The 56,176-nt window shown below is 73.4% G+C and carries 52 protein-coding genes (2 of these 52 running past the window's edge); 39 read left to right on the top strand and 13 right to left on the bottom strand.

All coding sequences use genetic code 11. The annotated features are described in order from the left end of the window. The 5 genes from ANAEK_RS19705 to ANAEK_RS19685 all read left to right on the top strand — a co-directional run. On the top strand, positions 1-199 hold the 3' end of the coding sequence (locus ANAEK_RS19705) for an RNA polymerase sigma factor (RefSeq protein ID WP_012527884.1). 473 nt of this gene lie to the left of the window's left edge; the window shows 199 of its 672 coding nt (coding positions 474-672); the start codon falls outside the window, past its left edge; it ends in the stop codon at positions 197-199. Further along, a complete protein-coding gene (locus tag ANAEK_RS19700; protein WP_012527883.1) occupies positions 196-708 on the top strand; it encodes a zf-HC2 domain-containing protein in 513 nt (170 codons plus the stop codon). The genes ANAEK_RS19705 and ANAEK_RS19700 overlap by 4 nt, the downstream gene beginning before the upstream one ends. A gap of 48 nt (positions 709-756) precedes the next feature. Next, positions 757-1,395, top strand: coding sequence for a hypothetical protein (locus ANAEK_RS19695; protein ID WP_012527882.1), 639 nt, complete (start codon positions 757-759; stop codon positions 1,393-1,395). An 84-nt stretch (positions 1,396-1,479) separates the two neighbouring features. Continuing rightward, positions 1,480-2,280, top strand: coding sequence for an SDR family oxidoreductase (locus tag ANAEK_RS19690; protein ID WP_012527881.1), 801 nt, complete (start codon positions 1,480-1,482; stop codon positions 2,278-2,280). After that, positions 2,277-3,068, top strand: coding sequence for a hypothetical protein (locus ANAEK_RS19685; protein WP_012527880.1), 792 nt, complete (start codon positions 2,277-2,279; stop codon positions 3,066-3,068). The genes ANAEK_RS19690 and ANAEK_RS19685 overlap by 4 nt, the downstream gene beginning before the upstream one ends. A gap of 166 nt (positions 3,069-3,234) precedes the next feature. Here the strand turns inward: ANAEK_RS19685 and ANAEK_RS19680 are convergent, their stop codons facing one another. Further along, the gene (locus ANAEK_RS19680) at positions 3,235-4,026 is read right to left on the bottom strand and encodes an alpha/beta fold hydrolase (RefSeq protein WP_012527879.1); all 792 of its coding nucleotides are present in this window, start codon (positions 4,024-4,026) and stop codon (positions 3,235-3,237) included. Between the two features lie 154 nt (positions 4,027-4,180). Between ANAEK_RS19680 and ANAEK_RS19675 the strand changes: the two genes are divergently transcribed. From ANAEK_RS19675 to ANAEK_RS19665, 3 genes are all read left to right on the top strand, one after another. Beyond that, positions 4,181-5,641, top strand: a complete 1,461-nt coding sequence (locus ANAEK_RS19675; protein WP_012527878.1) for a TldD/PmbA family protein — start codon at positions 4,181-4,183, stop codon at positions 5,639-5,641. After that, a complete protein-coding gene (locus ANAEK_RS19670) occupies positions 5,638-6,960 on the top strand; it encodes a TldD/PmbA family protein (RefSeq protein ID WP_012527877.1) in 1,323 nt (440 codons plus the stop codon). The genes ANAEK_RS19675 and ANAEK_RS19670 overlap by 4 nt, the downstream gene beginning before the upstream one ends. Before the next feature lie 111 nt (positions 6,961-7,071). Then, positions 7,072-7,449, top strand: a complete 378-nt coding sequence (locus ANAEK_RS19665) for a response regulator (protein ID WP_012527876.1) — start codon at positions 7,072-7,074, stop codon at positions 7,447-7,449. Here ANAEK_RS19665 and ANAEK_RS19660 read toward each other — a convergent pair. From ANAEK_RS19660 to purS, 4 genes are read right to left on the bottom strand one after another with little or no spacing between them, the layout of a single operon-like run. Further along, complete coding sequence (locus ANAEK_RS19660; RefSeq protein WP_012527875.1) at positions 7,446-7,886, bottom strand: hypothetical protein; 441 nt, start codon at positions 7,884-7,886, stop codon at positions 7,446-7,448. The genes ANAEK_RS19665 and ANAEK_RS19660 overlap by 4 nt on opposite strands. Beyond that, complete coding sequence (locus ANAEK_RS19655) at positions 7,883-8,536, bottom strand: alpha/beta hydrolase (RefSeq protein WP_012527874.1); 654 nt, start codon at positions 8,534-8,536, stop codon at positions 7,883-7,885. Before ANAEK_RS19655 ends, ANAEK_RS19660 begins: the two co-directional genes overlap by 4 nt. Before the next feature lie 41 nt (positions 8,537-8,577). Further along, positions 8,578-9,234 (bottom strand): phosphoribosylformylglycinamidine synthase subunit PurQ, encoded by a 657-nt coding sequence (gene purQ / locus ANAEK_RS19650; RefSeq protein WP_012527873.1) that lies wholly within the window; start codon positions 9,232-9,234, stop codon positions 8,578-8,580. Between the two features lie 18 nt (positions 9,235-9,252). Next, on the bottom strand, positions 9,253-9,498 hold the full coding sequence (purS, locus tag ANAEK_RS19645; RefSeq protein ID WP_012527872.1) for a phosphoribosylformylglycinamidine synthase subunit PurS: 246 nt from the start codon (positions 9,496-9,498) through the stop codon (positions 9,253-9,255). A gap of 64 nt (positions 9,499-9,562) precedes the next feature. Here purS and ANAEK_RS19640 point away from each other — a divergent pair, with 64 nt between their 5' ends. From ANAEK_RS19640 to ANAEK_RS19605, 8 genes are all read left to right on the top strand, one after another. Beyond that, entirely contained in the window at positions 9,563-10,840 is a 1,278-nt protein-coding gene (locus tag ANAEK_RS19640) for a hemolysin family protein (protein WP_012527871.1), read from the top strand. Between the two features lie 118 nt (positions 10,841-10,958). Further along, positions 10,959-11,414, top strand: a complete 456-nt coding sequence (locus ANAEK_RS19635; protein WP_012527870.1) for a hypothetical protein — start codon at positions 10,959-10,961, stop codon at positions 11,412-11,414. A 45-nt stretch (positions 11,415-11,459) separates the two neighbouring features. Further along, entirely contained in the window at positions 11,460-12,833 is a 1,374-nt protein-coding gene (locus ANAEK_RS19630) for an MFS transporter (protein ID WP_232288291.1), read from the top strand. 210 nt (positions 12,834-13,043) lie between these two features. Continuing rightward, entirely contained in the window at positions 13,044-14,696 is a 1,653-nt protein-coding gene (locus ANAEK_RS23660; RefSeq protein WP_304411948.1) for a HEAT repeat domain-containing protein, read from the top strand. Positions 14,697-14,704: 8 nt separating this feature from the next. Further along, on the top strand, positions 14,705-15,655 hold the full coding sequence (locus tag ANAEK_RS19620) for a ParA family protein (protein WP_012527867.1): 951 nt from the start codon (positions 14,705-14,707) through the stop codon (positions 15,653-15,655). 5 nt (positions 15,656-15,660) lie between these two features. Further along, positions 15,661-16,713, top strand: coding sequence for a hypothetical protein (locus tag ANAEK_RS19615; protein ID WP_012527866.1), 1,053 nt, complete (start codon positions 15,661-15,663; stop codon positions 16,711-16,713). A 137-nt stretch (positions 16,714-16,850) separates the two neighbouring features. Continuing rightward, the gene (locus tag ANAEK_RS19610) at positions 16,851-17,108 is read left to right on the top strand and encodes a hypothetical protein (RefSeq protein ID WP_232288290.1); all 258 of its coding nucleotides are present in this window, start codon (positions 16,851-16,853) and stop codon (positions 17,106-17,108) included. A 156-nt stretch (positions 17,109-17,264) separates the two neighbouring features. After that, positions 17,265-18,119: a glutathione S-transferase gene (locus tag ANAEK_RS19605; RefSeq protein ID WP_012527864.1), complete on the top strand. Its 855-nt coding sequence runs from the start codon at positions 17,265-17,267 to the stop codon at positions 18,117-18,119. On the opposite strand, the gene sthA is transcribed toward ANAEK_RS19605, so the two are convergent. After that, complete coding sequence (gene sthA / locus ANAEK_RS19600) at positions 18,088-19,518, bottom strand: Si-specific NAD(P)(+) transhydrogenase (RefSeq protein WP_012527863.1); 1,431 nt, start codon at positions 19,516-19,518, stop codon at positions 18,088-18,090. The genes ANAEK_RS19605 and sthA overlap by 32 nt on opposite strands. Here sthA and dapC point away from each other — a divergent pair. From dapC to ANAEK_RS19575, 5 genes are all read left to right on the top strand, one after another. Next, the gene (gene dapC / locus ANAEK_RS19595; protein ID WP_232288288.1) at positions 19,493-20,722 is read left to right on the top strand and encodes a succinyldiaminopimelate transaminase; all 1,230 of its coding nucleotides are present in this window, start codon (positions 19,493-19,495) and stop codon (positions 20,720-20,722) included. The genes sthA and dapC overlap by 26 nt on opposite strands. Beyond that, the gene (locus ANAEK_RS19590; protein WP_012527861.1) at positions 20,719-21,543 is read left to right on the top strand and encodes a 2,3,4,5-tetrahydropyridine-2,6-dicarboxylate N-succinyltransferase; all 825 of its coding nucleotides are present in this window, start codon (positions 20,719-20,721) and stop codon (positions 21,541-21,543) included. The genes dapC and ANAEK_RS19590 overlap by 4 nt, the downstream gene beginning before the upstream one ends. Before the next feature lie 6 nt (positions 21,544-21,549). Then, entirely contained in the window at positions 21,550-22,656 is a 1,107-nt protein-coding gene (gene dapE, locus ANAEK_RS19585; protein ID WP_012527860.1) for a succinyl-diaminopimelate desuccinylase, read from the top strand. 115 nt (positions 22,657-22,771) lie between these two features. Continuing rightward, positions 22,772-23,284: a hypothetical protein gene (locus ANAEK_RS19580; RefSeq protein ID WP_232288287.1), complete on the top strand. Its 513-nt coding sequence runs from the start codon at positions 22,772-22,774 to the stop codon at positions 23,282-23,284. Between the two features lie 106 nt (positions 23,285-23,390). Continuing rightward, a complete protein-coding gene (locus ANAEK_RS19575; protein WP_012527858.1) occupies positions 23,391-23,996 on the top strand; it encodes a YceI family protein in 606 nt (201 codons plus the stop codon). Positions 23,997-24,087: 91 nt separating this feature from the next. On the opposite strand, the gene ANAEK_RS19570 is transcribed toward ANAEK_RS19575, so the two are convergent. After that, positions 24,088-25,737 (bottom strand): dipeptidase, encoded by a 1,650-nt coding sequence (locus ANAEK_RS19570; RefSeq protein WP_012527857.1) that lies wholly within the window; start codon positions 25,735-25,737, stop codon positions 24,088-24,090. Between the two features lie 243 nt (positions 25,738-25,980). On the opposite strand from ANAEK_RS19570, the gene radC reads away from it, so the two are divergent. The 13 genes from radC (at position 25,981) to ANAEK_RS19510 (ending at position 42,928) form a co-directional block, all read left to right on the top strand. Further along, positions 25,981-26,688 (top strand): DNA repair protein RadC, encoded by a 708-nt coding sequence (gene radC, locus ANAEK_RS19565; protein ID WP_012527856.1) that lies wholly within the window; start codon positions 25,981-25,983, stop codon positions 26,686-26,688. A gap of 67 nt (positions 26,689-26,755) precedes the next feature. Next, positions 26,756-27,127 (top strand): hypothetical protein, encoded by a 372-nt coding sequence (locus ANAEK_RS19560; protein ID WP_012527855.1) that lies wholly within the window; start codon positions 26,756-26,758, stop codon positions 27,125-27,127. A 718-nt stretch (positions 27,128-27,845) separates the two neighbouring features. Then, entirely contained in the window at positions 27,846-32,018 is a 4,173-nt protein-coding gene (locus ANAEK_RS19555; protein WP_041454122.1) for a hypothetical protein, read from the top strand. Between the two features lie 92 nt (positions 32,019-32,110). Then, entirely contained in the window at positions 32,111-37,750 is a 5,640-nt protein-coding gene (locus ANAEK_RS19550) for an RHS repeat-associated core domain-containing protein (RefSeq protein WP_012527853.1), read from the top strand. 4 nt (positions 37,751-37,754) lie between these two features. Next, positions 37,755-38,294: a DUF2247 family protein gene (locus tag ANAEK_RS19545; protein WP_049778418.1), complete on the top strand. Its 540-nt coding sequence runs from the start codon at positions 37,755-37,757 to the stop codon at positions 38,292-38,294. 431 nt (positions 38,295-38,725) lie between these two features. After that, on the top strand, positions 38,726-39,331 hold the full coding sequence (locus ANAEK_RS19540; RefSeq protein WP_157376719.1) for a hypothetical protein: 606 nt from the start codon (positions 38,726-38,728) through the stop codon (positions 39,329-39,331). Then, positions 39,328-39,618, top strand: coding sequence for a hypothetical protein (locus ANAEK_RS19535; protein WP_012527851.1), 291 nt, complete (start codon positions 39,328-39,330; stop codon positions 39,616-39,618). Before ANAEK_RS19540 ends, ANAEK_RS19535 begins: the two co-directional genes overlap by 4 nt. After that, on the top strand, positions 39,615-40,154 hold the full coding sequence (locus ANAEK_RS23065) for a hypothetical protein (RefSeq protein WP_157376718.1): 540 nt from the start codon (positions 39,615-39,617) through the stop codon (positions 40,152-40,154). The genes ANAEK_RS19535 and ANAEK_RS23065 overlap by 4 nt, the downstream gene beginning before the upstream one ends. 126 nt (positions 40,155-40,280) lie before the next feature. Then, positions 40,281-40,724 carry a hypothetical protein gene (locus tag ANAEK_RS19530; protein WP_157376717.1) on the top strand — a complete coding sequence of 148 codons (444 nt, stop codon included), beginning with the start codon at positions 40,281-40,283 and terminating at the stop codon, positions 40,722-40,724. A gap of 221 nt (positions 40,725-40,945) precedes the next feature. Beyond that, positions 40,946-41,110, top strand: coding sequence for a hypothetical protein (locus ANAEK_RS22945; RefSeq protein ID WP_157376716.1), 165 nt, complete (start codon positions 40,946-40,948; stop codon positions 41,108-41,110). 116 nt (positions 41,111-41,226) lie between these two features. Next, positions 41,227-41,358: a hypothetical protein gene (locus ANAEK_RS23555; RefSeq protein WP_012527848.1), complete on the top strand. Its 132-nt coding sequence runs from the start codon at positions 41,227-41,229 to the stop codon at positions 41,356-41,358. A gap of 361 nt (positions 41,359-41,719) precedes the next feature. Beyond that, a complete protein-coding gene (locus tag ANAEK_RS19515) occupies positions 41,720-41,995 on the top strand; it encodes a hypothetical protein (RefSeq protein WP_157376715.1) in 276 nt (91 codons plus the stop codon). Positions 41,996-42,079: 84 nt separating this feature from the next. Further along, the gene (locus ANAEK_RS19510) at positions 42,080-42,928 is read left to right on the top strand and encodes an AraC family transcriptional regulator (RefSeq protein WP_012527847.1); all 849 of its coding nucleotides are present in this window, start codon (positions 42,080-42,082) and stop codon (positions 42,926-42,928) included. Here the strand turns inward: ANAEK_RS19510 and ANAEK_RS19505 are convergent. Further along, on the bottom strand, positions 42,862-43,233 hold the full coding sequence (locus tag ANAEK_RS19505; RefSeq protein WP_012527846.1) for an Mpo1-like protein: 372 nt from the start codon (positions 43,231-43,233) through the stop codon (positions 42,862-42,864). The two genes, ANAEK_RS19510 and ANAEK_RS19505, sit on opposite strands and share 67 nt — an antisense overlap. Positions 43,234-43,523: 290 nt before the next feature. Here ANAEK_RS19505 and ANAEK_RS19500 point away from each other — a divergent pair, with 290 nt between their 5' ends. The 5 genes from ANAEK_RS19500 to ANAEK_RS19480 all read left to right on the top strand — a co-directional run bounded on the left by ANAEK_RS19500 (position 43,524) and on the right by ANAEK_RS19480 (position 50,737). Next, complete coding sequence (locus tag ANAEK_RS19500; protein ID WP_232288286.1) at positions 43,524-43,838, top strand: hypothetical protein; 315 nt, start codon at positions 43,524-43,526, stop codon at positions 43,836-43,838. A 75-nt stretch (positions 43,839-43,913) separates the two neighbouring features. Next, positions 43,914-44,465 carry a pyridoxamine 5'-phosphate oxidase family protein gene (locus ANAEK_RS19495; protein WP_012527845.1) on the top strand — a complete coding sequence of 184 codons (552 nt, stop codon included), beginning with the start codon at positions 43,914-43,916 and terminating at the stop codon, positions 44,463-44,465. Then, on the top strand, positions 44,462-45,088 hold the full coding sequence (locus tag ANAEK_RS19490; RefSeq protein WP_012527844.1) for a TetR/AcrR family transcriptional regulator: 627 nt from the start codon (positions 44,462-44,464) through the stop codon (positions 45,086-45,088). Before ANAEK_RS19495 ends, ANAEK_RS19490 begins: the two co-directional genes overlap by 4 nt. 21 nt (positions 45,089-45,109) lie before the next feature. Continuing rightward, entirely contained in the window at positions 45,110-46,348 is a 1,239-nt protein-coding gene (locus tag ANAEK_RS19485; RefSeq protein ID WP_012527843.1) for a dipeptidase, read from the top strand. Positions 46,349-46,468: 120 nt separating this feature from the next. Then, complete coding sequence (locus ANAEK_RS19480) at positions 46,469-50,737, top strand: acyl-CoA dehydratase activase-related protein (protein ID WP_012527842.1); 4,269 nt, start codon at positions 46,469-46,471, stop codon at positions 50,735-50,737. 4 nt (positions 50,738-50,741) lie between these two features. Here ANAEK_RS19480 and ANAEK_RS19475 read toward each other — a convergent pair whose 3' ends face one another. From ANAEK_RS19475 to ANAEK_RS19455, 5 genes are all read right to left on the bottom strand, one after another. Then, positions 50,742-51,233 (bottom strand): SRPBCC family protein, encoded by a 492-nt coding sequence (locus ANAEK_RS19475; protein WP_012527841.1) that lies wholly within the window; start codon positions 51,231-51,233, stop codon positions 50,742-50,744. Further along, positions 51,230-51,568, bottom strand: coding sequence for a helix-turn-helix transcriptional regulator (locus ANAEK_RS19470; protein WP_012527840.1), 339 nt, complete (start codon positions 51,566-51,568; stop codon positions 51,230-51,232). The genes ANAEK_RS19475 and ANAEK_RS19470 overlap by 4 nt, the downstream gene beginning before the upstream one ends. 150 nt (positions 51,569-51,718) lie before the next feature. After that, on the bottom strand, positions 51,719-52,399 hold the full coding sequence (locus ANAEK_RS19465; RefSeq protein ID WP_012527839.1) for a haloacid dehalogenase type II: 681 nt from the start codon (positions 52,397-52,399) through the stop codon (positions 51,719-51,721). A gap of 25 nt (positions 52,400-52,424) precedes the next feature. Then, positions 52,425-55,328, bottom strand: coding sequence for a tetratricopeptide repeat protein (locus tag ANAEK_RS23655; protein WP_012527838.1), 2,904 nt, complete (start codon positions 55,326-55,328; stop codon positions 52,425-52,427). Between the two features lie 189 nt (positions 55,329-55,517). Continuing rightward, a protein-coding gene (locus ANAEK_RS19455) for a DUF4253 domain-containing protein (RefSeq protein ID WP_041454118.1) crosses the window boundary here: on the bottom strand, positions 55,518-56,176 show its 3' portion. Its footprint extends 121 nt past the window's final position; 659 of the gene's 780 nt are visible here — the last part of the coding sequence; the start codon falls outside the window, past its right edge — the gene reads right to left on this strand; the stop codon is at positions 55,518-55,520.

The raw sequence follows: 56,176 nt of genomic DNA, 5'->3' as shown, positions 1-56,176 counted from the left end.
GCGCGAGGCGCGGGTGCGCCGCGCGGTGCTGGACCTGCCGCGCCGCCAGCGCGAGGTGCTCACGCTGCGCATCGATGCCGACCTGCCGTTCGCGGAGATCGCCGCCGCGCTCGGCACCACCGAGAACTCCGCCAAGGTGAGCTTTCACCACGCGGTGCGCCGGCTCCAGGCGCTCGCCGGGGAGGAGGCGTCGCCGTGACCGCCTGCCGGGACCAGGCCCTCGCCGTCTCGCTGCACGCCGCCGGCGCGCTGGAGGGCGCCGAGGCGGCCGCGCTGGAGCGGCACCTCTCCGCCTGCGCCGCCTGCCGCGCCGAGGCCGCCCGCGCGGCGGCGCTCCTGTCCGCGGCGCGCCTGCCGCCGCCCGGCGAGGCGGAGCTCCGGGCGCTCGACGGCCTCGCCGAGTCCACCTCGGCGGCCCTCGCGGCGCGCCGCCCCGCCGCGCGGACGCTCCGCGCGCTCGGCACCGGCCGGCGCCTGGCGGTGGGGCTCCTCGCGATCGCCGCCGTGGCGGCGCTCGTGATCGTGCCGGTGGCCGTCCGGCAGCGGCTGCCCGGCCGCGCGGCCGCGCCGGCGGAGGTGGCCGAGGCGGAGCGCTGGCAGGAGCCCGACCTCGACACGCTGTGGCAGGACACCGAGGTGCTCTCGCTCGAGGAGACCGCCTCGAGCGACCAGGAGTCCGCGGCGCTCGCCGCGTATGACGGTGGGTGAAGGGCGTCTCCTTCACCGTGGGGAAACAACGGAGCAAGGAGGAAGGCGATGAGGAAGCTCCTCGCAGTGCTGGTGGTGTTGCCGCTCGCGGCCCTGGCCCAGGGTCGCGGGGCGGGCCCGGGTCCGGGCGGAGGCCAGGCGGGCGCGCAGGCCGGCGCGCAGGCGGCAGGGCCGCGCGGCGACCCGGAGCGGATGGAGCGGCGCATGCGGCTCACCCGCACGCTGGGCCTGGCCGAGGCGCTCGATCTCGAGCCGGAGCAGGCGCTGAAGCTGGGCCAGCAGGTGGCGAAGTTCGACGAGAAGCGGCTCGCGCTCCACAGGCAGATGCACGACGCGCATCAGGTGCTGCGGCGCGCCGCCCAGGGCGAGAAGGTGTCGGCCGGCGAGGTCGATCAGGCCATCAAGACGGCGCTCGACGCCCGCGCGCAGATGCAGGCGCTCGACCGGGACGTGGTCGCGACCGTCACGAAGGACCTCTCCCCCGAGAAGCGCGCCCGCGCGGTGCTGTTCCTGGAGCGCTTCCAGGGCCGGTTCGGGCCGGGGATGGGCCCCGGCATGATGAAGTTCCGCCGCGGCGGCCGCGGCCCGGGCATGGGCAACGGCCCGGGGATGGGGCCCGGCATGGGCATGATGCACGGCCCCGGCCCGGGCTGCCTCGGGATGGCGGACGACGACGACGAGGAGTGAAGCCCGGGGTGCGCGGGGGCGCCGCGCCGCCGCGTCGGGGTGACCCCGGGCCTTCCCGGCCCGGGGTTGTTACACTCGCCGGTCATGGCCCCGCCCGGCGCACCCGAGCCGCTCGCCGTCGTCACCGGCGCCTCCGCCGGCATCGGCCTGGCCCTGGCGCGCGAGCTCTCGCGCCGGGGCCGGCCGGTCCTGGCGGTGGCCCGCCGCGAGGACCGGCTCCGCTCGCTCGCGGCCGAGGCGCACGCGGCCGGCCGCGCCGAGATCCACCCGCTCGCGCTGGACGTCGCCGCGCCGGGCGCGCCGGAGCGGCTGGTCGAGGCGTCGCGCCGGCTGGGCGGCGCCGGGCTGCTCGTCAACAACGCCGGCCTCGGCCAGTACGGCCGCTTCGACCGCGCCAACCCGGCGCGGCTCGCGGCCATGCTGCGCGTCAACTGCGAGGCGCTGGTGCTCCTGTCGCACGCGTTCCTGCCCGAGCTGCGCGCGGCGGGCGGCGGGGCGATCCTGAACGTCGCCTCGGCCGCCGCGTTCCAGCCCACCCCGTACACGGCGGTGTACGGCGCCACCAAGGCGTTCGTGCTCTCGTTCACCGAGGGGCTCGCCGAGGAGCTGCGCGGCAGCAGCGTGTGGGCGGGCACGTTCTGCCCCGGGCCGGTGGACACCGAGTTCGGGGAGGTGGCCGGCACCGGCGGCCGGTTCGGAAAGCCGCCCGGCATGCTCACCGCGGAGGCGGCCGCGCTCGAGGCGATCGAGCAGCTCCGCGATCGCGAGGTGGTGTGGGTGCCGCACCCGATCTACAAGCTCACCGCGGCCGCGTCGCGCCTGGTCCCCCGGGCGGTGCTGCGCCGCGTCTCGGGCCGGATCCACCGGCCTACGGAGGATGCATGAGCCGCAGGCGAGGGAAGGGCGACGACGCCACGCCGGGGATCGCGCCGGTCTACGAGGGGCCGGAGGTGCTCTCGGCGCTGCTCGAGCGCGCCGGCTCGAAGAACCGCGCCGAGGACGTGGTGACGAAGTTCACCCAGGCGCAGGCGGCGGGCGAGCCGCGCTCGGCGGTCATCCCCGGCATCTTCCAGGACGAGCCGCGCTTCGAGTCGCCCGAGGCGGCGCGCCGGCTCTACTCGAACCTGTTCGGCCTGTGGGCCCGCCTCGCCGCGGGCCTCGGGGCGCTCGACGACGCGCCCGAGGTGGTGCCGGAGCCGGCCGCGCCGCCCGAGCTCCCGGAGCGCGGCGCCGCGGACGGCGAGGTGCTCGAGCCGGAGCTGGTGGAGGCGGTGTGGAAGAACCTGGCCGCCGCCGCGCCGCGCGAGCTGCAGCGCCGGCGCGACCGCTTCCAGAACGCGCAGCCGGACCTCGCCGCGTGGCTCGACGCCGCGCCGCTCCCCGACGCCGCCGCGGTGGCCGCGCAGGACCTCGCGTTCGAGGCGTGGGCCATGTTCGACCAGGCGTTCGGCGAGCGGCTGGGCGCGGTCGAGTACCACCAGCTCCGCGCGGTGGAGAAGGAGCCGCCGCCGCTCGAGAGCGTGCAGCCGGCGCTCGCGGCCTACGTGGCCGAGCAGCTCGACGTGCTCGCCGACGAGGACGCGGCCCTCACCGAGGAGGTTCGCGCCCAGATCGAGCGCGCGGTGGCCGCCGCCGTCGCCGGCCTCACCGAGTCGGTGCGGGAACCGTCATGATGACGGGGCTGCGCCCCGCCCCACGGAGCGGAGCTCCGCGGGGCCCCGCCTTGCTGCGCGGGGCCCGTGACCTCGTGCGCCCGCCTTCGCGGGCTCGCACGAGGTCCCCGCGGGCGCGGCGTTGCCGCGCATAGCGCCGCGTTGCCGCGCATGGCGCCGCCTCTCGCTACGCCGGCAGCCCGTCCACGAACGCGGTCAGCGCCGCGTTGAACGCCTCGGGGTTCTCGATGTTCGAGAGGTGCCCCGCGTCCGGGATGGTGACGAGCTTCGCGCCCTTCACGCCGGCGGCGATCTTCCTGGCCTCGACGGGCGGCGTCATGCCGTCCTCGGCGCCGACCACGACCAGCGCCGGGCAGCCGATGGTCGCGAGCGTGGGGACGGAGTCGGGCCGCCGCGCCATCCCGCGCTGCGCCGCGGCCACGCCGGCCGGCGTGCCGTCCAGGATGAGGTGCCGGGCCTCCTTCACGACGGCCGCGTCCGCGCCGGGCCGGAGCAGCTTCGGCACCATCTCGTCCGCCACCCAGCCCAGCCCCTTCTCCAGGGCGGTGCGCGCGAACTTCTCGCGGTTCGCCTTGCCGGGCTCGTCGTCCGCGCCGGCCTTGGTGTCGCAGAACGCCACCCCGCGGAACAGGCCCGGCGCCTGGCGGTACAGCTCGAACGCGAGGTAGCCGCCCATCGACAGGCCCGCCACCGCCGCGCGCCCGATCCGCAGGTGCGCGAGCAGCGCGCGGACGTCGCCGGCGAGCAGGTCGAGCGTGGACGCCTCGGGCGGCGTGCCGCTCTTGCCGAGGCCGCGGTAGTCGAGCGCGATGACCCGGTGCTTCCGCTCCAGCGCGGCGATCTGCCGCGTCCACATCCCGGAGTGGAGCGGGAACGCGTGGAGGAGGACGACGGCGCTCGAGCCGCTTCCGGCGTCGCGCCAGTGGATCTCGGTTCCGTTCAGGGTGGCGACGGGCATTCCCGAAGCATTAGCACTCCGGTGCGCGCCCGTCCGCTTCCCGCCCGCGTCGGGCCCCCGCGGGCGCGGCGGGCCACGGGGGCAGGGCGCCCCGGCCGGATCCGCGTTACACCTATCGGCTCGGACCCGCCGGAGCGGCGGAGCAAGGGATCGGATGAGCGAGTACGGACAGGGGGCCCCGACCGGCCCGCGAGAGGGCATCGGCTACTTCGCGCGCTTCGGCGTGACCGAGCGGATGATCGCCGAGACGCTCTCGGCGGCGCTCTCGCGCGGCGGCGACCACGCCGACGTCTTCTTCCAGCACCGGGTGTCCTCGGACCTCGGCCTCGAGGACGGGGCGGTGAACCGCGCCTACGCCAGCGTGGAGCTGGGGGTGGGCGTACGCGTGGTGAAGGGCGACCAGACCGGCTACGGCTACACCGAGGACCTCTCGCTGCCGGCGCTCGTCGAGTGCGCCCGCACCGCGGCCGCGATCGCGGACGGCCCCTCGCGCCCCGGCCCGCAGCGCCTGCACGTGCAGGGCGGCCTGCCCGACCGCTACCCGCTCGTCCGCCCGTGGAGCGAGGTGCGGCCCGAGGAGAAGCTGCCGCTCGTGGCCGGGCTGAACGAGCGCGCCTTCTCGGCCGACCCGCGCGTCAAGAAGGTGAACGTGTTCCTCCGCGACGAGGACGGCGCGGTGCTGCTCGCGGACTCGTCGGGCCGGGTGGTCGAGGACCGCCAGCCCATGACGCTGCTCTTCCTCTCGGTGCTGGCCGAGGAGAAGGGGCGGCGCGAGCAGAGCGGCTACAACGTGGCCGGCCGCGCCGGGTTCGAGTTCTACACGCCCGAGCGGCTCGATCGCGTGGTGCGCGAGGCGGTGGACCGCACCTCGGTGCTGTTCGAGGCGGTGGCCGCGCCGGCCGGCGAGATGCCGGTGGTGCTCGCGGCCGGGTCCTCCGGCATCCTGCTCCACGAGGCCATCGGCCACGGCATGGAGGCCGACTTCAACCGCAAGGGCGTGTCCATCTACGCCGACAAGATCGGCAAGCCCATCGCGAAGCCGTTCGTGAACATCGTGGACGACGCCGCCAACGCGGGCGCGCGCGGCTCCATCAACGTGGACGACGAGGGGAACGCCGCCGGCACCACGCAGCTCGTCGAGAACGGCGTGCTCGCGACCTACCTGCACGACTCGATCTCGGCGCGCCACTACGGCGTCGCCCCCACCGGCAACGGCCGCCGCGAGAGCTACCGCTACCCGCCGCTCCCGCGCATGCGGTCCACGTACATGCTCCCCGGCCCGCACCGGACCGAGGAGATCATCCAGTCGGTGAAGAAGGGCATCTACTGCGTGAACTTCTCGAACGGCCAGGTCAACATCGGCGCCGGCGACTTCACGTTCTACGTGAAGAACGGCTGGCTCATCGAGGACGGGAAGCTCACCCGCCCGGTGAAGGACGTGAACATCATCGGCAACGGCCCGAAGGCGCTCGAGCAGGTGGACATGGTGTCCGACGACCTCGCCATCGACGAGGGCGGCTGGACCTGCGGCAAGGACGGGCAGAGCGTGCCGGTGTCGCAGGGGCTGCCCACCGTGCGCGTCGCGTCGATGACGGTCGGCGGGAGGGGCTCGTGAAGGACCTGCTCGAGATCGCGCGCGACGCCGCCGCGCTGGCGCGGGGCCGGGGCGCGGACGAGGCCGCGGTGGGCGCCTACCGCGCGCGGCACGTCGAGGTGGCGTGGCGCGACGGGCGGCTCGAGAAGGTGAGCGAGGCCACCACCCGCGGGCTCGGCCTCGACCTGTACGTGGACGGCCGCTACGTCTCGGTGGGCACGAGCGACCTGCGCCCCGAGGCGCTGGAGCGCTTCGTGGACGACTCGGTGGCGCTCGCCCGCACGCTCGCGCCCGACCCGCACCGCCGGCTGCCGGATCCCGCGCTGTACCAGGGCCAGGCGGACCTCGACCTCGAGCTGGAGGACGCGCACCACGGCGCGCTCGACGCGGCCGAGCGGCGCCGGCAGGCCGAGGCCATCGAGACCGCCGCGCGCGCGGTCCCCGGCGCGCACGCGATCCTGTCGGTGTCCACCAGCGTCTCCGACTCGCTCAGCGAGAGCGCGCTCGTCCACACCAACGGCTTCGAGGGCTGCCGGCGCGGCACCGACTTCTGGATCGGCGCCGAGGTGACGGTGAAGGACCCGGACGGCCGGCGCCCGGAGGAGTACGCCTCGTCCGGCGCGCGCCACCGCTCCGACGTCGAGTCGCCCGAGGTGATCGGGCGGCGGGCGGGCGAGCGGGCGGTCGGCCGCATCGGGTCGCGCAAGGGCGAGTCCGCGGTGACCGCGCTCGCGGTGGACAACCGCGCCTCCGGGCGGCTGGTGGGCGCGCTGTTCGCCCCGCTCTCGGCGTCGGCGATCCAGCAGAAGCGCTCGTACCTCGAGGGCAAGGTCGGCGCCGAGGTGGGGAGCGCGCTGCTCGACGTGCGCGACGACCCGCACGTGCGTCGCGGCCTCGGCTCGCGGCTGTACGACGGCGAGGGGCTCGCGGCGCGGCCGTTCCCGGTGTTCGAGCGCGGCGTGCTGCGGAGCCTCTACGTGGACACCTACTACGGCCGGAAGCTCGGCGTGCCGCCCACCACCGGCCGCTCCTCGAACCTCGCCTGGAAGCTGGGCGAGCGCTCGCAGGCGGCGCTGCTGGCGGAGCTGGGCGACGGGGTGCTCGTCACCGGCTTCCTGGGTGGCAACTCGAACGGGACCACGGGCGACTTCTCGCTCGGGGTGCGTGGGTTCAGGGTGCGCGCCGGTGCGCTGGCGGAGCCGGTCGGCGAGATGAACGTCTCCGGCAACCACCTCGAGCTCTGGAAGCGGCTCGTGGCGGTGGGGAACGACCCCTACCGCTACTCCGCCATGCGCACCCCAACCCTGGTGTTCGAGGGTGTCCAGCTCGCCGGCACCTGAGCGCGCCGTGTGGGCCGACCCACCCCGCGGTCGGTCCCCGGCGCCTGGGACCCCCGCCATGCCACCGCCGCCAATTTGCAGGCCCGGCCGGGCGTAGATATTCCTGTATCCGTGGCCCGAGTGCTCATCGTCGACGACGAGTCGGACATCCGCCAGGCGGTCGCCGAGGTGCTGGCCGAGGAAGGCCACCAGGTGGTCGCCGCCGGCGACGGCGAGGAGGCGCTCGCGCAGATCCGCGCCTTCCACCCGGAGCTGGTCCTGCTCGACCTCATGATGCCGGTGATGAACGGCTGGGAGTTCCGGGCCGCGCAGAAGGGCGATCCGGACATCAGCGCCATCCCGGTGGTGATCCTCTCGGCCATGGGCCGCGACGGCGCCATCGACGCGGACGGCTTCATCCAGAAGCCGTTCGACCTCGAGATGCTGCTGTCGATGGTCCGCCGGCACGCCAGCCGCGATCCGTCGTCGCCGGCCGCGCAGAACGCCTAGCGGCGCACCCTCCCCACCCTCCACGCCACCGCCACGCCCGGCTTGCGCCGGCCGGCGCGCAGCGCCTCGATGCCGCGGCGCCCCGCGTCCACCGCCTGCGCCACGCGATCGGTCGCGTCCGCGTCCGCCTCCAGCGTCTCGCACGCGGACGAGAGCACCTCGCCGAGCAGGCGCCACTCCGCCTCGGCCGTGCCGCCGTCCGGCTCCGCCTCCAGCCGCACCAGGCCGGTGGTCCGCTCCCAGGCCTCCTCCGGCGGCGCGCCGCGCGCGAGCGCGTCGCCCACCGCGCCCACGAACGCCTCCACCACGCCGTCGAGCGCGGCGGCGGGCGCGCGCCGGCCGTCGGCCGCCGTGGCGCGGGCCGATCGCCAGATGCGCGCCAGCTCCCCGCGCGCGGCGGCGATGGCCTCGCCGGTCCGCCGGGCGTCCAGCCTCACGGGATCCGCGCCTCCTCGAGGAGCCAGCCGAGCGCCGCCTCCGCCTCGCGCTGGAGCGCGGGGAGGTCCTCGGTGAAGAGGTGTGTCGTCCCGGGCACGACGGCGAGCCGGCGCGGGCCGCGCGAGCCCGCGAGCACCGCGCGGACCTCCTCCGGCGGGCCGAACGCGTCGCGCTCCGCCTGGACCACCGCGGCCGGCCGCTCCACCGCGCGCGCGTCGGCGGCGTCGCGCACGAGGTCGAGGTCGGCCGAGCGGAGCGCGAGCCCCGCGAGCAGCAGCCCGCGCACGCGCGGGTCCGGACCGCCCGCCAGGATCGTCATCCACGAGCCGAAGGAGAAGCCGCAGCAGAGGAGCGGCAGGTCCGGGTGGCGCGCCGCGAGCCAGGCGAGCGCCGCGCGCGTGTCCTCGACCTCGCCCAGGCCGCGGTCGTAGGCGCCCGCGCTCCGCCCCACGCCGCGGTAGTTGAAGCGGAGCGTGTGGCCGCCGGTCGCCCGCACCGCGCGGGCCAGCCGGTAGGTGGCGTGGTTGTGGAGGGTGCCGCCGAAGCGCGGGTGCGGGTGGCACACCAGCGCGGCGAACCGCGCGCCGGGGACCTCCTCCAGCAGCGCTTCCAGCCGGCCCGCCGGCCCGGTGAGATCGACCTGTGGCAACGTCCGTCCTCGGCCCCCCGGGAGCGGGCGGCGCCGCCCGTTCAGCCGAGCAGCGCCGCGAACATGCGCTTGCCGTCCTCGAGGCCGAGGATCGACTCGCTGGCGCGGTCCGGGTGCGGCATGAGGCCGACCACGTTGCGCGCCGGGCCGCCGGAGATGCCGGCGATGTCGCGGGCGGAGCCGTTCGGCGCGCCGCCCACGTAGCGGAACACGACGCGCCCCTCGCCCTCGAGCCGGTCGAGCGTCTCCGGGTCGGCGAAGTAGTTCCCCTCCGCGTGCGCGATCGGCATGGTGAGCGACTGGCCGGCGAGCCCGCGGGTCACCGGCGTCTCCTGCCCCTCGACGCGGATGGTGACGTCCTGGCAGATGTACTTCAGCGACGCGTTCCGCATCAGGACGCCGGGCAGCAGCCCGGCCTCGCACAGGATCTGGAACCCGTTGCAGATGCCGAGCACCGGGCCGCCCTGCTGCGCGAACGTGACGAGGTCGGCGATGACCGGCGAGAAGCGAGCCAGCGCGCCGCAGCGGAGGTAGTCGCCGTAGCTGAAGCCGCCCGGCACCACCACCGCGTCGAGCTTCGCGGGCAGGCGGTCCTTGTGCCAGACGTACTGGGCCTCGGCGCCCATGACGTGCTTCACCACGTGGTAGCAGTCGTGGTCGCAGTTGGAGCCGGGGAAGGTGAGGATGCCGACGCGCATGGTCCGGTGCCGTCCGAGCTAGAGCTCGATGCGGAAGTCCTCGATGACGGTGTTGGCGAGCAGCTTGCGGCACATCTCCTCGAGCCGCTTCCGCGCCTCGGCCTCGGGGAGCTTCTCGTCGAGGGCGACCTCGATGAACTTGCCCAGCCGGACGTCCGAGACCTCGCCGTAGCCCATCGCGTGCAGGGCGCGGTTCACCGCCGACCCCTGCGGGTCCAGCACCCCGCGCTTCAGCGTGACGTACACGCGCGCCTTCTTCGCCATGCGCGGGTTTATAGCAGAATCCGCCCCGTGCGCCTCACCCGGGTTTTGCTAGGGTACGGGGTCCATGGAGGGAGCTTCGGCAGCGCAGATCCTGTGGCTCGTCGCCGGGATCGCGGCGCTCCTGGCGCTGCGGGCGGTGGCCGCCGCGCTGGAGGCGGCGCTGGTGGCCGTGGGCGTGCCCCGGGCGCAGGCGCTCGCCCAGCCGCCCGACGCCAGCGCGCGCGCCCGGGCGCTCGGCGCGCTGGCCGGCGACGCCGAGGCGACCGCGTTCACGCTCCGCGCCGCGGCGACCCTCGGCACGCTGCTCGCGGGCGTGCTGGCCGGCGCCGGCGGCCCCGCGCTCGTGCCCGGGCTGCCGCCGTGGCCGGCGCGCCTCGTCGCCGCGCTCGTCGCCGGGCTCCTCTCGCTGCCGATCTCCGCCGCCGCCCGGGGCCTCGGCGCCGCGCACGGCGAGGGCGTGGCGCTCGCGCTGGCGCTCCCGTTCCGCGGCCTGAGCGAGCTGCTCCGGCCGCTGGCGCGCGCGGTGGCCTGGGCCGCCGGCCGCCGCGCCCGCTTCTCGCTCCCGCCGCCGCCGCTCGACGAGATGGAGCGCGCGCTCGCCGAGTACGCCGGGCGCGGCGGCAGCGGCTCGGAGGGGACCCGCGAGCTCATCCACAACGTCTTCGAGTTCCGCGAGAAGGTCGCGCGCGACGTGATGGTTCCGCGCACCGACGTGGTGGCGGTCGAGCTCGGCACGCCGGTGCCGCAGATCATCCGCACGCTCTCGGAGGAGGGCCACTCGCGCATGCCGGTGTACCGCGAGAGCCTGGACCAGATCGCCGGCGTGCTCCACGCGCGCGACCTCGTCCCGCTGCTCGCGCACCCGGAGCTCATCGTGCTCGCGGACATCCTGCGCCCCGCGCACTTCGTCCCCTGGTCGAAGCCGGTGGAGCAGCTCCTGCGCGAGATGCAGCGCCGCCACCTGCACATGGCGTTCGTGGTGGACGAGTTCGGCGGCGTGATGGGCATCTGCACCATCGAGGACGTGCTCGAGCAGATCGTCGGCGACATCCAGGACGAGTTCGAGGAGGAGGACGAGGGGCGCGAGGTGGAGCAGCACGCCGACGGCTCCTTCACCGTGCAGGGCGCCGCGGCGGTGGCGGAGTTCAACCGGGCCGCGCAGGCCGGCGTCCCCGAGGACCAGGGCTTCGAGACCATGGCCGGGTTCGTCTCCTCGCTGGCGGGCGCGATCCCGGCGCGCGGCGACCGGTTCTTCTGGAAGGGCTGGGTGTTCACCGTGGCCGAGGCCGATCCGCGGCGCGTGGTGAAGGTGCGGGCGGCGCGGGTGAAGCGCGGCGCGTAGCCGTCGCGGCGCCGCGCCCGGCCGGCCGGTCGGCGGGCGCGGTGGCGGGCCCCCGGGCGAGTCCCGCCCCGCCGCGGCCGTGCCGGGCGGGGGTGCCAGGGGTTACCGTTCCGGCGCCATGACCGACGATCGCAACGGCGTGCGGATCGGCCAGGCGGTCCGCGATCTCGACGGCCGGCCGCTGGGCCGCGTGGACGCGCTCTACGAGTGGGGTTTCCGCGTGGTGAAGGGCTTCCCCATCCTGTTCCGGCAGGAGCAGGTGCTGCGCTACGACGAGGTGCGCGGCGAGCGCGACGGCGCGCTGGTGGTGGCCCGCAGCGAGGCGGCGCTCCTGCAGCTCGCCGGGGGCGAGATCCCGGACATCTGGCGCGTGCCCACGCCGCACGCGTTCCCGGCCGCCGCCACGCCCTCCGAGGCGCGGGACCTGTTCGCGGAGCTGGCCGGCGCGCGCGCCGCGTCCGCCGCGCCGCGGCCGGGGGTGCCCGAGCCGCAGGTGCTGCCGGCCGCGGACGAGCGGGACTACGTGCGCAGCCGCGGCGAGTCCTTCCCGGCGGGCCCGCCCCCGCAGCCCTGATCTCGGCCCGCACCTCCGCGGCGCTCTCGGGTAATGTGCGCGGCCATGATCGAGGCCGCCCCCTCGCCGCGCCCGCAGCCGGCCGGCTACCGATGGCTGGTGCTGCTCGCCTGCAGCGTGGCGATGTTCGGCAACTACTACGTCTTCGACGCGCTCTACCCGGTCACCCCGCTGCTCGAGAAGGCGTTCGGGTTCACCGGCGAGCAGGTCGGGCTGCTCGACACCGCCTACAACGTCGCGGCGCTGCTCACGCTGCTCGCCGGCGGCGTGCTCATCGACCGGCTCGGCACCGCGCGCTCCTCGGTGCTGTTCGGCGCCATCGGCGCGGCCGGCACGCTGCTCATCGCGTTCGGCCCGGTGCTCACGCCGGGCACTCCCGCGCTCGGCATGGCCGCGGGGCGCTTCGTGCTCGGCGTCGGCTCGGAGCTGTTCATCGTGGCCGCGACCACGGTGGTCGGGCGCTGGTTCAAGGGCAAGGAGATCTCCTTCGCGCTCGCGATCCAGCTCCTCATCGCGCGCTTCGGCTCGCTCGCCGCCGACCAGTCGCCCAACTTCGCGGGCGGACTGTTCGAGCGCGGCTGGCAGGCGCCGCTGCTGCTCGCCGGCGTCATGGGCGTGGGCTGGTTCGTGTTCGCGGTGGCCTACGCCGGGCTCGAGGCGAACGCGGCGCGCCGCTACGGGGTGAAGGGGACGGTCGCGACCGACAAGCTGGTGCTCGGCGACCTGGTCCGGTTCGGCCGCGCGTACTGGTGGGTGGTCGGGCTGTGCGTCGCGTTCTACGCGACCATCTTCCCGTTCCGCACCTTCGCGAACCTGTTCTTCATCGACTACCGCGGCCTCTCCAACGAGGCCGCCGGCAGCCTGAAGAGCGTGCTGCCGCTGCTCTCCATGATCGGCATGCCGCTGTTCGGGCTCCTCGCGGACCGGTACGGCAAGCGGGCCCTGATGATGGCGGCGGGCTCGGCGCTGCTCGTGCCGCCGTTCCTGCTCATGCTCTGGTGGCACACCGGCGTGGTGCTCCCCGAGGTCCGCCTCCCGCTGCTCGGGACGGTGCTGGCGGCGGGGACGCCGCTCGAGCTGGTGCTCGCGATGGCGATGATGGGGCTCGCGTTCGCGCTCGTGCCGGCGGTGCTCTGGCCGGCGGTCACCTACCTCGTGCCCGGGTCGCGGCTCGGCTCCGCCTACGCGCTCATGACGTTCTGCCAGCAGGTGGGCTGGGCGGGCATGAGCTGGGGCATGGGCAAGGTGAAGGACGCCGGGCACGCCAGCGCCGCCGCGCCGGGGGGTTGGGTGCCGGTGGTGCTGATGCTGGCGGTGCTCTCCAGCGCCGGGTTCGTGTTCTCGTTCCTGCTCTGGCGCTCCGAGCGCGGGGCGGGCGCGCACGGGCTGGAGGACGTCACGCCGCGTGAACACGCCTGAGCCCGGCCGGGCGTCGTCGCGACCCTCGGTCCGGGCCGGGATCACCGGGACGGGCCGCGGGTCAAGTTGTTTGCCATCGGGATCCCGAACCCGTATGCTGCGATATCGACGCAAGATCCCGGGATCAGGCGGGATCTCGCGGGCGCGCGGCGGCGGGCGGCGCGTTGGCCCGAGGGCGGGTGAATGGCGGACGGGGCGAAGGTCAACGGAGTGGCGGCGGCGATCGATCCGGAGGGGCTCCTCAGGAGCGCGCTCGAGAAGATCGTCTTCTTCGAGTGCCGCGTCTCCCAGCTCGAATCCGAGCTCGCGGCGGCGCGCACCACCGCCGAGCGGGCCCGCGCCGACGCGGCGAGGGCGCACCGGCGCGAGGTGGAGCTGGAGCAGGCCGCCGCGGCCGAGCGCGGGGCCTGGGCCGACGCGCAGGCGCAGGCCGACGACCTCGTCGAGCGGGTGCGGCTGCTCGAGGGCGAGCGGGAGCGGCTCCTGTCCGGGCTGGTGGAGCGCGCCCGCATCGGCGGCGCGCCCGGCGCGGACGGCGCCCCGGGCCCGGAGGAGGGCGGGGCGGACCTGGCCGGCTTCATCGCCGAGCTGCGCGCCGAGATCGACGTGCTGCGGGCGTGGAAGGCCGCGGCCGAGGCCGGCGGCGTCCGGGTGGACGCCGGCGGCACCGTGCACGTGCCGAAGGCGCGCGAGGGCGCCGAGGCGGTGGCCCAGCTCGCCGGCCGGTTCGAGGCGGAGGGGCGGGTGGGGCTCTCCGGGCGCGACACCGACCGGATGAAGGAGCTGCTCGCCACCCGCGCCGACCGCGTGCTCTACGAGCGGTCCATGGACGACCTGCGCGCGCCCGACGCGCGCACGCGCCAGCGCGCGGTCCGCACGCTGGAGGCGCTCGGCTCGAAGGCCGCCGCGCCGCTGCTCGCCGCCGCGCTCGGGCGCGAGGAGGACGGCGAGGTGAAGGCGGCGCTGCTCGGGGCGCTGGCCCGCTTCAAGGAGCCGTTCGCGGCGCCGCTCGCGGAGCGGGCGCTGGAGGACGCGCGCCCGGCGGTGCGGGTGGCGGCGCTGGAGGCGCTGAACGCGGTGGCCTCGGGCGACGCGGAGCCGCGGCTCGCCGGCGCGCTCTCGGATCCGAGCCCCATCGTCCGCCGCCGGGCGGCGCTCCTGCTCGGCTTCGCGCCCGGCGAGCGCGCCGAGGCGGCGCTCTCGGTCGCGCTCGGCGATCCCGATCGCGGCGTGGCCCGCGCGGCCGCGGCGGCCCTGTCCGGCCGGCCCACCGCGCGCGCGCAGGGCGCGCTCGCCCGCGCGCTCGAGCACCCGGACGAGAGCGTGCGCCGCGCGGCCGCGTCGTCGCTGTCGCGCGTGTCCGGCGAGCGCATCTCCTGCGACGGGTCCGCGCCCGCGCGCCGCGCCGCCTCGCGGCGCATCGCCGAGCGGCTCGCCGCCATGGACGGCACCGCGCTGCGCGATGCCGTGATCGCGGGCGCCGACGCCCTCGCCCGCCCGTCGCCCACCCCGGCGCGAGCGGAGGCGCAGCGCACCGCCCCCGCTCCCGCGGCCTCCAGCTCCCCCGCTCGCGGGGTCCGTGCGCCCGCCGCCTCCCCCGCCGGTGCCGGGCCAGTCGAGGCACGCCCCCTCGCCCCCGCCGCCCGCGCCGCGGTGGCGGTCGCCGTCGTGGACGCCGCCCCCGCCGACCCCGGCCTCGAGGCCGGCATCGTGGGCGAGGTCCGCATCGCGCTCCGCGGCTGCACCCCCGCGGATCTTTCCGCCGTGCTCGGCGCGCCGCAGCCGCGCGTCGACGCCGTGCTCGCCGCGCTCGCGGCCCGCGGCGCCCTCGTCCAGCGCGGGGCGCGCTGGTTCATGGCATAGAGGACACGATGGAGAACGTCCGGTACACCGCGAAGCGCCTCGCCGAGATCGTCGGCGCCACCGAGAAGCAGGTGGCGTCGGCGCTGGGCCGCAAGGACGGCTTCGGTATGGCGGACCTCCCGGTCCTGCGCGAGAAGCTGAAGCGAAAGCCCGAGCCGTACCCGCACCGCATCCAGCTCTTCCTCAACTTCAAGGGCGGCACCGGCAAGACCAGCCTCTCGACCTCGTACGCGTACCGCCTCGCCGAGCGCGGCTACCGCGTGCTCATGATCGACCTCGACAGCCAGGGCCACGCCACGAAGTGCCTCGGCCAGGAGGGCTCGAGCTTCACCCGCACGCTGCACGAGGTGCTCATCCGCAAGGTGCCCATCGACGAGGTCACCGTCTCGACCGGCATGCCGAACCTGTCGCTGGTCCCGGCGAACCTCGCCATGAGCACCATCGACCTCGCGCTGATGCCGCTCGCCGGGCGCGAGTTCCGGCTGCGGAACGCGCTGCAGGGCACCGCCGGGCGCTACGACTTCATCGTGCTCGACGCGCCGCCGTCGTTCGGGCTGCTCAACCTGAACGCGCTCATGGCCGCGACGGATCTCGTCATCCCGGTGCTGGCCGACTTCCTCTCCTACGACGGCCTGCGGCTGCTGTTCGAGACGATCCAGGGGCTCGAGCAGGACCTGTCGCACCAGCTCGAGAACATCTTCATCGTGGTGAACGCCTACAACCAGACGTTCAAGATCGCCCGCGAGGCGCTGGGCGCGCTCCGCGAGCACTACGCCGACTACCTGCTCGACACGGTGGTCCGCCAGTGCACGAAGTTCGCGCAGGCGTCGAGCGAGGGCTGCCCCATCTTCGGCTACGACGCCGACTCGAAGGGCGCGACCGATCTCGAGGCGGTGCAGACGGAGATCCTCGGGCGCGTCAAGGCCGCCGCCGCGGCCGCCGGCGCCGCGGGAGCGTGACCGACATGCGCAAGGCCTTCGACGCGAACGTCCCCAAGCTGAAGCCGCGGCTCCGCGCCGCCGGCGCCCCCGCCGCGCCCGCGCCGGAGCCGGAGGCCGTGGTCGCCCCCGCGGCCGAGGCGGTCGCCGTCGCGGAGACGCCGGCCGCCGCCGAGCCGGTCGCGCCCGAGGCGCTCGCGTCTCCGGTGGCGCCCGCCGCCGAGCCCCGCGGCGCCGCCGTCGAGCGCGGCCGGGTCGCGATCCACGCCGCGGCCGAGGCCGCCGCCCAGGTGGCCGCGGTCGAGCCGCCCGCGCCGGCGCCGGTCGCCGCGCCGGTCGCGCGCGCCGCCGCCCCCGCGGTCGCGCCGATCGCGCCCGCCGCCGAGGTGCCGGCCGCGCCGCAGGGCGACGTGCAGGAGCGCCGCGAGCGGCTGCAGAAGATCAAGCGCCGGGTGGCCGAGGCCGCGAAGCCCGCGCCGCGCATCGAGCCGGTGCCCGCCGACCCGGGCCGCGCCGCCGAGAGCGTGCTCGGGCTGGTGAAGGACCTCGAGGTCGAGCTCCTGCGCGCGCGCGAGCGCGAGGAGGCCCTGCGCGCCGACCTCGACGAGGCGCGGCAGGAGCTGGCCCGCGCCGCCGGCGAGGCGCGCGGCGCCACCGAGCGGCTCGCCGTCGCCGAGAAGGAGCTGGAGGACAAGCGCGGCGTGCTCTCCGACCTGCTCGGCGAGATGGACGCGCTGGAGCAGGAGCGCGACGAGTCGGTGCGGCGCGCGCAGGCGCTCTCCGCGCTGGACGAGGAGCGCGCCCGCCTGCTCGACGACGTCACCCGCCGCGCCGACGAGGAGGCGCGGCTGCGCGCCGAGCGCGAGCAGGAGGTGGAGCGCCTCTCCGAGGAGCTCCGCGCCGGCGCCGCCGACGGCGCCCGGCTGCGCACCGCGGTGGGCGAGCTGGCCCGCGAGCGCGATCAGCTCGCGGCCGAGCTGGACCGCCTCCGCGCCGAGCGCGACGAGCTCGCCTCGGCGAAGCGCGCGCTCGAGCAGGTGCACGCGGCGCTGGCGCAGGCGCGCGCCCGGCTTGGTTGACGCGCCAATCACCGCGAGAACTCGCGGCCTTCGCTGCGCGTGCGGGCGTCGCGCCGCACGCGCGGCGTCGGGCGACCATTCGCCGCACGGTCCGGGGGACCCTTCGGGTGAGTGAGGGGCTACAATCCCCACGCTCGATGGAAGGCGCCGTGGACGGGCGCCGGAGGGACCGGATGGCCAGCTGCTCCCGCATCGCGTCGTGCCCGCTGTTCGCCCAGTTCGCGATGAAGTCGTCCCTGCGCGTGTGGCAGGGCTACTACTGCGAGGGCGACTTCGCGCGCTGCGAGCGGTTCAAGCTCGCCTCCGCCGGCGCCGCGGTTCCCGTGAACCTCCTGCCCAATGGCAAGTCGCTCGCGGTGCCGCTCGAGCAGCTGGAGCCGAAGCACATGCAGTGACGCGCGCGCCGCGTCCGGGGGGGCGCGGCGCGCGCGGTGGTCTGACGCGGGGAGGGACGCCGCGGGGGGGATGGGGGAACGCGGGGCGGGCACCACGCCGCCCCGCGCGCTTTTTCCCCCCCCGACGAGCGGTTGCCCCGGGCCGCCGCGGCCGGCATGCCTGCGGGCATGGCCACCGAACCCGCGTACGAGCTCGTCTACTGGCCGGGCCTGCAGGGCCGCGGCGAGTTCGTCCGGCTCGCGTTCGAGGACGCGGGCGTGCCCTACGCCGACCTGGCCCGCCTGCCCGACGCCGGAGGCGGCGGGGCCGCGGCGGTGATGCGGCTGCTCGAGGAGCCCGGGCCGTGGCTCACCCCGCTCGGCCCGCCCGCGCTCCGGCACGGCGAGGAGGTGGTGGCGCAGACCGCGGCCATCCTGCAGTGGCTCGCGCCGCGGATCGGGCTCGTCCCGCCGGACGAGGCGAGCCGGCTGCGCGCGCACCAGCTCCAGCTCACCATCGCGGACCTGGTCGCCGAGGTGCACGCGGTGCACCACCCGGTGGCGACCTCGCTCTACTACGAGGATCAGCGGCGCGAGGCGGCGCGCGCCGCCGAGGCGTTCCGGCGCGAGCGGATCCCGCTGTTCCTGCGCTACCTCGATCGCGCGCTCGACTCGAACCCCGCCGGCGGCGGGCGCTGGCTGGTGGGCGCGGGCTGCAGCTACCCGGACCTCTCCACCTTCCAGGTGATCGAGGGGCTCCGCTACGCGTTCCCGCGCGCCATGCGCCGCATCGAGCGGCGCTTCCCGCGCCTGGTCGCGCTGCACGACGCGGTGGCGGCCCGCCCCGGCGTCGCTGCGTACCTCGCGTCGGACCGGCGCATCCCGTTCAACGAGCAGGGCATCTTCCGGCATTACCCGGAGCTCGACGAGCCGGCGCCGGCGCGGAAGGCGCGCCCGGCGCGGAAGGTGCCCGCGCGGAAGCCGGCCGCGCGCCGGAAGCCTACTTCGCGGCGGCGCGGTCGATCGGCGTGACGTTCCCGCCGCGGTCGCGGATGCGGTCGAGCGCGTCGAAGGCGGCGTACTTGTACGCCTCCTGCAGCGTCGGGTAGTTGAACACCGTCTCGGCGAAGTAGCGGAGGTCGCCGCCCAGCGCCATCACCGCCTGGCCGAGGTGCACCGTGTCCGACGCGTGCGGGCCGATGCAGTGCACGCCCAGGATCGCGCCGTTGGCGGGATCGGCGAGCACCTTCAGGAAGCCCACCGCCTCGCCCACCAGGTTCGCGCGGGCGTTCTCCACCAGGCTGGCGCGCCCGATGACGTAGTCGCGCCCCTTCGCCTTGAGCGCCTCCTCGCTCTCGCCCACCGAGGAGATCTCCGGGATGGTGTAGATGCCCACCGGCAGCAGCTCGGGCAGCTTCTGCTTGCGGTTGCCGCCGCAGGCGTGGTTCATCGCGACGCGCCCCTGCTCCATCGAGCTCGAGGCGAGGCCGGGGAAGCCGACCAGGTCGCCGGCCGCGTACACGTGCGGCACCGCGGTCTGGTAGTGCGAGTTCACGTCGAGCAGGCCCTTGTCGGTGGCCTTCAGCCCGGCGTTCGCGAGGTTCAGCGCCTCGACGTTGCCGATGCGGCCGGCTGCGACCAGCACCTTCTCCGCGACCAGGCGCGACTCGTCGGCGAGCGTCACGAGCACGTCGCGCTCGCCGCGCTCCAGCTTCAGCGCGCGCGTCACCTGGTGCCGGGTGATGCCGAGCACGTCGAAGGAGTCCTGCATCGCGAGGGACAGCTCGGCGTCGAGCCAGGGGAGCAGGCGGTCCTTCGAGTCGATGATGGCGACCTTCACGCCCAGCGCGGCGAAGATCGACGCGTACTCGCAGCCGGCCACGCCGCCGCCCAGGATGGCGAGCGACCGCGGGATGCGGTCGAGCATCAGGATCGAGTCGGAGTCGTAGACGCGCGCGTTGTCGATCGAGTACTGCGGCGGGTGGAACGGCCGCGTGCCGGTGGCGAGCAGCACCACCTCGGCGTGCAGGTCCTGCTGGCCGCCGTCCGGCACCGCCACGCGGATGGTGTGCGGGTCCACGAAGCTGGCGATGCCGCGGAACATCTCGACGCCCGCGTGGTTGAGCGCGCTGCGGATGCGGGAGTGCTCGCGCGCGGTGACCAGGCCGCGGCGGCCCATCAGCTCGGGGACGGTGACGGTGCCGGAGACGCGGACCTCGATGCCGTGCGCGTCGCGGCTGCGGGCCTGCTGGATGGCGAGGGCGGTCTCGCGGAGCGCCTTGGACGGGATGGTGCCGGTGTTGGCGCTCGCGCCGCCGGGCACGGCCTCCTTCTCCACCAGCGCGACCTTCTTGCCCAGGAGCGCGGCCTGGATGGCGCCGTTCTCTCCGGCGGGGCCGGAGCCGATGACCACCACGTCGTACGAGAGCATGCGCCCGCTTATAATGCAGGACCCGCCGGAGTTCGATATTGTTCACGGTTCCGTGCGACCCCTCCCGACGAACCCGGTGCTCGGCCAGATCCGGAAGAACCTCTCCGTCGAGCTCGACGAGCGCCGCCGCGCGCTCGCCGCCGCGGGGAAGCGCCTGTTCGACTTCGGCCTCGGGGATCCGAAGGAGCCCACGCCGCCGTTCCTGCGCGAGGCGCTGCGCGCCGCCGTGCCCGAGGTGTCGCAGTACCCGAGCGCGTTCGGGACCGCGGCGCTCCGCCGCGCGGCCGCCGGCTACCTCCACCGCCGCTTCGGCGTGACCGTCGATCCCGAGGCCCAGGTGCTCGCCTGCGCGGGCGCCAAGGAGGCGATCTTCCACCTGCCGCTCGCGTTCGCCGGCGACCCGCGCCGCCGCAAGGTGGTGATGCCGGACCCCGGCTACCCCACCTACGAGGTGGGGGCGCGCTTCGCCGGCCTCGAGCCGGTGAAGGTCCCGCTCACCGCCCGCCGCCGGTTCCTGCTCGAGCCGGAGGACGTGGGCGAGGCCACGCTCCGCGAGACGCTCGTCTACTGGATCAGCTACCCGCACAACCCAACCGGCGCCGAGGCCCCCCGCGACTACCTGCGGCGCGTCGGCGCAGCCGCGCTCGAGCACGGGTTCATCGTCGCCTCCGACGAGTGCTACGCCGACATCTACTTCGGCGAGCCGCCCGCCTCGATGCTGGAGGAGCAGGTCGAGAACGTGCTCGCCATCCACTCCTGCTCGAAGCGGAGCGGCATGACGGGCTACCGCAGCGGCTTCCTGGCCGGCGACCCGGACCTCGTCCGCGGCCTGCGCGCGCTGCGCAGCCACCCCGGCGTCTCCCAGCCCGAGTTCGTGGCCGCCGCCGCGACCGCGGCCTGGTCCGACGACGCCCACGCCGCCGGGCGGCGCGAGATCTTCCGGCGCAAGCGCGACCGGTTCCTGCGCTTCTTCGCGGAGAAGGGGCTCGCCGTCGACGCGTCGGACGCCACCCTGTATCTCTGGGTCCGCGTGCCGGAGGGGCACACCTCCTCGAGCTACGCGCTGCGGCTCCTCGACGCGGGCATCGTGGTGGCGCCGGGGATCGCGTTCGGCGCAGGAGAGGGTTACGTCCGCGTGGCGCTGGTGCCCACGCTGGAGGAGTGCGAGGAGGCCATCCGGGCCTGGGCGAGGATCGAGCCATGAGCGACTGGAACGACGTGCGGAAGCTGATCGAGGGGGCCTTCGAGGATCGGGCCCGGCTGCAGGACCCGCAGGCCAAGGCGGCGGTGGTGAAGGCGCTGCACGGCCTCGACCGCGGCGAGCTGCGGGTGGCGGAGAAGCAGGACGGTGAGTGGAAGGTGAACGCCTGGCTGATGCAGGCGGTGAACCTCTACTTCGGCATCACCGGGATGGAGACGACCGAGTTCGGGCCGTTCCAGACGCGCGACAAGATCCCGCTCAAGAAGGACCTGGAGAAGGCCGGCGTGCGGCTGGTGCCCGGCGGCGTCGCCCGCTTCGGCTCGCACCTCGAGCCGGGCGCGGTGCTCATGCCCGGCTTCGTGAACATCGGCGCGCGCGTGGGCGCGAACTCGATGGTGGACACCTGGGCCACCGTCGGCTCCTGCGCGCAGGTCGGCGCGAACGTGCACCTCGCCGGCGGCGTCGGGATCGGCGGCGTGCTCGAGCCGCCCGGGGCCCGCCCGAACATCATCGAGGACGGCTGCTTCATCGGGAGCCGCTGCATCCTGGTCGAGGGCACCCTCGTCGAGGAGGACTGCGTGCTCGGCGCGAACGTGGTCATCACCGCGTCCACGCCCATCATCGACGTGACCGGGGCGCAGCAGGTGGTCTACAAGGGCCGCGTCCCGGCGCGCTCGGTGGTGATCCCCGGCACGCGCCCGAAGCAGTATCCGGCCGGCACCTTCAACATCCCCTGCGCGCTCATCGTGGGCCGCCGCAGCGCCGCGACCGACAAGAAGGTCTCGCTGAACCAGGCGCTGCGCGACTTCGAGGTGCAGGTCTAGCCGGCCATGGACCCGGCGACCGCCGAGCTGGCCGAGGCGCTGGCCCGCCACACCGAGGCGCTGTGCGGCGTGCTCTCGCCCATCGGCCACGAGCGCGCGCTCTGCGACCAGGTCGAGGCCTGGGCGCGGGCGCTCGGGCTCGGCGTGCGCCGGGTGAAGGACTCGCTGGTGGTCCGGGTGGACGCCGGCGCCGGCGCCGAGGCGGCGCGCGAGGGCCGGCCGCGGGTGGCGCTGTGCGGCCACCTCGACACCGTGCCGGTGCACGAGGACGACCGCGGGCCGCCGCGCCGCGACGGCGGGCGGCTCATCGCGCCGGGCAGCTCGGACATGAAGGGCGGGCTCGCCCTCATGATGGAGGTGGCCGAGCGGCTGCCGCGCGCCGAGCGCTTCTGCGAGCTGCTGCTCGTGTTCTACGCGCGCGAGGAGGGGCCGTACCTCGAGAACGAGCTCGCCGACGTGCTCCACGCGGCGGACGAGCTCTCGGGCACCGAGCTCGCCATCTGCCTGGAGCCGACCGACAACGTGCTCCAGCTCGGCTGCGTCGGCTCGATCCACGCCACGTTCACGTTCGAGGGGCGGGCCGCCCACTCCGCCCGGCCGTGGCAGGGCGAGAACGCGGTGCACCGGGCCGGCGCGCTGCTCGCCGAGCTGCACGCCCGGGCGCCGCGCGAGGCGGTCTCCGGGGGCCTCGTGTTCCGCGAGGTGACGAGCGTCACCCGGATCGAGGGCGGGCGCGCGCGCAACGTGGTGCCGGACCGCTGCACGCTCAACGTGAACCACCGCTTCGCGCCGGACCGCACGCTGCAGCAGGCCTCGGCCGAGCTGCGCGCGCTCGGCGAGCGCGTCGGCGCCGAGGTGGAGCTGACCGACCTCTCTCCGGCCTGCCCCGCCTACGCCGATCACCCGCTGGTGCGCCGCCTGCTCGAGCGCACCGGCGTCGCGGCCGAGCCGAAGCAGGCCTGGACCGACGTGGCCCGGCTCGCCGCCCACGGCATCCCGGCGGTGAACCTCGGCCCCGGCGCCACCGCGCAGGCCCACCAGCGGGGCGAATGGGTGGAGCTCGCCGCGCTGGAGCGCGGGTACCGGCTGCTGGAGCGGTTCCTGCGCGCCTGAACGGTGCGCGGAACCCGCTCGCGTCCAGCCCGTCGAAGGGCGGGCGGGGCCGTCCGTGCCCGACGGTCCCCACTGGGCCGCCTCCATCGCCGCGCCGCTCGCCTATCATCCGCGCGTGCGCGCCCTCCTGCTCGCGGCCCTGCTCGGCAGCGCCCTCCCGTCCCTCGCCATCGCGCAGGACGGCGACTGGGACGACGTGCCCGAGGAGGAGGAGCAGGACGACGAGGGCGGCCGGAACCGCTTCTTCCTCACCGCCTGGGGCGGCGCGGGCCTCGACGTGGGCGGCAACGGCGGCTCCGGCTCGCGGCTCGGCGGCGAGGCCGGCTACTCCTTCTCGACGCTCGACCTGAGCGTCGCCGGCTACGGCTACCGGCACCTGCCGGACTCCACCCGCGACTGGACGCCAGTGATCCTGGCGAGGGTGTCGCAGCGGTTCGAGACGCACCGCGGCCTCGACGCGGCGATCACGTTCGGCGTCGGCAGCGCCAGGCGCGACGGCTGGAGGGCGTGGTTCCAGGTCGGGCTCGGGGCCCGGCTCGAGCTCGGCCCGATGTTCCTGGCCGGCGAGCTGACGTTCGAGCAGGAGGACCAGCTCGGCCTGATGGGCGGGCTGGGCGCGCGGTTCTAGCGCAGCCCCCGTGGGGCGCCCTCGTTGATCCCGCCGCCGGCCCGGTTACAGACCGGACGGACCTCGCGTCCGCGTCCCCGGACCCCGTCCCGAAAGGAACCGCACCATGAAGCGACTCCTCCCCGTCCTCCTCGCGCTCGCCGCCCCGGCGCTCGCCGACGCGCAGGCCGAGACCTGGACCATCGACCCGGCGCACACCTTGTCCAGCTTCACGGTGCGTCACCTCGTCATCAGCAACGTGCGCGGCGAGTTCGGCAAGACCACCGGCACGGTGAAGCTGGACGACAAGGACGTCACCCGGTCGTCGGTCGAGGCCACCATCGACGTGACCACGCTGAACACCCGCGTGCCGGACCGCGACGCGCACCTCAAGTCGCCGGACTTCTTCGACGTCGCGAAGTACCCGACCATCACCTTCAAGTCCACGAAGGTGGAGAAGATCGGGGAGGGGAAGCTGAAGGTCACCGGCGACCTCACCATGAAGGGCGTGACGAAGCCGGTGGTGCTCGAGGTCCTCGGCCCGACCAGCGCGATCAAGGACCCCATGGGCGGCCAGCGCCGCGGCCTGGTCGCGACCACCATGGTGAACCGCCGCGACTACGGCCTGAACTGGTCGAAGACGGTGGAGGCCGGCCCGGTGGTCGGCGACGAGGTGAAGATCGAGATCGAGGGGGAGCTGGTGAAGGCCGGGCCGAAGCAGGCGGGGAAGTAGCGGGCGTCGCCGAGGCCCTGAACGACCGCGGCCCCGGGGAGCTCCCCGGGGCCGCGTCGCATACGAGGTTCGTCCGGTCCGGCGGCGCGTCCTACTGCGCCACCTTCTGCGGCTCCTTCGGCACCCGCAGGATGCCGTCGTCCTCGGCCGCGATGCGCCGGCGCCAGGCCTCCGGGTAGTCCGGGTGCGTGACGTTGCCCTGCGCGTCGCGCACGTTGCCGTCGAGGTACTTCACCATCAGCGACTCGCCCAGCTTGCGCCAGCGCGCCGTGACCATGTCGCCCTGGCTGACCGAGTAGCGGGTGAGGTAGTCGCGGGCCAGGCCGGGCGAGTCCTTGTAGAGCGTCAGGGCGGCCTTCTCCAGCTCCGCCTGCCGCGAGAGGAACCCGCCCTCCAGCTCGCCCTGCACCTGCTGCACGTCCTGGATCATGTCCGAGTAGCGCGAGTAGGCCCAGTTCGACACGAAGTTGAACACCCAGAACGCCGAGTCCCAGCTGAACGTCTTGAAGTCGGCGGTGCCCACCGCGAAGCTGCGCGGCACCTCGTGGATCGAGCAGTACATCGGCACGTAGACGGTGCTGTACGTGTCGTCCACGCCGAACCAGAGCACCCCGCCCACCGCCGCCGGCAGCGCGGCGCGCGACTGCGCCACGAACGAGAAGCCGGTCTGCTGCGTCGAGATGGCCCGCTCGTTCAGGTACTCCTGGTCGTCCACCTTGAACGTCATGGGCCGCCAGCGGTACGGCACCGAGAACGGGCCCGCGCCCACGCCCTTCGACAGGTCGAGCTCGGTGCCCTCGAAGTGGTCGCGCATGAGCGCCATCACGTCGCGCACCGCGAGCGGCTTCTCGGCCTTCACCCACAGCGGCACGCGCTCGGCCTTCGGGTCCTGTCCCTTCACCATGGAGGACGGCAGCGACTGCCCCGGCGCCACGCGGCGGAACACGCTCCACACCCGCGCGTCGCAGGCGCGCAGCGCGCCGAAGTCGAGCGGCGCGTAGGTGTCGGCGAAGCTGAACTCGGCGTCCTTGCCCTTGAACCAGCCCTTCTCGCGGGCGAACGAGATGACGTCCTTCGCGTAGAGCGTGGTCTTCGGCTCGTCGAGCGGGAACTGGCGGATGCGGGCGTGGTTCGCGTGCGCCGACACGTAGCCGTCCGGGATGCGGCGGGCCACCCAGACCGCGCCCTTCCGCTTCGGCCCCTTGCCGATCATCTCGAGGATCCAGGCCTCGTTCGGATCCGAGATGGAGAAGGACTCGCCGGTGGAGGCGTAGCCGTACTCGGCCACGAGGTCGGTCATCACCTGGATCGCCTCGCGCGCGGTGCGGGCGCGCTCCAGCGCGATGTACATGAGCGAGCCGTAGTCCACCCGGCCCTCGGGATCCTGCAGCTCCTTGCGGCCGGTGAAGGTGGTCTCGCCGATGGCGACCTGGTGCTCGTTGATGTTGCCGACCACGTGGTAGGTGACGGCCGGCTGCGGGATGCGGCCCAGGAACTTGCCGGTGTCCCACTCGATGATCTCGCGCTGTGCGCCGGGCGCGTGCTGCGCCGCCGGGCGGAGCGGGAGGTCGCCGTAGAGGTCGTGCGAGTCGGCCGCGTAGGTGATGAAGGTGGAGCCGTCCGCGCTCGCGCCCTTCGAGACCAGGATGCTGGTGCAGGCGTCGGCCGCGCCGGGCAGGGAGAGGACGAGGGCTGCCGCGGCGAGCGCGGCGGCGGGGGCGGTCTTGCGGTGGTCGAGCATGGCCGCCGAGGATACCCGAGCCCGCTCCTCCGGGTCACTTCGCGGCCCGGCACCGCCTCGCCCGGGGCCGTGACCCCGGTGTTTCGGTCGGGTCCGGCCGCCCAAGTCCGGGACCGGCCGCGCCGCGCACCCGCGGTCCGGGCGCGAGCCCGCCCTCGGGCGGGCCTGCCGCTCCGGCCTGCGCAGGCGTGCAGCATCCGGGCGCGACCGCGGGGCACGGCGGTTGCTCCACCGGCGCGCGCCATGACCTCCGCCTCCGACGCCCCTCCCGATCCCGTGTCCGCCGCCGCGTCCTCCCCCACCGATCGGCCGCGTGAGCGGCTCCTCGCGGCCGGCCCGCGCGCGCTCTCCGATGCCGAGCTGCTCGCGCTCGTGCTCGGCACCGGAACCGGCCGCGTCTCGGCTCGGGCCGCCGCGCTCTCGCTGGTGGAGGCGCTGCCCGTCGCCGAGCTGGCCTGGGCGCCGCCCGACGCGCTCGCGTCCTGGCCCGGCATCGGCGTCGCCCGCGCCGCCGCGCTCGCGGCCGCGTTCGAGCTGGGCCGGCGCGGTGCGTGGTCGCCGCCGCGTCGCGGCGAGCGCTGCCTGGATCCCAGGACCGTCCACGAGCTCCTCCGCCACGCCGCGCACGCCGAGCGCGAGGGCTTCCACGTGGTGCTGCTCGACGTGCGCGGGCGGCTGCTCCGGGCGGTGCAGGTGGCGGAGGGCTCGCTCTCGCAGTGCCCCGTCTCGCCCCGCGACGCGCTCCGCCCCGCGGTGCGGGAGGGGGCGCACGGCGTCGTGTTCGTCCACAACCACCCGAGCGGCGATCCCAGCCCCAGCCCCGACGACATGGACCTGACCGCCCGCCTCCGCGCCGCCGCCGACCTCGTCGGCGTCCTCGCCCGCGACCACGTCATCGTGGCGGCGGGCGGGTACTACTCGTTCGTCGAGGCGGGGAGGTGGAGGCGGTAGGGTGCCCCTTGCGGACGCATCGTGAAATCGGTTGTACTCCGGGCGTACTTCACCCGGAGAACGCCCGATGCGCACCCTGCTCGCCATCGCCTCGATCGCCGCAGCCGCGTCGCTCTGCGCCTGCGTGACCTCGCCGGCCGTCAACCCGAGCTACCGGCTCCGTCCCGAGTCGCGTCCCGAGTGCGAGGCCCACTGCGGCCAGCTCGGGATGCGCCTCGGCGCCATCGTCATCATGGGATCTGCGACCGGCTGCGTGTGCGAGCCGAAGGAGGCCGCCACCCCCGAGTCGCGCGCGGCCGCCGGCGGCGCCGAGTTCCGGGTGGCCCAGCTGGTGAAGCAGGAGGAGGAGCGCCGACATCGGGAGCTGAACAGCCGCCCGATGCACAACGCCCCCGTCCCTTCGCCAGGGTTGCCAGGGACGCCCGGGATCCATCGCTGAGAAATCCCGGCCCGCGCCCGACCTCTCGCGGCGAGGTCACGGACGAATAGGACGCAGACCGGTGACGTGCGCGCAATCGCACAGGCGGCCACGTTGAATCGACCACCACGCAGCGGACCTCCGTTGCCGGGACGGGCGCTCCGGCCGGTCTTGACGTAAAGTGCGACTTCGCGCATAGTGCGTTAGATCCGATACAACGCGCGAGCACCTCGACGCGCGCAACACTGAGTCACATCCGGCCAGCCAGATGGCAGCCGAAGAGGGGAGTCGTATGCGCGCGAAGCTGCTCGGAGCCTGCATTCTCCTTGTCGGGCTGGCAGCCTGTGGAGGATCGGAGGATCAGGCAGACATGCGTGCCGCGCACGACGCGGCGGTGGCATGCGTTCCGTCGCAGGTCGATTGGTCGGATGTGGCGAGCGACGACCAGAAGATGTGCGACGGTCCCTTTGAGTATGGGGCGAGGTGTTGCGCAAACGGTCAGCAACGATATCAGAGCTGCTACCACACGCATGAGTTGGCCATATACGAGCAGAAAGTTACGCAGAAGCCGATCAGTTGCAAGAGCGAGTGCGCCGAATGGGAATGGGGCCCTCCGGGTTGCATCGACCCCCATACGTACACAACCGCTGGAGTCGATCCGTCTCCGGACGCGGTCTATTGTCGTGACGTTTGCGTAGCGTACCTCACTCGATGCACGTATCCCGCTTGCGATGCAAATATGGACGACGCGCAGCACGCTCTCAGCCGCGTGCAGGACGAGCGAGCCCGGTGCAGTGTGACCGCGAACAGTCCCGTCATCCGGGCAACTCCGTCGGCGGACATCTCGGGAGATCGGACCTGTACGATCAGCATCGTGCACGACGATGGGGGGGTGCTGAAGGGGACGGCGGTTACGAGCCAGCCCGATGCGGCAGGTAACTACATTGTGAATCAATGCGATTCCTTTGCGGACGCGGATTGTGGCTGGGATCCCTTCTCGAAGGAATGGGAAGCCTGCAATGACGCGAAGCTCGGTCAGCTGAATATCGACGGATCGCGGTACGCGCAGGATAACTCCGAGCAATGCCCTGCTCTCGCTCCGCAATATACAGGGCCGGGCCTCTCGCTGGCAGCATTCAACGCTCAGGTCCCGGTCCTGCAGCGGACCAACTCGTCGGGGGCCGTCAACTCCCGCTGCATGACAGGGGAGGATCTGGCGCCTCTCGGGACGGCTCCGAGCGACGCGACCGTCCAGGCGAAGTGGGACGCACTGAAGACGCGCGCCGACACGCTCCCGGCAAACACCGGCGACGCGAACCTGGCGCGCAAGGTTGTGCAGCATCGAGAGCAACTGTTCGAGCTCTTCGGTGAGCGGCTGGATCCGGGACGGCAGCAGGCGGCGGTCGCACTCTACGAGGCCAATCCGAACATCGCGCCAGCGTGTGCGGCCACGGACACGCCCTGGGCTCCCCCGACCGAGACGAACCCTTCGCCGGACCTCCGCGCGCTGCAGGGCCGACTGATCATGTGCGACCGGATCCTCCAGCGAGACGGACGGGCCAGCGTCGCGGCCGAGGCCGGCGCTGCGGAACTGGCTGACGAGATGGCGCTGGTGTGCGCGCTCACGCCGGTGCGGGCGAAGTCGGCGGCGGCAGGCCTCCCCACCCGCGATGTGTATGTCGCAAAGGCGGCACAGGTCTCGGTCGATGTGATGAGCCGCGGCTTCTCGTGGCTCACCACGCCGCCGGGTGGATCCGAGCAGGACGCGCGCAGGCCCATCCTCCAGCGGAGAGCCTGGACGCTCGGCCAGTGGTACGACGGAGCGAAAGCGAACGTGTTCCCCTCAAGCGATGCGCTCTGGGCCAACTCGAGCGCCGTGGCGGGTGCGATCACGGCGGGCCTCCATTCGAAGGATCGCGCGCGCTTCACTGCGAGCGGTCGAACGGAGGCAGACCTGGAGGTCTTCCTCCGGAGTGGTCTCGCGAGCGACCGCGAGCTCGTGGCCGCGCTCCACTCGACGTTCGTGCCTCCGGGTGGATCCACCGCGCAGCTGCCGCTCGTGACCGCGCCCGCGCTCTACTTCATCAGCGATCTCGCGCGCAACGCGGTCGAGCGCCTCGACGCCATCGCCCCGTTCCACGATCTGGGGTGTCGCTACCTTGGCTGCTACGGGACGCCTCGTCGAAGTGAAGTCGTGTCCATGTACGACCTCGTAGGCGCCCTCGACGACGGCGCCGCCCTGACCCAGGCGATCGCGACGTCGGACAGCGCCAGGACCTCTTGGCCAGCCTACTTCGGTGCGAGTTGGAGCGACTGGCGAACCACCTTCTCCCTGCTCGCTGCTCAACACGGTCGCGTCATCGAGCCGGCGGTTCTGGACGCAGCGGGAGCACCTCTCGGGACGGCATACGATCCTGCCCTCCTCTCCAATGCGCAGACCGGTGCGGCGGCGCCGCTCCTCGATCTCTCCGCGTCCCTGAAGCTGGGCCGGGTCCGCCGTGACAATTTCGCGGACACGGGCCTCCTGATTTCCTCCGGCGGCAAGGCGCTCCCCACCGGCCTGCTCGCCTCCAAGATCGCCCAGCTCGACGGGGCCGTCGCAGCCGCGGAGACCAACCTCAATAGCCAGGTTGGCGCATACCGAAGTCAACGCAACACGCTCGTCCAAGGCCTCGTCACCGAGATCGAGGGCGGACAGAGGACGACGGCACTGCAGCATCGCATGAGCGAGATCTTCAACGAGATCTACGAACTCGCGTCCGACGAGGCGGGGCTCAAGGTGACGGCATCGATGGATCAGGCGCGCTTCAGCGACATCGGCGCCCTCATTCAAGAACTGCAGGGAACACTCGCTGCCCAGGGGACGACGTACACCTCGGTGCCGATCTGGGTCGGCCAGCCGGTGTCGGGTGCCGACGCGAGATATCAGGGGTCGTTCGCTCAGCTCGAGCAGGCCGCGCTCGTGCGAGGGGGTACGCCGTTCAAGATGAGCGGCCTGGGCGGCGACATCTTGACCATGAATGTGGCGGGGCAGTGGCAGCCGAGCTGCGCGCTCCAGGCCCAGAACGGTTCGCTCTACGGGGTCCCGCTCGCGACGAGCGAGCCCGGGGGAATGCGGTTCGCCAGGACCGGGCCCGATGGCTACAGCCTCACGTTGTCGGGGAGCACGTTCAACACGGTCAGTCACTCGTTCACGAAGTCGAAAACGTGGTCGTTCAGGTCCGAAGTCTGCGCCGGCGGGGGCTGGGGCGGATCCTCGACTCCGTCCGGCGATCCGGCGGCGGGCTTCCTGAGTGGCTTCAGCTTCAGCGTCAGCGCCACGGCGTGCGCGGGGTACTCCTCGTCGCGGACGACACAGGACTCGACCGGTCACGGAAACGAGACGCGCAACTCGGCAGCCTTCGCCTACGGCCTGCGGTTGCCCCACACCCCGTTCCCCGAGTTCCCCGCGGGCAGCCTGCTGGCTGTCGTCGTCAAGGCGGGATACACCGCGCGATCCGCGATCATCGACGCGGTCGTGGTGCAGGGGCCGAACACCACCGTCGTGCTCCCCGAGGCGGCTGACGTCTACCTGGTGGTGAACGACCTGGCCTGCGGCAACGCTGGGCCCGACTCGCTCTCGCTGAACATCGCCCGCCTTCGCCCGGACAGCAGCAACGTGAGGGCCATGGCAGGGGCCATGGAGGCGGTGTGGGCCGACATGAAGGCGCAGACCGACGGCATCATCGCGCAGGGCCGGCTCCTGCCCGACCAGGCGAGCTATTTCCGCAACGAGGCTTGGTACGAGCTCCGCACGCGCTCGGGCCTCGAGCCGACCGCCTTCCCGCCGGTGGTCTACAACTTCTTCCAGACCTGGATCGATTCCAAGGTTGTGCAGATCGAGCGCGCCATCGAGCTGACCCGAATCAGGCGCGACATGGACCAGCTACAGCGTGAAGCTGAAGCCTACCGCCTGGATCTCGAGGCGATGGATAGGAAGGGACGGCTCGACAGGCTCGTGCCCATCTGGGCGCTCGAAAACCTCAACCTCTCCAATCGATTCCTCGTCGACGGGACGAACGAGCTGGCGCGGATGGTGCGCGAGGACCTGCATCCCATGGTCTACCTGCGCTACCCCGAGGCGCTCCAGGGCCTGGTCCAGCCCGACTACCTGCTGCGTACGGACTGGAGCAACGTCAGCCTCGACGTACTGGCCCAGAACACGATCGCGGTGACGAGCGAGGTGCGAAGCAAGCTCGACTCGGCGGTGTGGGCCGCGCAGAACGATCCCAACGACGCCACCATCGCCTGGGCGATCCTTCGCTTCCCGAATCCCCTCAACCCACCGTTCCCCGGGCTGCCGGGACGGTCGGCCTCCGACGCGCGCGCGGATGCCCTCTGGGAGGCGATCGGGACCAACCAACCGTTCCAGTTCAGCGTCTTCCCGGAGGATCTGTATCAGTCGGGCGCGACCGACACCCTGCTCGGCTGCAACCTCGTCGCCCCCGCCATCACCCGCATGGCCCTCTACGTGTCGAGCGACGACGCAACGTTGGTGAACAACGCGCCCACCCACGTCAACTACACGGATAAGCGGGTTCCGACGGTGGTGGCGCAGGACATGCTCTTCACGACGGCTCGCGCGCCCGAGAGCTTCGTGTTCGGGAACGGCGACTGGCTTGCCAACCGGACGAGGCTCCTGTACGGCCCGCCCATCTCCGCGCAGTACTGGCTGGATTCGCTGCCGTCTATAGCCTTCGCCGAAGGGCCCACGGGGGTTTCTCCTTTCGGCACCTTCTCGCTGGATCCCTTCGGTGCGCTCGTGATGCTGTATCCAGACGCGAGCGAGATCTCGGTGGTCATGCAGGTCGAGGCGAGACGAAAGGGCGCCGGACAAGGCGTGAACGGCGTCGGAACGTGTCCGGTTTGGTGATCCAGAGAGCGTAGCGCGGAGCCGCGGGACCGCGCGGCGCCTGCCGGCTGGAATGCGGTAGGCCGCCGCGCCGTCCTCGCCGAGGAGGGCTCATGTCGGCGTGTCGTCGCTGGCTGTGGGGCGTGGTCTGCACCGGGATCTTTGGGCCGCTGGTCGGGCTCGCTCAGACTGGGACCTCGCTCGATGCGAAGGTCCAGGTTCCAGAGCTCGGCGCGCCACAGCGAGCGTCGCTCGTCGGTCAGCTCGCGACCCAGGTCTTCGGGCCCGGCGACCTGACGCGGGGCGCGTTCGTTTTGCCGTCGCCGTTCTCTGCGCCGGAAGATCGAGGTCCGCTGCTCGCGTCTCCGTTCCCGACCTACGCGCCGGACGCGGGGATTTCTGAGTGGGGGATGGGCTGGACCAGCGCGCTCGCCATCGTGCGGTATCGGGTGCGCGGGGACATCTGGGCGCCCGACGACGAGCGAACCGGTCCGTATGGACGGATGGTGAAGGGGGACGATGGCGCCTGGTACCCGCTCGGCCTCTCGAAGCCGGTGAAGGTGGTCGAGGCCGGAGACGTTCTGACTGCTCACCTACCGGACGGATCTGTGGCGACCTACGGCGGTGCGGCGCGAGAGACGACCGCGCGGGGAACATACGCGTGGCTCCTGACCGAGGTGAAGACGGTCACCGACCGGACGACGCGCATCCAGTGGAAGGTGAACCCCAGCGGGCGGTCGTTCGTGTCGACGGTCTGGTATGGCGGAGTCGGCGAGGACCACCAGTACCGGATCGACCTCGCCTATGAGCCCCTGACGCAAGCGTTCGAAGATTATCGGGCCGGGCAGCTCCGGGCCCTCGACTGGCGGGTAAAGACGGTCACGGTCCTCGCGAAGCACGCGCAGACGGGGGCCTTCGAGGAACGCTGGCGCTACGAGCTGACCTACCAGGACGAGGGCTTCGGCCCCGGCTTCTACCTCGCAGCGGTGCAACAGGTGTTTCGGAGCGGCGAGCGTCTTCCAGCGACGACGTACGGCTACCGGCTCGCACGTGATCACCTGTCGTCTGCCCAGCTCGAGCCTGCGCAGTGGGTGGCGCCGATGCTCGAGGCGTCACAGACGGACCTCCTTCAGCCGAACCGGTCGACTGCATTCGACGCCGATGAGGACGGGCGACCGGACCTCGAATGGGCCTACGACAATCGGCTCTGGAGGGAGACGGACGCTGGTTTCGTGGCGGAGACTCTGCCCACGGTGCCTGACGCGTACGTCTACTGCCGGCGAGCGACGCCGAGCATCTACGCGGCGCCGCGCGTCATCGCCAGGCTGAGATCCGGTGCCGAAGACGAGACACCCTACGTACTCGACCTTCGTTCCGACGCCTATGGGCAGACGAGCTACTTCACGGCGTGCAACCGGCTCGGGCAGAAGGTCGGCACCACGACGATGGCCGGGAACTGGACCCTCGGGTCGACGGTGCGGCTCGTCGATCTGAACCACGACCACCTGCCCGACCTCGTTCGGCTCCAGTCCGGGCAGGTGCGGATACTGCCCAACACGAGCACGGCGACCACTTTCTCCTTCGGCGCCCTCAAGACGGCGGCCCTGACGCCGGCGTTCAACCCGGACACGGCATGGGTGAACGACTTCAATGGCGATGGCCTCCCGGACCTGATCGGGAGGGTGGGCGGCACTTTGGTGATCTGGTTCGGAACGGGCTCCTTCGAGTTCACGTCTCCGGGCAGGTCGTACTCCTTCTTGCAGGCGAACGGCACGCCGCTCTCGAACCTGTCGGGCTTCGGGCTCACGTTCGTGGACGCGAACAAGGACGGTCTCGCCGACGTGGTGCTGTCGGGCACGTCGGGGAACGTTACCCGGCTGTACATGAACCGAGGGGCACAGTTCGTCGAGGCCACGGTCCCAGGGCTATCGGCGGTCGACGCGAATACGTCGGCGCCGATCGTCATCGACGCGCGGGGAGCGGGCCACACCGAGCTGACGCTCGTGAAGGCCGGTCAGGGCTGGGCCGTGGCATTGGACGGAGCGGATACAGGGCTCATGACGTGGGCGGATGACGGGAAGGGATCGACCCTCTTCCTCGAATACGCGCGGCCGCCGGCGGTGCCAGGCGCGAAAAACCGCCAGCCCGTGCTCGCCCGCGTGACCGCTCGAGCCTCGGGCCTGGACGACCTCACCTCTGACTACGCCTACGCGGCGCCGGTGCAACATCGGGTCGGAAAGTTCCTCATCGGCTACGGGCAGGTCACGCGCACCACGCCGCTCGTGCACGAAGTGGCGGAGTTTCTCCATGAGGACCGATTCGCTGCGATTCCGATCGGCTCCAGGTCACGGGATGCGCTCGTGCCGGGGCTCGAGGAGTTCGAGACGTCGAGCTACGAGGACGCGCTCCTCGAGGGCGTCGCGTGGAAGCGGTTGACGCTACGCGAGAGCGGGTGGCGAACGACGGACGGATCCGGTGGGAGCGTGGCTACCATCACGCGCACGACCGCGTGGTTCGGCGAGGTGTGTCCGGCGCAGGTGGTGAAGGAGACGCAGGCCGGCACGCTGACGATCGACACCCAGTACGCAAGTCTGCCAGCATACGCGGGACACCTTGCCTGCCTCTCGTCGACCGTGGTGGAGCGCGGAACCCATCCAGATTCCACGCTCGATTTCCGGCACGAGACCAGTCTGACGCGCAACGCCGCTGGCCTCATCGAGAAGGTCGAGAGTGTCAGCGGAGCCGATCGCCTCATCGTTCAGGCGGCCACCTATGGGCTCGGAGGCCTCGTGGCGACGATCTCCAGTCCCGGCAAGGGAACGTCCTCGTTCTCTTGGGCCCCCGGAACGCTCCTGCTGAGCAGCGTGACGACGCCCGACGGTGTCGTCATCGACGCGAGCTCGCGCGACCCTCTGCTCGACGGAATACATACGCTCCGGACGAGCCGGGGAACCCTCGCGTACCAGCAGTCCTTCCGGTACGACGGCCAGGAGCGCCTGAGCAGCCAGTGGGATGACCTCGGCTCCTCGACCGAGCTCAACCCGGTACGCCGCTACTCGTACCAGTACGCGACGCCGACGGCGCCTGCCGCCGTGTTCGCGAGTCAGCTCGTGGATACGGCCACCGCGAGCGCGCGGGATCTGGTGGACCTGCGCTCCGCCGCGGGCGAGCCCATCGCCACGGCGACTCGGATACCGCAGGGGTGGGCCTTCGGCAGCCTCCTGACGCGAGAACGAGCGTCGGGCCTGACGACGACGTACCTCCGGCCGACGGTTTCGCCCGCGACCGATCCGATGTCCATGGACTACGCGACGCTGGAGGCCGGCGCGGCCGAAGTCGGGAGCGAGATCGCGACCACGCTGGGTCACGCGGCGCAGTCGCTCGTCAGCTTCCATGCAGGCGTTCAACAAAACGTGAGCAGGGTCCTCACCCTCTCGAGCGGGCTGCTCGCGCTCACGACCCGGGAGAACGGAACGAACGCAACGGTGTCCTGGATGGACGCCGAACGGCGCGTCCTCGCCTACGACGACGAGGCGAACGTACGCTACGAATACCGCTACGACGCGCTCGGGCGCGTGCGCGTCGTGACCCTCCCCGACGGCGCGAAGCACCGCACGACCTACGACGGGCACGGGCGCGTGTCGAGAGTGGAGCGGGAGGGCATAGCGACGGTCGACACCACATACGAGGCAACGACAGGGCTGGTCGCGTCGAAGCGCCATCTGTCGCCCTCGAATGTGCTCGTGAGGTCGGTCGCGCTGACCTATGACGGTATCGGCCGACCGAAGGTCGAAACGCATACCGACGGGTCGAACGGAGCCACTCGTGATTTTACGTACTATTACGACGGCGCAACGCCGGCGGCCCCGTCGACCCGGACGACGCTGGGCTTCCTGACCGGCGTGACGGGAAGCGGGTACTCGAAGCTCTTCGAGTATCGCGCCGATGGATTGCTGGCCCGCCGGACGCTCACGTTGAACGGGTGGCGCACCGTCGAGACGAGGCTCGAGTACCTGGAGTCCGGCACGCCCGGGTCGCGGACGGTGACCGTCCGCGATCCCGGCGGCGTGCAGCTCGCCTCGAGCAGCGTCGCTCGGTCGTACGACTCGAGCGGCCGACTCTCCTCGCTGCGCCTAGGCGGCGCATCGCTCGCGACGCTCGGGTACGGCTCCAACGACGAGCTCGTCGGCGCGAGCTTCGCGAATGGTGACCAGCTCACCTTCACCTACGACCCGCTCACCAGGCGGCTGACCGGCTCGGGCCAGACGACTGCCTCCTACGCTGCGTCGACCGAGCTGCGCCGGAGCGTGCGTGGACTCGTGGATCAGGAGACCTTCGCGGTCGGGACGACGAACCTGACGCGCACGTACGACTACTCGTCGCAGCGGTTCCTCACGAGCGCCTCGGACACGCAGGCGACCTACGCCTACGGCTTCGACCGATTCGGACTGCCGACCTCGATCACGAGCGACGGGGTGACGAGAACCATCACGCGAAGCGGGAACAGGCTCAGCGCTGGCGCGGTGGCGTACTCGTTCGACGATGTGGGACGCACCGTAGCCCGCGACGACTTGACCTTCACCTACGGGCCGGATGGGCACCTGGCGACGGCCACCCGGGGCTCGGCAACCTGGACCTATCTGCACGACGAGGCCGGCCAGCGGGTGATGAAGCTGGCGAATGGCGTCCCGGTCGCCGCTTACCTCGAGGACGGCTACATCGACGCAAGCGGTCTGACCGAGCCGATCGCGCTCGGAGGGCGCACCGTCGGCCTCATCAAGAATGGGGCGTTCAAGTCGCTGGCCACGGACTTGCGCGGGACGGTCACTGCGGAGACGACCGGGGCCATGAGGCTGGCGTCGCCCTTCGGGGCGCGGTCGGCCCACCCCTCGGTGTCGGCGGCGATCGACTACGTGGAGAAGGGCTGGGACGCCGACCTCGGCCTCGTGCGAATGGGCGTGCGGGATTACGACCCCGCGATCAACCGGTTCACGACGCCCGACCCGCTGTTCCTCGAGGAGCCGCAACGTGCGGTGGAGAGCCGGCGCGAGGCGAACCTGTACGCGTATGCGCTCGACGCGCCGACCGTGTTCACGGATCCAAGCGGCCGCTGCAACTACGACAAGGATCGAGGGCTCGACTGCTTCGGCTATGCCCGCGACCTGTCGAATCAGTCTTACGCGAACATGGTCCAGAACTGGCGAGATGGAAACGTCGGATGGGCGGCCGCCTCAGCCGTCCTATGGTTCATGACCGGTCCGACCACCGTGGTGGCGCTCGCCGAGCAAGGGTTCATCGAACCGGCCAACGGGAGCTACGTCGCCACCCGTGGCGTCGAGAAGGGCGACGCGAGCATGGTGGCGGAGGGGGTGGTTCGGGTCGGCGCCTCTCTCGCGATTACTTCTATGGTGGCCGGCCCAGCCAGCGTGGCTCGGTCCGCTTCTGGGGCCGCGGGGGGTGCGCGAGGTGTCGCAGACAAGATCCTGACGGCAAAACGCGTGGGGAGCGGCCTGAAGGCCGATCCGCTTCACAGAGCGGCGAGCTTCCTGAGCCGAGAACAGCTCGAGGCGGGCAAGGCCTTCACGATTCGCGGTGGTGATGCCGTTGAGCGGACGCTGCTTCAGACGCCAGGCGGCGTAAACGGTCGAGCAGGGATATTCGAGTACATTCTTGAGCCAGGCGGGGCCGTTTCGCACCAGCGGTTTATCCCCGGTGGAAGCATCACTGGCTTCCCGAACCAGGTGGTGAGGTGACGCCATGGATATCGTACGGCTGTGCATTCCTTACCGGTTCGTTTGCGAGCGGACGTGCATGAGTTGGCACGATGTTCGCTTTGGACTCGTCAATCAGCTTCTTGATCCTCAGGCGGCCATCGAGATGGCTGTCGATCAAGTTGGTGAGCACGAGGATCCGTCTGGTTCGCTGCTCGAGCTTGCCGGGGCGAGCAAGAACGAGCCCATAAGGGACCTTGTCGAGCGGCTCGCCGGCGGTGAGTCGCCGCGCTCCGAGGAAGAGAGTCGCAACAAATGGCTATATCTCGTGCTCGCGTGGATATACGACCATCGGAGTGAGGACCCGGATCCACTGCAACGGGTGGAGGAGGTCTATGCGGACTTCGGCTATCCAGAGCACATCGCGAGCTTCGTGAGGTACATGCCGATGCAAGGCCCCGACCTTGGAAGCCGAAAGGCAAACGAGCAACGCATCTTCGAGCGGTGGAAGCGGTACCTCGACGAAGCCGCGGCCTCATACCATCCCGTTGGACTACCACGGTCCGATCCCAGAATGCGCCAATGATGCCCTGGAATCTCGAGAGGAGCGAGAGAGGATGGCGCCTGCCCATCGAGCAACGTGCCTTCGGGATCCTTGGGCGGGGACGAGTTTATCGACACAATCCAGCTTGTCCCGAGGAACTCGGTCCAGCAGTTGGGCTGTTCGGCCATTTCTCGGACGGTTCGTCCGTATCTATCTCGCTGAGATCCGAGGAACGTGTGGTGCAGGAGACCGCGGTCCACAGCGACGTTCAGACGAAGGGATGGGCCTCATGGTAGCACGGCCGCAATGCTGACGGGCTCGATGGCCTGGTCGGCCGCGCCTTCCGTTCCGTGTCGAGGCAGCGCAGAGAACGAGAACGGGCGCCCCGGGCAGTATTCCCCGCAGAGCATCGTGATCGGCGGCAACACCAGAGCGATCTGCCGCTGCTCCGGTAACCCGGATAGTGGCTCAACATGGTCCAGAACTGGCGAGATGGAAACGTCGGATGGGCGGCCGCGTCGGCCGTCCTATGGTTCATGACCGGTCCGACCACCGTGGTGGCGCTCGCCGATCAAGGCTTCATCGAGCCGGCCAACGGGAGCTATGTCGCCACCCGCGGCGTCCAGAAGGGCGACGCGAGCATGGTGGCGGAGGGGGTGGTCCGGGTCGGCGCCTCTCTCGCGATTACTTCTATGGTGGCCGGCCCAGCTCGTTTGGCTCGGCCCGCCTCTGATAATGAGGCTGCAGGGGGTGGTCGAGCAGGTCTGGCTGCACGCTTCGGGACGACGGCCGAGCGCACGGCCGTGCTCAAGCGGGCGCTCACGGCCGAAGGCGGCCTCAACACGTCGACGACCGTCGCTCGTCAGTTGGCTGGGCAGCGCAGCTTCATCCCGAGCCAATCCATGTTGGATACGATCGGCTCTGGGGCGCGCGTCGCCGATCCGCAGGGAGTGGCCGGGCAGTTCAAGTATCGCTCGGCCGCATCGTTCAGCGGTTCGCAAGGCACGCTAGAAGTGCTGGTCCACGAGGCGTCGTGCCAGATCCGGCACGTGCTCTTCCACAGCGGAGTCGCACCGTGACCGAGCCTCGGGAGCGACTACATCGCCTCATCGCCGAGTTCCGCGCCGGCACGCTCGACACCGAGTCGTTCTGCGCTCGCTTCGAGACCACCTACAACCTGGAGCTCGACAAGCAGACCCTGACGTCCGCCGAGGCGGAAGCCTTCGCGGAGCTGTTCGAGCGGGTGGTCTGGTACTCGCCGATCCCGGACGAGCGGGCGCAGATCCCGAGCTACCGCAGCGAGGAGGACATCGCCCTCGCTGTCGAACACGCCGCTCAGCGCTTGGGCGAGGGGACTGCTCCGTGAGCGTCGTCCACGCCCACCCGTTGCCGAATCTCCGCCTGTCGAATCAGTCTTACGCGAACATGGTCCTGAATTGGCGAGATGGAAACGTCGGATGGGCGGCCGCCTCAGCCGTGCTGTGGCTCCTGACTGGCCCGACCACCTTGGTGGCGGTTGCCGAGCAAGCGTTCATCGAGCCCGTCAATGCGACCTACGTGACCAACCGCGGCGTCGAGAAGGGTGACCCGACGATGGTGGCGGTGGGTGTGGCTCGGGTTGCCGCCTCTCTCGCGACGGTGTCGATGGCCGCGCGACTGACTCGGCCCGCCTCTGAGGCGGCAGGGGACGCGACGAGGCTGCTGCCGCAGTTCACCAGGTCGACGGTCGATGATGTGATTGGGAGTGCGGGACGCCTAAGTCCCGGAGGCCAAATCACTGAAGGCGCACGTGCGATCGCCAAAGAAGGTCGGGCACGCTCAGTCTGGCGGGTACTCGTCGGCGTTTGCGGGCGTGAAACCCACTCAGACGAATGCCGAGGCGATCATTCGAAGTACGCTTGAGAACCCCGCCCGCACGTTCTACGGTGACAAGGTCATCGACGTGTACAACGCGAAGGGTCAAGGCGTTCGATTCGATCGAGGGACCAACGCCTTCCGCGGCTTCCTCGAGGGAGGGCGTGCCACCCAATGAGTGCATCCGCTTTGACCGATGACGCACGTTTGCGGCCTGACCTGTTTCATTGGAATGGTCGGATGGATCTAGCCGGCCTGCAGGCCTGGCTCGCCGACAACGAGTGGCTAGGCCCGTGTCCCAGCGATCTGCTGGTCTTCTGGCAGGATACCGGTGGAGGGGACGTCTTCGAGACGGAAACGATCCTCGGCCCGTTGGGTGATCCGCAGATGGGGGACGACATCGCCTCAGTGAATCGCGCCATGCATTCTCGTGGAATGCCGGCGCGATTCCTCGTTGTCCATATCGGTTCGCTGGTGAGCGCTGTGGATACGGGAAAGGGCGACTATGTTGAACTCGAGCCGTCGACCTTCCGTGTGCTGCGGCGGTTCGCTTCGCTGGACGAATGGTACGGAACCACGCTCCGGAAGGAATACCGTCAGCGTTATGGCCTGAAATGAGCATCCCCGCGGAGACTGTGCGAGATGGCGTACGTCTCATCACCGGCAACCTCTTCGGAGGTCAGTGATGACGCTTGTGCAATTCAAGAAGTACCGCGAAAGCGCTCAGGAGGGGGTCAACGGCCAACCTGTCCAAGGGGACGACTCTGGCGCGAAACCTGCGCGAGCAACCTGCCATCGAGCAGGCGATGGCAAACCCCGGCGCCGGGGCGAAGCTCCCATTGAAGATGACCGACCCGCGGTGGCCTGCGTCCGAGGGCTGGGTGAAATTGCAGCAAATTGTGCGGTCCGGCGGGCGCGAAGGCCCCATCAACGTCCACTATCTGTTTAACGAGGCGACCAAGGCGATCGATGACTTCAAGGTCGTCTTGCCTGGCGCGAGGTAGGTGGTATGCGGGTTCGAGGACGACATGTTGATCCAGGCTCGGCTCCGGTGGCCCTTCGCCCATACCTCGGCCAGATGTATGAGGTTCATGCTGCGGCAGTCTATGAGGGCATCGTCATGCTGCAGGTCGTCGATGACGTCGGATATCCGGGCTGGAAGCCTGCGTGGCTGTTCGACGTCGTCGAGTCGGCGATCCCGGGGGACTGGATCTGCTCCTCGTTCCACAGCAGCGCTCGTACTTGGTCCTGACTTCGTTGCGCGCAGCCTGGAAGGGTACGCAGCCATGGTCGAGTTGGAGCCGGGACAGGTCGCGCGGTTCTGGAGGCGGGTCAGGAGTTGACCTGTAGCGTGCGGTAATGAGGCGTCAGGGGATGGCGCGATCGTCGGGTTGAGCCTTTCGCGTAAGAGGGAGCGACGACGCCGGGCGTAGCGACGAGCTGACCGGCACCGATCAGGCGCCCTGCTCGAGGACTGCCGGCACTCGGCCGGAGAGTTGGGAGGGGACACCCGCCGCTGACGCAACGGAACGTGGAACCGGCGGTCGAGGCGGTGGGCGTCACCCGGGAAGCGGCGGCGCGGGCCTCTGGTTCCACATGCCTTGAGGGCGCCTATGAAGAACAGACTACTGGCACCAGTACTCTTCGGATACTTGGTGGAACTCGTTTCGCTCCTGCGAAACGCTGGCGAGGCAGCCGCGTCTGAGGAGGTGCTGCACGTGAGCAAGTTTGCATCCGGTAGTACGTCGGAGTTCTACGGCGAGGCGCGGCTTCTTCTCCCTGAGGTTCTCGAGAAGAAGGGAGCGAGCCTCTCAGAGAATGACAGGGCGCGCCTTCGAGAGGTCATCGAGGGAATCGAGCGGGAGTTCAAGAGCATCGGCGGCGACTAGGTCACGCGCGTGCACCAGGGCAGGCGCTCCTCCCCAGCGCCAGTTTGGTGGCGGCCACCGACCGCGCCCATAGATCGTCGGTCGATGCGACTCCCGATCCCGAAGTCCGATCCGGACGCGCCCGGGCTGCCGCTCTGGCCGCCGCTGCTCGCGGCGCGCGGGCCGGGAGGGCGGAGCACCTCCCACGCGCACCACGGCATGCACGTGGTCCTCGCCCTCGGGGGTGATCTGCGCGTGCGCGCGGGGGACCGGGGCGCGTGGGCGCGCGCGGCCGGGGTGGTCACCGCGCCGGATGCACCGCACGCGATCGACGCGTCGGGCTCGGAGGTCCTCATCGTCTTCGTGGACCCGGGGAGCGACGCGGGTCAGTCGATGCGCGCCGCCACGGCCGGCTCGCTCCGCGTCGTCGGGGCCGCCGAGCGCGACGCCCTCGTGGACGGGGTGACGCCGATGGAGCTCATGGGGCCCGGTGGCGCCGCCTGGACCGCGCGCGTGGTCGTGGCGCTGGGCGGCGAACGGGTGCGCTCGCCTCGCGCCGTCCACCCGCGCGTTCGCAGGCTCCTGCGGGTGCTCCAGGCGCTGCCGCCGGGCGGCGACGCCTCCCTCGGCACGCTCGCGCGCCAGGTCGGCCTCTCGCCCGGCCGGCTCATGCACGTCTTCACCGGGTCGATCGGCGTGCCGCTGCGACCGTACCTGGCGTGGCTGCGGCTGCAGCGCGCCGCCGCGGCCGTCGTCTCCGGCAGGCCGCTCGGCGAGGCCGCCCACGCCGCCGGGTTCGCGGACGCCGCCCACATGAGCCGGACCTTCCGCCGCATGCTCGGCGTCGCGCCGTCCGAGCTTCGGCCGGCCGGCGCTCCCGCCGCGGCTCACGCGCGCGGTCGCTCCGTCGCGGCCTCGCGCCAGGCGCGCGCGAAGCCGCCCGAGAGGACGTAGCGCGGGAACGTGATCCACTGCTCGGCGAGGATCCGCGCCAGGAACTCGCCCGGTCCACGGAACGGGGCGGGCGCCCTCGCCTCGCCGCGGTGGCCGCGGCCCTGCGCGGCGAGCGCGACGAGGAGCGCGGCCACGCCGGCCATCGCCCAGCCGATGGGGATCACCGGCGCCAGCGCGAGCGCGCAGGTGCCGAGCCAGAAGAGCGGTACGGTCGCGCCGTGCAGCGCCAGGTTGAGCCGATCGCGGTGCACGTCGCCATAGCCCGCCCACTGCCGTTCGAGGACACCGGGTTCGTTCGCGCTCATGCCCGGGAACCTGGTCCGGGCCGGATGCGGAGTCTTGAACGAACTGGCTGCCATCGACATGGCGCCGCCACGCGGCCGCTCCAGTGGCAGCGCGCCACCCCGGCACTCGGAGTATGATTCCCGGCTGGTGGGCGGACGCTGCAGGGCCGCCTCGCGGAGAACTCCCATGCCCCTTGTTCGCATGAGCCTCGACGTCGACGTGGGCGAGCGGTCCGTGGACTACCGGTGCTCGCGCTGCGGCATGGTGGCGCTGGCGATCGTCGCCGGGGGCGGGGCTCACGGCGAACGGCGTGGCGCTCAGCAAGGCGCAGTACGACGCCGAGATCGGCGCCGCGGCCCTGTCCCGCTTGGCCCCGTGCCCGCGCTGCGGCCACCGCAGCCGCGCGGCGCTGTTCAAGGTCTTGCTCGTCGGAGCCCTCGTCGGCGCGCCGGCCGCGATCGCCGCCGGGGCCGTGGTGGGCGAGCAGTTCCACCGGTCCGATCCGCAGGGCCAGCTCGCGCAAGTGGTCGGCCTCGCGACCTTCGTCGCGATCGTCGCCACGACCTTGGCGCTCAAGCTGAGGAGCGTCCGGCGACGGGTCCGGCTCCGGCGCGTGGTGCGGTGAGCGGCGGCGCCGCCCTCGACGGGGCGAACCGATCTCCGTCGCGCCCCATACCATACCGTATGGTATGCACACGCCATGATCCCCTCCCTCCGCGACCGCCTCGGGTCGTCGCTCGGGCTGCTCTACCGGCGCTGGGCGACGGCGCGCGCCCGGGACGGCGTCGGCGCGGTGCTCCGCGCGGCGCGCGCGACCATGCTCCGCAAGCGCTATTGCCTCCTCGTCACGCTGGCGGACGGGGTCGCGCACGCGCGCGTGCTCGAGCCGTTCCCGCCGGACGACGACTTCACCGTGTGGCTCGGCACGAGCCGCGGCTCCCGGAAGGTGGAGCAGCTCCGGAAGGACCCGGCCGCCACGCTCGCCTACCAGGACGACGCGCGGGGTGCGTGCGCGGTCCTGGTCGGGCGCGCCGAGATCGTCGAGGGCGTCTCGGAGCGCCGGCGCCGCTTCAAGCCGTTCTGGCGCGCGTTCTGGCCGGAGGGGCCCGACGGAGCGGAGTTCGTGCTGGTCCGGTTCCGGCCGGAGCGGATCGAGGTCTGGGACGGCTGGCGCGGCGTCACCCCGGCCCCCTTCGGGCAGCGGTCCGCGATGATCGCGCGCGCTCCGGACGGCGCCTGGAGGTCCGCGTGACGGCGCGCGGGCGCGACGACACCGCTGGCGCGGATCCCCGCGCCCGCTGGTGTCGGGCCGGGCTCGCCCTGCTGCGGGATCACGGTCCGCAGGCGGTGACGGTCGATCGGCTCTGCACCGCGATGCGCCGGACGAAGGGGGCCTTCTACCACCACTTCCGCGACGTGCACGCCTTCCACGCCGCGGCCCTCGACGCGTGGACGGAGCTGCACACCGCCGACCTCATCGCGGCGGCCTCCAGCGCCGTGACCGCGGAGGCCCGGAGCGCCCGGCTCGGGGCCGCGGCCGTCGGGCTCGACCACGCGCTGGACCGGGCCATCCGCGCCTGGGCCCTGCACGACCCGGCAGCGCGCGAGGCCGTCGGCCGCGTGGACGCTCGCAGGATCGACTACCTCGCGACCATCCACCGCGAGCGCGGGTGGAGGAACGCGACGGTGCTCGCGCAGCTCGAGTACGCGGTGTTCCTGGGCGCGCAGGAGCTCGGGCTCGCGGCCGATCCGGAGCGGGGGGCGCCGCTCGGCCGCACGCTCCGCACCGCGCTCGAGTGGCTCGGCGACGACGCTCGGGCCGGCGGAGGCCGGCGGCCCCGATCGTCCCATGCTCCCGAAGGACGGCGGGTGTAGCCTGGATCTCGACGGCGCCGCATGCCGCGGACCGGCTGGCTGATCGGGATGCCCATCCTCCTCTCCTGCGCCGGACCGGGCGCTGGCAGCGCCGCGCCGCGCACGGCGGCGACGGGCTCGGCCGAGGACGTCCTGCGCGACGCGCCGGTGGTGGACCTGCACCTCGACACGCCGCAGTGGCTCCTCGACCAGCGTTACGACCTCGGCGAGCCGCGGCGCGAGCTGGGCCAGGTGAGCCTGGACTCGATGCGGCGCGGCGGCGTCGGCGCGGCGTTCTTCGTGCTCTGGCATGCGCCGGATCTGCCGGAGGCGGACGCGCACGCGCGGGCGCTCGCGCTCGCCGCGGCGGTGCGCGAGCAGGTGGCCCGCCACCCCGCCGACCTCGCCATGGCGGGGAGCGTGGACGAGCTGCTCGCGGCGCGCGCAGCCGGGAAGATCGCGATCCTGCTCGGCATGGAGGGCGCCGAGCCGCTGCACGGAGACCTCGCGGAGCTGGAGCGCATGCACGCGCTTGGGGTCCGGTACGTCGGGCTCACCTGGAACGCGCACACCGCGTTCGCGGACGCCGGCAAGCCGGACGCCCCGCGCCACGGCGGCCTGTCGCCGCTCGGGCGCGCCGCCGTCGCCGAGATGAACCGGCTCGGGATCGCGGTGGACGTCTCGCACCTCTCCGACGCGTCGGCCGCCCAGGCCATCACCGCGAGCCGGGCGCCGGTGCTCGCGACGCACTCCTGCGCCCGCGCCCTCTCGGACCACCGGCGCAACCTCCCCGACGAGCTCGTCCGCGCCATCGCGGCGACCGGCGGCGTCGTCGGCGTGAACTTCCACTCGACGTTCCTCGACGCGGGGTACGCCGCGCGCGCGGCGGCCGCGGAGGCGGCGCACGCGCCGGAGCTCGCGGCGCTGGCGCGCTCGCTCGAGGGCGCGGACCCGGTCGAGCGGATGTGGGCGCCGTACCTGGCCGAGCTGCGCGTCGTGCACGCGCTGCCGCGCCCGCCGCTCTCGGTGCTCGTTGATCACGTCGAGCACCTGGTGAAGGTGGCCGGCGTGGACCACGTCGGCCTCGGGTCGGACCTCGACGGCGGCGTCGTCCCGCCGGACGGCATCGAGTCGCACGCGGACCTGCCGAAGCTGGTCGCGGCGCTCCTCGCCCGCGGCCACTCCCCCGACGACCTGCGCAAGCTCCTGGGCGGGAACGTCGTGCGCGCGCTGCGCGAGGTGGAGCGGGTCTCGCGCACGCTGCGCTCGGCCGGCCGGTGAGGAGAGGGCGGTCCGCAGGCGCGCGGACCCCGCGTTGATCCCGATCACGGTCGGTCACCGCCAGGATGGTGCCCGCTTTTCGGGCGTGCCTTCCCCGCCGAACGGCGTGACACTCGGCCGATGCAACGGTTCGTGGGGATCGACGCGGGCGCCGAGACGGTCAAGCTCGCGGAGGTCGAGGGGGAGGGCGGCGCGCTCGCCTGGACGCGGCACGCGCTGGTGGAGCACGGCGGCGATCCGGCCGCGGCGGTGCGCGAGGTGCTGGGCGGGTGGGGCTGGGACGGGGTCGCCGGCGCGCGCGCGACCGGGAGGCTGGGCCGCAGGCTGGAACTGCCGCGGATCCCGCCCAAGCAGGCGCGGACCGCCGGGCACGTGCGGCTGCACGGCGCCGCGCCGGCCACGGTGGTGGACCTGGGCGCGCACGGCTTCTCGGTGCTGGTGCACGAGGCGGAGGGGCGCGACCGCTACCGCGAGAACCCGCGCTGCTCGCAGGGCACCGGCAACTTCCTGCGCCAGCTGGTGGAGCGCTTCGGGCTCACGCCGGCGGAGGCCGACGCGCTCGCGGTCGGCGCCGAGGCGGCGCCGCTCTCCGGCCGCTGCCCGGTGATCCTCAAGACCGACATGACGCACCTCGCGAACCGGGGCGAGGCGCGCGAGCGGATCCTGGCGGGCCTGTTCGACGCGATCTGCGCGAACGTGCTGGTGTTCGTGCGGCCGGGCAGCCCGCGCGACGTGTGGCTCACCGGCGGCGTGAGCCGCTCGCGCCGCGTGCGGGCCTGCTTCCGCGAGGCGCTCGCCGGCCGCGGGCTCGCGCTGCGCGACGGCGAGGGTGACGAGGCGCTCTATCTCGACGCGCTCGGGTGCGCGCTGCTCGCGGCCGCGCAGCCGGAGGCGGTGCCGGCGCTCGACGGGCTGTTCCGCCCGCCCGAGCACGCGTCGTTCGAGGCCCTGCCGCCGCTCGCCGGCGCGCTGCCGCGCGTCCGGCGCATCCCGCGCCCGCCGCCGCCCGCCGGCGACGGCCCGCTCCTCCTCGGCCTCGACATCGGCTCGACCGGCTCGAAGGCGGTCGCGCTCGACCTCGCCGCCGGCCTGCCGGCCTGGGAGGCCTACACCGGCACGTCCGGCGATCCGGTGCGCGCGGCCCAGTCGCTCGTGTCCGCGTTCCTGGAAGGCCCCTGCGCCCGCCGCGCGGTCACCGGCGCGGGCGTGACCGGCAGCGGGCGCGAGATCGTGGGCTCGCTGCTCGCGTCCTGCTTCGGGACCGACCGCGTCTTCGTGCTGAACGAGATCGCCGCGCACGCCGAGGGCGCCTGCGCCTACGACCCGCGGGTGGACACCATCTTCGAGATCGGCGGCCAGGACGCGAAGTACATCCGCCTCGAGGGCGGACGGGTGGTGGACGCCGCGATGAACGAGGCGTGCAGCGCCGGGACCGGCTCCTTCATCGAGGAGCAGGGGCGGCGGCTGGGCGGGCTCGACGCGGCGGCGCTGGGGCGCGAGGCCATCGGCGCCGACGGCTGCGTGGCGCTCGGCCAGCACTGCGCGGTGTTCATGGCCGAGATCCTCGACCAGGCCGCCGCGGCCGGCGCGCCGCGGGCGCACGTGGTGGCCGGGCTCTACGAGTCGGTGGTGCAGAACTACGTGAACCGCGTGAAGGGCGCGCGCCCGGTGGGCCAGGTGGTGTTCTGCCAGGGCATGCCGTTCAGCGCCGACGCGCTCGCCGCCGCGGTGGCGCGCCAGACTGGCGCGGAGGTGATCGTCCCGCCGTCGCCGGGCACGGTGGGCGCGTTCGGGATCGCGCGGCTGGCGCGCGCCGGGCTCGCCGGCCTCGACGGCGAGGGGGCCGGCGCGCTCGACCTCTCGCGCTTCCTCGCGGCGCGCGTGGAGCGCAAGGACACCTTCGTGTGCCGCTCGGCGGAGGGCTGCGGCGGCGCCGGCAACCACTGCCGCATCGAGCGGCTCCGCACCGCGGTGGGCGGCGAGCGGCGCGCGTTCACCTGGGGCGGCGCCTGCGCGCTGTTCGACCAGGGCACCCGCGCGCGCAAGCTCCCCGCCGGCGCGCCGGATCCGTTCCGGGAGCGCGAGGCGGCGGTTGGCGCGCTGGTGGACGGGCTGGGGGCGGCGCCGGCCGGCGCGCCGCGCGTCGCGCTCGCCGACGCGTTCCAGCTGAAGACGCTGCTCGCGTACTTCGGCACCTTCTTCCGCGAGCTCGGGCTGGGGGTGGAGGTGGTCGGCTCCGGCGGGCGCGAGGCGCTGCGCCAGGGCATCGACCTCTGCAACGTCCCGTTCTGCGCGCCCATGCAGCAGGTGCACGGCGTCGCGGCCGCGCTCGGCGCGACCGGGGCCGAGCACCTGTTCTTCCCGATGATCCGCGACCTGCCGCCGGTCGCCGACGAGCGTCACACCTGGCTCTGCCCCATGGTGCACGGGGCGCCCGACGTGCTCGCGACCGACCTCGGCGAGGACTTCGCCCGCCGGCTGGTCGCGCCCACGCTGAACGCGGGCGGCCGCGGCTACCTCGAGTCGGAGCGGTTCGTCGCGTCGATGGAGGCGCTCGCGGCGCGGGTGGGCGTGCGCGACCGGGCCGCCGCGCGGCGGGCGCACCAGGCGGCGCGGGAGGCGCAGCGGGCGTTCGACGCCCGGCTCGAGGCCATCGGCGCCGCGGCGCTCGAGCGGTGCCACGCCGACGGGCTGCTCGCGGTGGTGGTGCTGGGGCGCACGTACACCATCCACGACGAGGCGCTGAACGCGAACGTGCCGGCGCTCCTGCGCGAGCAGGGCGCCGTCGCGATCCCGCTCGACTGCTTCCCGGTGGACGCCGCCACGCCGCTCGTGCCCGGCGCGTTCTGGTCCTACACGCAGCGGATCCTGCGCGCCGCGCACCGGGTCCGCCGGACGCCCGGCGTGTACGCCATCTTCACCAGCAACTACGGCTGCGGCCCGGACAGCTTCACCCAGCACCACCTGGCGCGGCTGCTCGACGGCAAGCCCTTCGCCATCGTCGAGACCGACGGCCACGCGGCCGACGCCGGCACCAAGACCCGCGTCGAGGCGTTCCTCCACTGCGTCCGGGAAGACGTCCGCGGCCGCGGGGCCGAGGGCCGGCCGGCCGCGGAGCCGCTGCCGCTCCGCGAGCGCACGCTCGCCGACGTGCGCGCCGACGGCACCCGGGTGCTGGTGCCGCCCATGGGGCCCGAGGCCGAGGCGCTCGCCGCGGCGTTCCGCGGCGTGGGCCTGCGCGCCGAGGTGCTGCCGCCCGCCACCGCCGACACGATCCGGCTCGGCCGCCGGCACACCAGCGGCAAGGAGTGCCTGCCCATGACGATCACGGCGGGCGCGCTCCTCGAGCACCTCGCCCGCGAGCCGGAGGGCCGGTTCACCTTCTTCATGCCCGGGTCGAGCGGGCCGTGCCGCTTCGGCATGTACCGCCAGCTCCACCGCCTGATCCTGGAGCGGGCCGGGCTCTCCGACCGGGTGGAGATCTGGTCGCCGCCGGATCACGACTACTTCGAGGGCGTGCCGCCCGGCCTCGGCGCCATCGTGCTCGCCGGCGCCTCGGCCCGCGGCGCGCTCGCCGACGCGCTGCGCGACGCGCGCCCGGTCGAGCGGACCCCCGGCGCGGCGGACGCCATCCACGCGCGGTGGTCGGCGCGGCTGCTCGAGGCCATCGAGCGGGCCGCCGCCGGCGACCTGTCGGCCCGCACCGTGCTCCGCGAGGTGCTGGGCGGCCGGCTCTGGGGGATCCGCGACGCGGTGGCGGGCTGCGCGCGCGAGCTGGCCGCGGCGCGCGACCCGCGGCCGTATCCCACCGTGCAGATCGTGGGCGAGATCTACGTCCGCTCCGACCCGGCCTCGAACGGCCACGTGGCCGACGAGCTGGAGCGGCGCGGCGTGCGCGTCCGGCTGGAGCCGGTGGTCGAGTACCTGCAGTACTCCGAGGCGGTGCAGTTCCGGCGCGGCCTGAAGGGCGGCGTGGGCGACCACCTGAAGCGGCGGCTGCGCCAGCGCATCGTGGACCTCGTGTTCCGCGCCGCGGGCGAGCCGCTGGGCTGGCCCGCGCCGGAGCCGCCGCACCGGGTCGCGAGGGAGGCGCAGGGTTACCTGCGCGAGGACCTCGAGCACGAGTCGGTGCTGGCGATGGGGCTCGCGCTCGAGGCCTGGCGACACCGGGGCGTGGACGGGATCCTCTGCGCCGGGCCGCTCGACTGCATGCCCACCCGGCTCGCCGAGGCCCAGCTCTACCACGCGGCCGCGCGGGAGGGCCTGCTCTCGCTGACGCTCTCGGCGAACGGCGACCCCATCGATCCGGAGATCCTCGACGGCTTCGCCTACGAGGTGAAGGAGCGGTTCGCGCGCCGCCACGCCGCCGCGGCGCGCGGAACCGCCTGAGCCATCACGCGCCGCCGGCGAGCAGCCGGTCGAGCGCGGCGTAGCTCTGGTCCAGGCCCTCGCCCATGGCGCCGAGCATGCCGTCGCGCTCCTCGGTGGTGTGGAAGAGCGTGGTGGCGACGAGGCGGGTGCGGCCGTCGCCCAGGTCCTCGAGGACGGTGGTCTCGATCGCCACGTAGCCCGGCATGCCGTCCCACTCGAACGTCATGGCGAGGCGCTCCGGCGGCGTGACCTCGCGGAACCGCCCCTCGAACCCGTGGACGCCGTCGTCGGCGTGCTCCACGAAGCGCCAGTGGCCGCCCTTCTCCAGCTCGTAGCGCTCCACCACCAGGCGGTTCCCCCGGCCCCACCACTGCGCCAGCAGCGCCGGGTCGGTGAACGCCCGCCACACGCGCTCGCGGGGGGCGTCGAAGATCCGCTCCACGCGGATCTCGCGATCGGTCGGGGTGGACACCGCCGCCTTCGCGGCGCGCGGCTTCACGGCCTGGCTCGTCATTCGGTCCTTCCTTTCGTGCGCTTCAGGAGCGCGTCCAGGCGGTCGAGGCGCGCCTCGAGCATCCGGCGATACCCCGCCATCCAGGCGAGCTCGTCCTCCAGCCGGCGCGGGCCGAGCCTGCAGCTCCGAACGCGACCGACCTTCTCCGTCGTGACGAGCCCCGCGTCCTCCAGGACCCGCACGTGCTTCTTCATCCCGGTGAGCGTCATCTCGAAGCCCGTCGCCAGCTCGCCGATGGACGCGTCGCCGCGCCCGAGGCGCTCCAGCACGCCGCGCCGGGTCGCGTCCGCGATGGCTGCGAAGGTGGCGTCGAGCCGCTCCGAATACTGAACCATGTGGTTCAGTGTTAAGCAGGCCGCCCGCGCGCGCAAGGGAGCACGCTGCGTGCGACCCAACGGGACTGCTGGGCCCTCCGCTCGCCGTCGGCGGGCACCACGAGCGACGTTCGACTCCGGTCGCCCTGAGCCGGTCGAACGGCGACCCGGCTACGGCAGCCCGAGCAGACCGGGCAGCTCGGCGAGCGAGCGGATCTCGGCGTCCGGGGCGGCCGGGAGCCGCTCCGCGGGCTGGCCGGCGCGGTTGCACCAGGCCACCTGGTAGCCGAACGCCTTCGCGCCGAACGCGTCCCAGCCGTTCGAGGAGACGAACACGATCTCCGCCGCGGGCACGCCGAGGCGGTCCACCGCCAGCCGGTAGACGGCCGGGTGCGGCTTGTACACGCCCACGTCCTCCACCGAGAGGACCTGCTCGAGCAGGCCGGCGAGCCCGGCGGTCTCCGCCGCGGACGCGAGCATGGCCGGCGCGCCGTTCGAGAGCACCGCCAGGCGCACGCCGGCGCCGCGCAGGCGCGCGAGGACGTCCTTCGCCTCCGGGTACGCGGCGAGGTGGCGGTAGGACTCCATCAGCCGCGCGCGCAGCGCCGCGTCGCCGAGGCCGAGCGCCTCGAGCGCGAAGTCGAGCGCGTCGCCGGTCACCTGCCAGAAGTCGGCGTGGCGGCCGGCCAGGCTGCGCAGCCAGGTGTACTGGAGCTGCTTCGACCGCCACAGCTCGGCGAGCGGCTGCCAGCGGTCGCCGAGCGCGCCGCGCGCCTCGGCGGCGGCGCTGGCCACGTCGAACAGGGTTCCGTAGGCGTCGAAGACGGCGGCGCGGACCGGGGCGAGGGGCATGGCCCCGATGCTAGCGCCGCGCGCGCTACCTGCGCTTCGCCGTCTGGGTCGCCGCCAGGAGCCGGGCCTCGGCGGCGTCCTCGCCCCGGGCTCCCGCCTTCAGGGCGCGCTCGGCGAGGGCGCGCGCGACGGCGCGATCGCCATCGGCCTGCGCCGCCCGCGCCCCGGCGAGCAGCAGGGCCGGGTCGCGCGGCGCGACGGCGAGGCCGCGCTCCGCGGCACGGCGCGCCTCCGCCGGCTGCGACTCCGCCAGCCAGGCCGCGGAGAGCAGGCGCAGCGCGGCGGCGTCCTTCGGCCGGGCCAGCAGCACCGCGTCCAGCTCGGCGCGCGCCGCCGAGGGCTCGCCGCCGGCGAGCCGGGCCGCGCCGAGCGCGCGGCGCGCCTCGGGCTCCGCCGGATCGAGCGCGACCGCCTTCTCCAGGAACGGGAGCGCGTCCCCGGCGCGCCCGCGGCGCAGCAGCAGGTCGCCGAGCGCGAGCGCCGGCTCGGGCGCGCGCGGATCGCGGGCCATCGCGTCCTGGTAGGCCTTCTCGGCGTCGTCGGCGCGTCCCTCGGCCTCGAGCGCGCGGCCCAGCGCCACGTGCGCGAGCGGCGGCGGCGAGCGGGTGGCGGCGAGCTTCTCCAGCAGCGTGCGCCCGCGGGCGGCGCGCCCCTGGGCCACGTCGGTGAGCGCGTACCAGACCGCGGCCTCGGCCGGCATGCGGCCGTCGCGGGCGGTGCGCTCCAGCTCGGCGCGGGCGGCGGCGTACTGGCCCAGCCGGTAGCGGGCGATGGCGCGCTGCACGCGGACCGCGCGGCCGTCGGCGCCCTCGGTGGCCGCGAGCGCCTCGGCGAGGCGGCCGCGGCCGATGCGGGCACGGGCGAGCAGCACCTTCGCGCCCTCGTCCTTCGGCGCGAGCGCCGCCGCGCGGGCGGCGGCGGCCTCGGCCCGGTCCCAGGCGCGGGCGGCGAGGTGCACGTCGGCGAGCGCGGCGGCGAGCGCGGCGCTGTCGCCGAGCGCCTGGGCGGCGCGGGCGAGGCGGGCGGCCGCGCCGGAGGCGTCGCCGGTGGCCGCGAGGACGCGGGCGAAGGCGAGCTCGAAGCGCAGGCGCAGGTCGCGCGGCGGGGCGCTGCCCGCGTCGGCCTCCACCGCCGCGAGCGACGCGCGGGCCGCCTCGAGCTCGCGCCCCAGCGCGAGGCGCGCCTCCGCGGCGCCCACCACCGAGCGCGGGTGGGTGGCGTGGGCCGAGAGCACCGCGGCGTAGGTCGCGAGCGCGCCCTCGGCGTCGCCGGCCGCGAGCGCCGCGTCGCCCAGGTCGGACAGGGCGCGGAGCAGCGGCGGGTTCGCGTGCGCGGCGATCTCGAGGCGGCCGCGGCTCGCCTCGCGCTCGCCCCGGCCGGCCAGGATCCGGCCGGCGAGCGCCTGGACCAGCGGCTCGGAGGAGGGCGGCGCGGAGAGGATGGCGGCCTCGGCCGCGGCGCGCTCCCCGGGCTGCTCCGCCAGCAGCCAGCGCGCGGCCAGCGCGCCGTCGCCGGTGGCGTCCGAGGCCATGAGCTCGGTGGCGAGAGCGCGCGCCTCGTCGTCGCCGAACTCGGTCGCGCGCACCGCCGCCACCTGCGCGGCGAGCGAGGTGACCTCCGGACCGGCGCCGAAGCGGCGCGCCTCGGCGAGCAGCCGGGCCGCCTCGGCGAGCGAGCCGGCGGTGTCGCGGGCGAGCCCGGCGCGCGCGCGCGCCGCGGCGCCCACCGCGTTCCGGGCGGCGACCCGGGCGTCCACCACCAGGTACACGGCGGCGCCGGCGAGCAGCGCGAACACGGCCGCGCCGGCCAGCACCGCGCGGCGGTGGCGGCGCAGGAAGGAGGGCGGCGGCTCGGGCGCGGCGAGGAGCCGCTCGCGCACCTCGCGCTCGTACTCCGCCGCGATCCGCTCCGCCTCGGCGGCGTCGGGCGCGGCCGCCGGGCGGGCGCGGGCCGCGGGCGCGGCGCCCCTCGCGCCGCCCGCCGGCGCGCCGCCGCGGGGCGGGGGGCCGGGGATGAGCGAGAGCAGCGAGGCGGGCAGCTCGTCGCGCGCGAGCGGCGGCGGGGTGGCGCGGATGGGCGGCGGGCGCGGCGGCGCCGGGGCCGCCTCGGGCGCCGGAGCCGGCTGCTCGTTCGGGCCGAGCGGCTCGTCCGCATCCGGCGGCTCGACCCGGCGGGCCGGCGCCTCGGGGGCACCGAGCGGCTCGTCGGCGGGCACCGCGGCGTTCCGCGGGTAGGCGACGTCGAAGGCGAGCGCGGCCTCGAGCGAGGCGTCGCCGCCGTCGGAGGGCGACGCCCGGCCCGGCTCGCGCGCCAGCACCGGGGGCGCGGGCGTGACGGTGGGTGAAGCGGCCGGCCGCGGTCTGGAGGCCGCGCGGGGCGGGAGCTCGAACGTCGCGGTCGGCTCGAGCTCCGGCGGAACCTCCGCCCTCGGCGGCTCGTCCGCGAGCGGCCGGTACGGCTCGGTCACCTCTTCCGGACCCGCGGCGCGCGCCGGGGCGTCCTCGGCTGCCGGCGCGGCGCCGTCCTCGCGCACGCCGCGCTTCGCCTGCTCCAGCCAGCCGCGCACGCGCGCGTCCGCCGGCTGCAGCTCGACCGCGCGCAGGAGCACCGGGAGCGCCTCGCGGAAGAGCCCCTTCGCGACCAGCGCCTCGCCCACCAGGTTGTACGCGTACGGGCTCCCCGGATCGACGGCGATGGCGATCTCGAACTGATCGTTCGCGCCCTTCGTGTCGCCCGACTCGAGCAGCGCCCGTCCCCAGATCACGCGACCCAGGATGGAGGAGGGGTGGTGCTCGAGCCCCTGCCGGCAGATCTCGATGGCGCGCGCGTGCTGCCCGCGCTCGAGCAAGGCCCGGGCGAGCTCGACGAAGATGCGCGACCGGGGGTCGGCGGCGAGGATCTGCTCGTACTTCTCGAGGATGGTGGCCATGTGGCGGGGGAGGGCGCGAGCCTATCACGCAAGGTCGCGACTCCAGCGGCGCGCCGGCAAGGCCGCAGTCGCGGGATGTCGTCCCGTGTGGCGCGGGGTGCCGATGGGTGCGCACGGCGGTGCGCGCGCCGCTGAGCGTGGCGCGCGCGCCCGGCAAGCCCCGCCCGTGTCGAGCTGAGCGCGGCGCCGTCAGTCCCACCAGAAGAACCACGCGTGCGAGCCCTTCAGCTCGGCCGCGAGGTTCAGCAGCGTCTGCGTCCCCTGGTGCACGATGTCGTCGCAGTACAGGCACTGCTCGCGCGCGAGCGCCTCCGCGCCGGCGCGATCCTCGGGCGGGCGCGGCACCCAGCACTCCACCACGTCGCCGGCGATCGCGTAGATCTCCGAGCCGTGGCGCTCGTGCCAGTGGCGGTGCAGCGCGACGTGCTCCTCGGTCGCCGGGCACGCGTTCCACGCACCGTAGTTCAGGTAGGCGAAGGCCTCCCAGGAGCGCACGGTCGGGATCCGCGCGAGGTACACGACCGGATGCGGGCGGTCGGTGGTGATGTCGCAGTGCGCGCCGAGCTGGTGGCCGCGCGACGGCGCGGCGGGCCAGGCGCCCAGCGGGACGAAGAGGCCGGTCTCGTCGTCGTCCGGCGGATCCTCGGCGTAGTCCTGCTCCAGCTCGCGCCGCCGGCGATCGAGCACCTCGCGCGCGTCGAGGGCCTCGGCGGCCTTCAGCATCGCCGCCGCGTCGCCGCCCTCCAGTCCCTCCCGCGCGGACTCCACCTGCTCGCGCGTGCCGAGCAGCACCGGGCACGCACCCTCCGGCCGCCACGCCTCGCGCAGGCGCTGCCACTCCTCGAGCG

This window comes from Anaeromyxobacter sp. K, from assembly GCF_000020805.1.
Classification (GTDB): Bacteria; Myxococcota; Myxococcia; order Myxococcales; family Anaeromyxobacteraceae; genus Anaeromyxobacter; species Anaeromyxobacter dehalogenans.
The sequence above is the reverse complement of the archived record's forward strand: the minus strand, read 5'-3'. Positions and strand labels throughout refer to the sequence as shown.

Bases quoted from the DNA above. Each gene is read 5' to 3' on its own strand.
- ANAEK_RS19695 (WP_012527882.1), top strand. From the start codon at position 757: ATGAGGAAGCTCCTCGCAGTGCTGGTGGTGTTGCCGCTCGCGGCCCTG.
- ANAEK_RS19690 (WP_012527881.1), top strand. From the start codon at position 1,480: ATGGCCCCGCCCGGCGCACCCGAGCCGCTCGCCGTCGTCACCGGCGCC.
- ANAEK_RS19685 (WP_012527880.1), top strand. From the start codon at position 2,277: ATGAGCCGCAGGCGAGGGAAGGGCGACGACGCCACGCCGGGGATCGCG.
- ANAEK_RS19680 (WP_012527879.1), bottom strand. From the start codon at position 4,026: ATGCCCGTCGCCACCCTGAACGGAACCGAGATCCACTGGCGCGACGCC.
- ANAEK_RS19675 (WP_012527878.1), top strand. From the start codon at position 4,181: ATGAGCGAGTACGGACAGGGGGCCCCGACCGGCCCGCGAGAGGGCATC.
- purQ (WP_012527873.1), bottom strand. From the start codon at position 9,234: ATGCGCGTCGGCATCCTCACCTTCCCCGGCTCCAACTGCGACCACGAC.
- purS (WP_012527872.1), bottom strand. From the start codon at position 9,498: ATGGCGAAGAAGGCGCGCGTGTACGTCACGCTGAAGCGCGGGGTGCTG.
- ANAEK_RS19640 (WP_012527871.1), top strand. From the start codon at position 9,563: ATGGAGGGAGCTTCGGCAGCGCAGATCCTGTGGCTCGTCGCCGGGATC.
- ANAEK_RS19635 (WP_012527870.1), top strand. From the start codon at position 10,959: ATGACCGACGATCGCAACGGCGTGCGGATCGGCCAGGCGGTCCGCGAT.
- ANAEK_RS19630 (WP_232288291.1), top strand. From the start codon at position 11,460: ATGATCGAGGCCGCCCCCTCGCCGCGCCCGCAGCCGGCCGGCTACCGA.
- ANAEK_RS19620 (WP_012527867.1), top strand. From the start codon at position 14,705: ATGGAGAACGTCCGGTACACCGCGAAGCGCCTCGCCGAGATCGTCGGC.
- ANAEK_RS19615 (WP_012527866.1), top strand. From the start codon at position 15,661: ATGCGCAAGGCCTTCGACGCGAACGTCCCCAAGCTGAAGCCGCGGCTC.
- ANAEK_RS19610 (WP_232288290.1), top strand. From the start codon at position 16,851: ATGGAAGGCGCCGTGGACGGGCGCCGGAGGGACCGGATGGCCAGCTGC.
- ANAEK_RS19605 (WP_012527864.1), top strand. From the start codon at position 17,265: ATGCCTGCGGGCATGGCCACCGAACCCGCGTACGAGCTCGTCTACTGG.
- dapC (WP_232288288.1), top strand. From the start codon at position 19,493: ATGACCACCACGTCGTACGAGAGCATGCGCCCGCTTATAATGCAGGAC.
- sthA (WP_012527863.1), bottom strand. From the start codon at position 19,518: ATGCTCTCGTACGACGTGGTGGTCATCGGCTCCGGCCCCGCCGGAGAG.
- ANAEK_RS19590 (WP_012527861.1), top strand. From the start codon at position 20,719: ATGAGCGACTGGAACGACGTGCGGAAGCTGATCGAGGGGGCCTTCGAG.
- dapE (WP_012527860.1), top strand. From the start codon at position 21,550: ATGGACCCGGCGACCGCCGAGCTGGCCGAGGCGCTGGCCCGCCACACC.
- ANAEK_RS19575 (WP_012527858.1), top strand. From the start codon at position 23,391: ATGAAGCGACTCCTCCCCGTCCTCCTCGCGCTCGCCGCCCCGGCGCTC.
- ANAEK_RS19570 (WP_012527857.1), bottom strand. From the start codon at position 25,737: ATGCTCGACCACCGCAAGACCGCCCCCGCCGCCGCGCTCGCCGCGGCA.
- radC (WP_012527856.1), top strand. From the start codon at position 25,981: ATGACCTCCGCCTCCGACGCCCCTCCCGATCCCGTGTCCGCCGCCGCG.
- ANAEK_RS19560 (WP_012527855.1), top strand. From the start codon at position 26,756: ATGCGCACCCTGCTCGCCATCGCCTCGATCGCCGCAGCCGCGTCGCTC.
- ANAEK_RS19555 (WP_041454122.1), top strand. From the start codon at position 27,846: ATGGACGACGCGCAGCACGCTCTCAGCCGCGTGCAGGACGAGCGAGCC.
- ANAEK_RS19550 (WP_012527853.1), top strand. From the start codon at position 32,111: ATGTCGGCGTGTCGTCGCTGGCTGTGGGGCGTGGTCTGCACCGGGATC.
- ANAEK_RS19545 (WP_049778418.1), top strand. From the start codon at position 37,755: ATGGATATCGTACGGCTGTGCATTCCTTACCGGTTCGTTTGCGAGCGG.
- ANAEK_RS19540 (WP_157376719.1), top strand. From the start codon at position 38,726: ATGGTCCAGAACTGGCGAGATGGAAACGTCGGATGGGCGGCCGCGTCG.
- ANAEK_RS19530 (WP_157376717.1), top strand. From the start codon at position 40,281: ATGAGTGCATCCGCTTTGACCGATGACGCACGTTTGCGGCCTGACCTG.
- ANAEK_RS23555 (WP_012527848.1), top strand. From the start codon at position 41,227: ATGCTGCAGGTCGTCGATGACGTCGGATATCCGGGCTGGAAGCCTGCG.
- ANAEK_RS19515 (WP_157376715.1), top strand. From the start codon at position 41,720: ATGAAGAACAGACTACTGGCACCAGTACTCTTCGGATACTTGGTGGAA.
- ANAEK_RS19510 (WP_012527847.1), top strand. From the start codon at position 42,080: ATGCGACTCCCGATCCCGAAGTCCGATCCGGACGCGCCCGGGCTGCCG.
- ANAEK_RS19505 (WP_012527846.1), bottom strand. From the start codon at position 43,233: ATGAGCGCGAACGAACCCGGTGTCCTCGAACGGCAGTGGGCGGGCTAT.
- ANAEK_RS19495 (WP_012527845.1), top strand. From the start codon at position 43,914: ATGATCCCCTCCCTCCGCGACCGCCTCGGGTCGTCGCTCGGGCTGCTC.
- ANAEK_RS19485 (WP_012527843.1), top strand. From the start codon at position 45,110: ATGCCGCGGACCGGCTGGCTGATCGGGATGCCCATCCTCCTCTCCTGC.
- ANAEK_RS19480 (WP_012527842.1), top strand. From the start codon at position 46,469: ATGCAACGGTTCGTGGGGATCGACGCGGGCGCCGAGACGGTCAAGCTC.
- ANAEK_RS19475 (WP_012527841.1), bottom strand. From the start codon at position 51,233: ATGACGAGCCAGGCCGTGAAGCCGCGCGCCGCGAAGGCGGCGGTGTCC.
- ANAEK_RS19470 (WP_012527840.1), bottom strand. From the start codon at position 51,568: ATGGTTCAGTATTCGGAGCGGCTCGACGCCACCTTCGCAGCCATCGCG.
- ANAEK_RS19465 (WP_012527839.1), bottom strand. From the start codon at position 52,399: ATGCCCCTCGCCCCGGTCCGCGCCGCCGTCTTCGACGCCTACGGAACC.
- ANAEK_RS23655 (WP_012527838.1), bottom strand. From the start codon at position 55,328: ATGGCCACCATCCTCGAGAAGTACGAGCAGATCCTCGCCGCCGACCCC.